General features: G+C 41.2%; 55 protein-coding genes. 28 read left to right on the top strand and 27 right to left on the bottom strand.

Annotation, left to right across the window (positions count from 1 at the left end):
- The first annotated feature begins 139 nt into the window (after positions 1–139).
- From L1D51_RS04120 to L1D51_RS04050, 15 genes are all read left to right on the top strand, one after another.
- Positions 140–418 carry a hypothetical protein gene (locus L1D51_RS04120; protein WP_054562366.1) on the top strand — a complete coding sequence of 93 codons (279 nt, stop codon included), beginning with the start codon at positions 140–142 and terminating at the stop codon, positions 416–418.
- Positions 419–638: 220 nt separating this feature from the next.
- Positions 639–1,217, top strand: a complete 579-nt coding sequence (locus L1D51_RS04115; protein WP_239962781.1) for an LON peptidase substrate-binding domain-containing protein — start codon at positions 639–641, stop codon at positions 1,215–1,217.
- 62 nt (positions 1,218–1,279) lie between these two features.
- The gene (locus L1D51_RS04110; protein ID WP_054562364.1) at positions 1,280–1,903 is read left to right on the top strand and encodes a sigma-70 family RNA polymerase sigma factor; all 624 of its coding nucleotides are present in this window, start codon (positions 1,280–1,282) and stop codon (positions 1,901–1,903) included.
- Positions 1,896–2,546 (top strand): ChrR family anti-sigma-E factor, encoded by a 651-nt coding sequence (locus L1D51_RS04105; RefSeq protein WP_054562363.1) that lies wholly within the window; start codon positions 1,896–1,898, stop codon positions 2,544–2,546. Before L1D51_RS04110 ends, L1D51_RS04105 begins: the two co-directional genes overlap by 8 nt.
- Before the next feature lie 10 nt (positions 2,547–2,556).
- Positions 2,557–3,510, top strand: coding sequence for a YbgA family protein (locus L1D51_RS04100; RefSeq protein WP_239962771.1), 954 nt, complete (start codon positions 2,557–2,559; stop codon positions 3,508–3,510).
- Complete coding sequence (gene phrB, locus L1D51_RS04095; RefSeq protein ID WP_054562361.1) at positions 3,510–4,901, top strand: deoxyribodipyrimidine photo-lyase; 1,392 nt, start codon at positions 3,510–3,512, stop codon at positions 4,899–4,901. The genes L1D51_RS04100 and phrB overlap by 1 nt, the downstream gene beginning before the upstream one ends.
- A 1-nt stretch (position 4,902) precedes the next feature.
- Complete coding sequence (locus L1D51_RS04090) at positions 4,903–5,349, top strand: nuclear transport factor 2 family protein (protein ID WP_054562360.1); 447 nt, start codon at positions 4,903–4,905, stop codon at positions 5,347–5,349.
- Entirely contained in the window at positions 5,349–6,059 is a 711-nt protein-coding gene (locus L1D51_RS04085; protein ID WP_054562359.1) for an SDR family NAD(P)-dependent oxidoreductase, read from the top strand. The genes L1D51_RS04090 and L1D51_RS04085 overlap by 1 nt, the downstream gene beginning before the upstream one ends.
- Positions 6,056–7,312, top strand: a complete 1,257-nt coding sequence (locus L1D51_RS04080) for an NAD(P)/FAD-dependent oxidoreductase (protein ID WP_054562358.1) — start codon at positions 6,056–6,058, stop codon at positions 7,310–7,312. Before L1D51_RS04085 ends, L1D51_RS04080 begins: the two co-directional genes overlap by 4 nt.
- Positions 7,305–8,054, top strand: coding sequence for a DUF1365 domain-containing protein (locus L1D51_RS04075; protein WP_239962769.1), 750 nt, complete (start codon positions 7,305–7,307; stop codon positions 8,052–8,054). Before L1D51_RS04080 ends, L1D51_RS04075 begins: the two co-directional genes overlap by 8 nt.
- A gap of 4 nt (positions 8,055–8,058) precedes the next feature.
- Positions 8,059–9,321: a class I SAM-dependent methyltransferase gene (locus tag L1D51_RS04070; protein WP_239962767.1), complete on the top strand. Its 1,263-nt coding sequence runs from the start codon at positions 8,059–8,061 to the stop codon at positions 9,319–9,321.
- Positions 9,299–9,793 (top strand): DUF2878 family protein, encoded by a 495-nt coding sequence (locus tag L1D51_RS04065; RefSeq protein ID WP_239962765.1) that lies wholly within the window; start codon positions 9,299–9,301, stop codon positions 9,791–9,793. Before L1D51_RS04070 ends, L1D51_RS04065 begins: the two co-directional genes overlap by 23 nt.
- Before the next feature lie 55 nt (positions 9,794–9,848).
- Positions 9,849–10,346 (top strand): chalcone isomerase family protein, encoded by a 498-nt coding sequence (locus L1D51_RS04060; protein ID WP_239962763.1) that lies wholly within the window; start codon positions 9,849–9,851, stop codon positions 10,344–10,346.
- The gene (locus L1D51_RS04055; RefSeq protein ID WP_054562353.1) at positions 10,339–10,872 is read left to right on the top strand and encodes a DUF3833 domain-containing protein; all 534 of its coding nucleotides are present in this window, start codon (positions 10,339–10,341) and stop codon (positions 10,870–10,872) included. The genes L1D51_RS04060 and L1D51_RS04055 overlap by 8 nt, the downstream gene beginning before the upstream one ends.
- Positions 10,873–11,076: 204 nt before the next feature.
- Positions 11,077–11,352 (top strand): HU family DNA-binding protein, encoded by a 276-nt coding sequence (locus tag L1D51_RS04050; protein WP_004586404.1) that lies wholly within the window; start codon positions 11,077–11,079, stop codon positions 11,350–11,352.
- Positions 11,353–11,434: 82 nt separating this feature from the next.
- Here L1D51_RS04050 and ilvN read toward each other — a convergent pair whose 3' ends face one another.
- The 9 genes from ilvN to L1D51_RS04005 all read right to left on the bottom strand — a co-directional run bounded on the left by ilvN (position 11,435) and on the right by L1D51_RS04005 (position 22,836).
- A complete protein-coding gene (gene ilvN / locus L1D51_RS04045; RefSeq protein ID WP_054551998.1) occupies positions 11,435–11,932 on the bottom strand; it encodes an acetolactate synthase small subunit in 498 nt (165 codons plus the stop codon).
- Complete coding sequence (locus L1D51_RS04040) at positions 11,932–13,656, bottom strand: acetolactate synthase 3 large subunit (protein ID WP_062565671.1); 1,725 nt, start codon at positions 13,654–13,656, stop codon at positions 11,932–11,934. Before L1D51_RS04040 ends, ilvN begins: the two co-directional genes overlap by 1 nt.
- Before the next feature lie 785 nt (positions 13,657–14,441).
- On the bottom strand, positions 14,442–15,416 hold the full coding sequence (locus L1D51_RS04035) for a transposase (protein ID WP_239962761.1): 975 nt from the start codon (positions 15,414–15,416) through the stop codon (positions 14,442–14,444).
- A gap of 302 nt (positions 15,417–15,718) precedes the next feature.
- Positions 15,719–16,726, bottom strand: coding sequence for an isocitrate dehydrogenase (locus L1D51_RS04030; protein WP_054563906.1), 1,008 nt, complete (start codon positions 16,724–16,726; stop codon positions 15,719–15,721).
- A 215-nt stretch (positions 16,727–16,941) separates the two neighbouring features.
- Positions 16,942–18,639, bottom strand: a complete 1,698-nt coding sequence (locus L1D51_RS04025; protein WP_239962759.1) for a hypothetical protein — start codon at positions 18,637–18,639, stop codon at positions 16,942–16,944.
- A gap of 6 nt (positions 18,640–18,645) precedes the next feature.
- Positions 18,646–19,029 (bottom strand): DUF3192 domain-containing protein, encoded by a 384-nt coding sequence (locus L1D51_RS04020; protein WP_054563904.1) that lies wholly within the window; start codon positions 19,027–19,029, stop codon positions 18,646–18,648.
- Positions 19,030–19,100: 71 nt separating this feature from the next.
- Complete coding sequence (gene xni / locus L1D51_RS04015; protein ID WP_054563903.1) at positions 19,101–19,874, bottom strand: flap endonuclease Xni; 774 nt, start codon at positions 19,872–19,874, stop codon at positions 19,101–19,103.
- Positions 19,875–19,885: 11 nt separating this feature from the next.
- Positions 19,886–21,229, bottom strand: a complete 1,344-nt coding sequence (ppnN, locus tag L1D51_RS04010; protein ID WP_054563902.1) for a nucleotide 5'-monophosphate nucleosidase PpnN — start codon at positions 21,227–21,229, stop codon at positions 19,886–19,888.
- 71 nt (positions 21,230–21,300) lie between these two features.
- The gene (locus tag L1D51_RS04005; protein ID WP_054563901.1) at positions 21,301–22,836 is read right to left on the bottom strand and encodes a GGDEF domain-containing protein; all 1,536 of its coding nucleotides are present in this window, start codon (positions 22,834–22,836) and stop codon (positions 21,301–21,303) included.
- A 202-nt stretch (positions 22,837–23,038) separates the two neighbouring features.
- Here L1D51_RS04005 and L1D51_RS04000 point away from each other — a divergent pair, with 202 nt between their 5' ends.
- On the top strand, positions 23,039–24,820 hold the full coding sequence (locus tag L1D51_RS04000; protein WP_239962757.1) for a M61 family metallopeptidase: 1,782 nt from the start codon (positions 23,039–23,041) through the stop codon (positions 24,818–24,820).
- Between the two features lie 20 nt (positions 24,821–24,840).
- On the opposite strand, the gene L1D51_RS03995 is transcribed toward L1D51_RS04000, so the two are convergent.
- The 4 genes from L1D51_RS03995 to L1D51_RS03980 form a co-directional block, all read right to left on the bottom strand.
- Positions 24,841–25,635 (bottom strand): glycosyltransferase family 25 protein, encoded by a 795-nt coding sequence (locus L1D51_RS03995; protein WP_239962755.1) that lies wholly within the window; start codon positions 25,633–25,635, stop codon positions 24,841–24,843.
- A 64-nt stretch (positions 25,636–25,699) separates the two neighbouring features.
- Complete coding sequence (locus L1D51_RS03990; protein ID WP_239962753.1) at positions 25,700–25,885, bottom strand: DUF1289 domain-containing protein; 186 nt, start codon at positions 25,883–25,885, stop codon at positions 25,700–25,702.
- A gap of 36 nt (positions 25,886–25,921) precedes the next feature.
- Positions 25,922–26,434 carry a hypothetical protein gene (locus tag L1D51_RS03985; protein WP_055021702.1) on the bottom strand — a complete coding sequence of 171 codons (513 nt, stop codon included), beginning with the start codon at positions 26,432–26,434 and terminating at the stop codon, positions 25,922–25,924.
- Positions 26,435–26,586: 152 nt separating this feature from the next.
- Entirely contained in the window at positions 26,587–27,324 is a 738-nt protein-coding gene (locus L1D51_RS03980; RefSeq protein ID WP_239962751.1) for a DUF4097 family beta strand repeat-containing protein, read from the bottom strand.
- A gap of 188 nt (positions 27,325–27,512) precedes the next feature.
- Between L1D51_RS03980 and L1D51_RS03975 the strand changes: the two genes are divergently transcribed.
- The 3 genes from L1D51_RS03975 to L1D51_RS03965 all read left to right on the top strand — a co-directional run bounded on the left by L1D51_RS03975 (position 27,513) and on the right by L1D51_RS03965 (position 30,673).
- Positions 27,513–27,935: a (R)-mandelonitrile lyase gene (locus tag L1D51_RS03975; protein ID WP_239962749.1), complete on the top strand. Its 423-nt coding sequence runs from the start codon at positions 27,513–27,515 to the stop codon at positions 27,933–27,935.
- A gap of 11 nt (positions 27,936–27,946) precedes the next feature.
- Positions 27,947–29,128 carry an NAD(P)-dependent alcohol dehydrogenase gene (locus L1D51_RS03970; protein ID WP_054563894.1) on the top strand — a complete coding sequence of 394 codons (1,182 nt, stop codon included), beginning with the start codon at positions 27,947–27,949 and terminating at the stop codon, positions 29,126–29,128.
- A 165-nt stretch (positions 29,129–29,293) separates the two neighbouring features.
- A complete protein-coding gene (locus L1D51_RS03965; RefSeq protein WP_239962747.1) occupies positions 29,294–30,673 on the top strand; it encodes a serine hydrolase domain-containing protein in 1,380 nt (459 codons plus the stop codon).
- A 69-nt stretch (positions 30,674–30,742) separates the two neighbouring features.
- Here L1D51_RS03965 and L1D51_RS03960 read toward each other — a convergent pair whose 3' ends face one another.
- Positions 30,743–31,090, bottom strand: a complete 348-nt coding sequence (locus L1D51_RS03960) for a cyclophilin-like fold protein (protein WP_055199032.1) — start codon at positions 31,088–31,090, stop codon at positions 30,743–30,745.
- Between the two features lie 14 nt (positions 31,091–31,104).
- Entirely contained in the window at positions 31,105–31,596 is a 492-nt protein-coding gene (locus L1D51_RS03955) for a (R)-mandelonitrile lyase (protein ID WP_095209775.1), read from the bottom strand.
- Positions 31,597–31,772: 176 nt separating this feature from the next.
- Here L1D51_RS03955 and L1D51_RS03950 point away from each other — a divergent pair, with 176 nt between their 5' ends.
- Entirely contained in the window at positions 31,773–32,687 is a 915-nt protein-coding gene (locus L1D51_RS03950; RefSeq protein WP_055199024.1) for an AraC family transcriptional regulator, read from the top strand.
- A 107-nt stretch (positions 32,688–32,794) separates the two neighbouring features.
- Here the strand turns inward: L1D51_RS03950 and L1D51_RS03945 are convergent, their stop codons facing one another.
- Both L1D51_RS03945 and L1D51_RS03940 read right to left on the bottom strand, forming a co-directional pair.
- A complete protein-coding gene (locus L1D51_RS03945; protein ID WP_239962746.1) occupies positions 32,795–33,757 on the bottom strand; it encodes an alpha/beta hydrolase in 963 nt (320 codons plus the stop codon).
- Positions 33,758–33,953: 196 nt separating this feature from the next.
- On the bottom strand, positions 33,954–35,141 hold the full coding sequence (locus L1D51_RS03940; RefSeq protein ID WP_054563890.1) for an MFS transporter: 1,188 nt from the start codon (positions 35,139–35,141) through the stop codon (positions 33,954–33,956).
- A 111-nt stretch (positions 35,142–35,252) separates the two neighbouring features.
- Here L1D51_RS03940 and L1D51_RS03935 point away from each other — a divergent pair, with 111 nt between their 5' ends.
- Positions 35,253–36,143 (top strand): LysR family transcriptional regulator, encoded by an 891-nt coding sequence (locus L1D51_RS03935; protein ID WP_054563889.1) that lies wholly within the window; start codon positions 35,253–35,255, stop codon positions 36,141–36,143.
- Positions 36,144–36,176: 33 nt separating this feature from the next.
- Here L1D51_RS03935 and hisIE read toward each other — a convergent pair whose 3' ends face one another.
- From hisIE to hisG, 8 genes are read right to left on the bottom strand one after another with little or no spacing between them, the layout of a single operon-like run.
- Positions 36,177–36,791 carry a bifunctional phosphoribosyl-AMP cyclohydrolase/phosphoribosyl-ATP diphosphatase HisIE gene (hisIE, locus tag L1D51_RS03930; protein WP_054552013.1) on the bottom strand — a complete coding sequence of 205 codons (615 nt, stop codon included), beginning with the start codon at positions 36,789–36,791 and terminating at the stop codon, positions 36,177–36,179.
- Complete coding sequence (gene hisF / locus L1D51_RS03925) at positions 36,782–37,561, bottom strand: imidazole glycerol phosphate synthase subunit HisF (protein WP_054563887.1); 780 nt, start codon at positions 37,559–37,561, stop codon at positions 36,782–36,784. The genes hisIE and hisF overlap by 10 nt, the downstream gene beginning before the upstream one ends.
- Entirely contained in the window at positions 37,543–38,277 is a 735-nt protein-coding gene (locus L1D51_RS03920) for a 1-(5-phosphoribosyl)-5-[(5-phosphoribosylamino)methylideneamino] imidazole-4-carboxamide isomerase (protein WP_239962744.1), read from the bottom strand. Before L1D51_RS03920 ends, hisF begins: the two co-directional genes overlap by 19 nt.
- A gap of 28 nt (positions 38,278–38,305) precedes the next feature.
- A complete protein-coding gene (hisH, locus tag L1D51_RS03915; RefSeq protein ID WP_058584165.1) occupies positions 38,306–38,896 on the bottom strand; it encodes an imidazole glycerol phosphate synthase subunit HisH in 591 nt (196 codons plus the stop codon).
- Entirely contained in the window at positions 38,893–39,954 is a 1,062-nt protein-coding gene (gene hisB / locus L1D51_RS03910; protein WP_054563884.1) for a bifunctional histidinol-phosphatase/imidazoleglycerol-phosphate dehydratase HisB, read from the bottom strand. The genes hisH and hisB overlap by 4 nt, the downstream gene beginning before the upstream one ends.
- Positions 39,951–41,048 (bottom strand): histidinol-phosphate transaminase, encoded by a 1,098-nt coding sequence (gene hisC / locus L1D51_RS03905; protein WP_055021691.1) that lies wholly within the window; start codon positions 41,046–41,048, stop codon positions 39,951–39,953. Before hisC ends, hisB begins: the two co-directional genes overlap by 4 nt.
- Positions 41,038–42,339: a histidinol dehydrogenase gene (hisD, locus tag L1D51_RS03900; RefSeq protein ID WP_239962742.1), complete on the bottom strand. Its 1,302-nt coding sequence runs from the start codon at positions 42,337–42,339 to the stop codon at positions 41,038–41,040. Before hisD ends, hisC begins: the two co-directional genes overlap by 11 nt.
- A 6-nt stretch (positions 42,340–42,345) precedes the next feature.
- Complete coding sequence (gene hisG, locus L1D51_RS03895; RefSeq protein WP_239962740.1) at positions 42,346–43,245, bottom strand: ATP phosphoribosyltransferase; 900 nt, start codon at positions 43,243–43,245, stop codon at positions 42,346–42,348.
- 356 nt (positions 43,246–43,601) lie between these two features.
- Here hisG and L1D51_RS03890 point away from each other — a divergent pair, with 356 nt between their 5' ends.
- Together L1D51_RS03890 and L1D51_RS03885 are read left to right on the top strand one after the other, a co-directional pair.
- Complete coding sequence (locus tag L1D51_RS03890; RefSeq protein ID WP_055021689.1) at positions 43,602–43,835, top strand: hypothetical protein; 234 nt, start codon at positions 43,602–43,604, stop codon at positions 43,833–43,835.
- 90 nt (positions 43,836–43,925) lie between these two features.
- Complete coding sequence (locus tag L1D51_RS03885; RefSeq protein WP_239962730.1) at positions 43,926–44,891, top strand: sensor domain-containing diguanylate cyclase; 966 nt, start codon at positions 43,926–43,928, stop codon at positions 44,889–44,891.
- 27 nt (positions 44,892–44,918) lie between these two features.
- On the opposite strand, the gene L1D51_RS03880 is transcribed toward L1D51_RS03885, so the two are convergent.
- The gene (locus L1D51_RS03880; protein ID WP_054563878.1) at positions 44,919–46,202 is read right to left on the bottom strand and encodes a cation:proton antiporter; all 1,284 of its coding nucleotides are present in this window, start codon (positions 46,200–46,202) and stop codon (positions 44,919–44,921) included.
- 225 nt (positions 46,203–46,427) lie between these two features.
- Positions 46,428–47,507 (bottom strand): mechanosensitive ion channel family protein, encoded by a 1,080-nt coding sequence (locus tag L1D51_RS03875; protein ID WP_239962728.1) that lies wholly within the window; start codon positions 47,505–47,507, stop codon positions 46,428–46,430.
- 388 nt (positions 47,508–47,895) lie between these two features.
- On the opposite strand from L1D51_RS03875, the gene L1D51_RS03870 reads away from it, so the two are divergent.
- From L1D51_RS03870 to L1D51_RS03850, 5 genes are all read left to right on the top strand, one after another.
- Positions 47,896–50,091, top strand: coding sequence for a M4 family metallopeptidase (locus tag L1D51_RS03870; RefSeq protein ID WP_054563877.1), 2,196 nt, complete (start codon positions 47,896–47,898; stop codon positions 50,089–50,091).
- A 70-nt stretch (positions 50,092–50,161) separates the two neighbouring features.
- A complete protein-coding gene (locus L1D51_RS03865; RefSeq protein WP_425605531.1) occupies positions 50,162–52,024 on the top strand; it encodes a M28 family metallopeptidase in 1,863 nt (620 codons plus the stop codon).
- Between the two features lie 104 nt (positions 52,025–52,128).
- Positions 52,129–54,045 (top strand): DNA repair helicase YoaA, encoded by a 1,917-nt coding sequence (gene yoaA / locus L1D51_RS03860; RefSeq protein WP_054563876.1) that lies wholly within the window; start codon positions 52,129–52,131, stop codon positions 54,043–54,045.
- A 10-nt stretch (positions 54,046–54,055) separates the two neighbouring features.
- Positions 54,056–54,748, top strand: coding sequence for a tRNA (adenosine(37)-N6)-threonylcarbamoyltransferase complex dimerization subunit type 1 TsaB (gene tsaB, locus L1D51_RS03855; protein WP_239962726.1), 693 nt, complete (start codon positions 54,056–54,058; stop codon positions 54,746–54,748).
- 76 nt (positions 54,749–54,824) lie between these two features.
- Entirely contained in the window at positions 54,825–55,148 is a 324-nt protein-coding gene (locus tag L1D51_RS03850) for a hypothetical protein (RefSeq protein WP_239962724.1), read from the top strand.
- The last annotated feature ends 100 nt before the right edge of the window (positions 55,149–55,248 follow it).

Below are 55,248 nucleotides of genomic sequence, written 5' to 3'. Positions count from 1 at the left end.
AACCAATACTGAATGAGCTTAAAAAATAAATTAATTTTTAATCTATTAAAAATCAATGGTTTAAAATTTATTTTCAGGGTGGCACAACCTTTGATTAAGTAATTACGACTAATTACTTAAAGAGACAAGGAATACCACTATGAATAACTCACTTAAATTAACTACTGCTGCGTTACTTGTATTAGGGTCAACTCAAGCAAGTGCTACTGACTTTGAATTAGATATCAGCAACACAATTACACAATCTGTTAAAAGCTATGTTCAACAAGCGAGTAACGAGCTGAAGGAAAGCGTAATGAACAGCATTGAGTTTGATGCTCAAAAGTTACTAGATACTTACATGAGTGAAGATGCAATTGCTTCGAAAGAAGAAGAGTTAAAAGTTGCTCAAGCTCCTAAAGCAACAAACAAGCAGTAAGGAAACAAGACAATGAGTAGTGAAATCAGCTTATTTTTACTTATGGTTGCACCGGTTTTGAGTTTACTCAGTGCATATGCATCTATCGAATTATTTCGTAACGTTGCACAATGGTTCAACTTCTAAGGTACAAAGTAGATATTAAGATTTCATGAAATATTGATCGGCGGATTAAAAGCGCACGTAATTAAAGGCATGTGGTTTTAGAATAGTAGACTTTATGAAGCGTGCGATTTTTCCTTTACCGGTTTTTATTTTACCTGAAGGGTTCACCAAGCTAAGAATTTTTGAGCAGCGTTACTTAACGATGGTCAAAGAAGCTGTACAAGATAACACTGGTTTTGTGCTGTGCACTTACCAACACGATACAGATCTTAACTTGCCCGAAATTGGTTGTTTAGTGCAAATAACCGACTTCAATCAAGATGATAATGGTCAATTATTAATTGATGTTTATGCTGAGCATGCAGTGTCTATGCATAACGCTTTTCAGGATAAGCAGCAACTTCGACATGCTGACATCGAAATAATTACGTCACCTTCATGGTACGTAAGCACGCCAATTAATGACGAAAACACTTTATTGAGTGACACACTTCGTGCTGTATTTGCAAATCAGCCGGATTTAGCAGGCCTATATAAAGTCCCACAATTCGATAACCTTGCTTGGGTTGTTGCCCGTTGGCTTGAAATTTTGCCAATATCGTTAGTTAAAAAACAACAACTTGCTTATAAATCTAACTTTGAAAACTTGCTAAGTTTCCTCCATACTCTAATCAACAACGAATTTACTGATTAATGTGATCTAACATCAACTATTTGCCGTATTACTTTAAACGACAATAATTGGATGACATAAAGATGGTAAGTCAACAACTTCAAACAGGTTGTAAACCTAACACAGGTCAATACTCTGCCATGCCAGATACTCCAAGCAAAGAGCTTGCTGATGCTTTATTTGCTGTTGCTGAGCACCGTGATAAACGTGCGTTTGCAATACTTTTCCAATATTTCTCACCAAAAATTAAACGTTTTGGAATAAAGCAGTTCGGTTCTGAAGCACAAGCGATGGAATTAGTTCAAGAAACACTAACCTCAGTTTGGCGTAAAGCACACCTTTACCACAAAGAAAAAGGTGCAGCGACAACTTGGGTATACACAGTAATGCGTAATGCCTCTTTCGATATGCTAAGAAAAATGAAGAGCAGCAAAGAAGAGTGCATTAGTGAAGATATCTGGCCATTGATAGATGAAGCCGAGCCGGGCCAGCACGAATTCAGTGACCACTTAGAAGATAAACAGATCAAACAGTACCTTGATAAACTACCGCTTGCGCAACGTGAAGTTGTGCGCGGGGTGTACTTTCAAGATATGTCGCAAGAGCAGCTTGCTGAACATTTAAATATTCCCGTAGGCACAGTGAAATCTCGTCTTCGCTTAGCCTTGCAGAAGTTACGCAATGAAATGGGAGATCACCATGATTAAGCACCATCCTAGCAACGAATTGCTTGCCAAGTTCAGTGAAGGTAATCTACCTGCCACTTTGAGTGTTGCAGTCGCTATTCATGTTGAAATGTGCCCTGTGTGTCAAAACGAACTCGCTGCGCTTGAAGCGAAAAATGCTGATAATGTTTTTACTGAATCAGCTACCGACTTGGATGATATGTTCGATAAAACACTTTTTGATGCCATCACCGCTGATGAATCAATTGATGAAGTGTACGAGCAAGAACAGGTGTCAGTTGATGTTAAAGATAAAACCTACACTTTACCTAGAGCACTTACACGCATTGGCCACAGCAATTTTATGCAAATAGGCAAACTTGCCCGCTCTCGTATTGATTTAGAAGATGGCCCATTACGAGCAAGCCTGCTTCATATTGATGCGGGTGGTGAAATACCTGAGCACACTCATACTGGATTTGAGCTCACTTTATTATTAGATGGGGAGTTTAGTGATGAAGACGGACACTATGTACCGGGTGACTTTATGATGTTAGATGGTCGTCACAATCACACACCAAAAACGATTGAAGGGTGCTTGTGCTTTACAGTTGTTAGTAGTGCCCTACACTTCAATAAAGGTATTAGTAAATTACTGAACCCAATTGGTAATCTTATCTATTAGTAGAGTTTATATGCAGCAATCGACAATTAAAATTGGTTTAAGCGCCTGCTTAGCAGGCGACAAAGTTCGCTTTGACAGCGGGCACAAAAAATCTAATTTTTGCATGGATGAGTTGGCTAACCATGTTGAATATAAAAAGTTTTGTCCTGAAGTAGCGGTAGGCCTGCCAATCCCTCGACCAACTATTCGTCAAGTGCGTGTTGGCGATACTATTAAAGTGTGCCGCCCAGATGGCACTGGCGATGTTGGCCCTAAATTAACAGAATACGGTAAACGTGTTGCGACAGAGCAAACTGCAGATTTAAGCGGCTTTGTATTTTGTGCCAAAAGCCCTAGTTGCGGAATGGAACGTATTAAAATCTACAACGAAGCGGGAACGGGCAATACCTCAGAAGGTATCGGCTTTTTTGCAGAGCAAATAATGGCACATAACCCATTGTTACCTTGCGAAGAAAACGGTCGTTTAAATGATATGCACCTTCGCGAAAACTTTGTAATGCGTGTTTATACCTATAAGCACTGGCAAACATTAAGCGAACAACCACTCACAGTACATAGATTGACTCAGTTTCATGCCCAATATAAGTACTTATTGATGGCTCATAACTACGAAGCTTACCGTAGCTTAGGAAATCTGCTTGGTACTTTTGATGGCGAAGATATCCAAACTTTGGCTGATGAATATATTTTGGGGTTAATGACAGCCCTTAAAAAACCAGCTTCACGTAAAAATAACGCTAATACATTAATGCACTTGCAAGGTTATTTTAAAAAATCGCTTTCTAAGATTGAAAAGCAAGAACTACGTGATGCCATCGATGAATATCGCCAAGGGTTAGTGCCACTTTACGTACCTCTTACGTTAATTAAGCATCATTTAAAAGTGCACCCAAACGAGTATCTTGCTCAGCAAGTGTATCTTGACCCCTATCCGAACGAATTAAAACTACGCTACGGAATTTAATGAATACATTATTTTGGTTTAGGCGCGATCTGCGCCTTTTTAATAACGACGCTTTGTATCAGGCAATCGAAAATGGTTGCAGAAATGCGGTATTTTTTATTACTGAAAAGCAATGGCAAAAGCATGATGTGGCTGATATTCAGCTAGATTTATTAAAGCGTAGGCTTAGCTTCTTGGGGAAGCTTTTAGCAAGTAAAGGTATTGAATTACATATTATTGATGCAGCTGATTACGCCGGTTGTGTTGAAAAATTAGCGTCATTTTGCGAGCAACACCAAGTAAAAAATGTATACGCTAACAACGAATATGAGCTTAATGAAGTAAACCGAGATAATGCCTTTTTACAGTACGCTGATAGTAAAGGGATTGCTTTTTGCGCATACGACGGCGATGTAATTGCGCCGCCAGGGAGTATCAAGAATCAAAGCGGCGAAATGTTTAAAGTATTCACGCCATTTAAAAATGCATGGCTAAAAGTTTATCAAGACACCCACTTTTATTTTGCTGAGCCGCCAGAGATGTTCGAGCCCATTGAGTGGCAGCCAAGTGAGTTATTAGCCTCAGACGGCAACTCAGAAAAGTGGCCTGTCGATGATGAAACGCTCAGCCACGTTTGCGCGCGCTTTATTGAAGAGAAGCTAGCAACATATCAAGACCAGCGTGATATCCCAAGCATTAAAGGCACTTCAGGTTTAAGCCCTTACTTAGCACTTGGCATTATTAGCGTTCATCAACTATTGGCACTGATCCAGCAGCGCCACCCGGATGTACTACGAAGTAGTAAAAGTAACTTGTTTTGTTGGGTTAACGAACTGATTTGGCGTGAGTTTTACCGTCATCTTATCGCTATCTATCCAAATCTAAATAAATACGATAACTTTAATGAGAAATACAACGCCGTGAAGTGGCGTGATGATGAAAGCGACTTTAAAGCATGGTGCGAAGGTAAAACAGGCTACCCGTTAGTCGATGCTGCAATGAGGCAGCTACTGCAAACTGGCTGGATGCATAACCGTTTACGCATGGTGGTCGCGAGCTTTTTAACTAAGCACTTATTAATTGATTGGCGTAAAGGCGAACGCTTTTTTATGCAGCATCTCATAGACGGCGACCTTGCATCTAACAACGGTGGCTGGCAATGGGCTGCAAGTACGGGGTGTGATGCTCAGCCGTATTTTCGAATTTTTAATCCTATCACCCAAAGTGAGCGATTTGATCCAGATGGTGAATTTATCCGTAAATATTTACCAGAGCTGGAAAAAATACCTGCTAAACAAATCCATTTTCCGCATGATTATTTAGCGAAACAGGGTAAGTCGAGCAGTTATTGGCCAGCAATTGTTGATCATAAAGCCGCGCGAGAGCGAGCGCTAAACGCATTTAAGGTGTGACATGGACAAGGCGATCCTTGATAGGTTTATTGATGTTTATCAATCACTCAATAAAGACAATTTACAGTTACTGGATGAAATTTATCACCCAGATATCCAGTTTGCAGATCCTTTGCATGCAGTAAATGGTCTTGGGGAGCTGCGTGACTATTTCAAAAACCTCTACGCCAATGTGCTTTCTTGTGAATTCGCTATCGAAGACAGCTATGTTACTGAAAATATTCAGAGCAAAGACGACACCGCTTTTATCTATTGGACCATGTATTATCGCCATCCAAAGCTAAACAAAGGCAAAGCAATCTCGGTTGCGGGTCATAGCCGTTTAAAATTTGCTAGCAATAAAATAATTAATCACCGCGATTATTTTGATGTAGGCGCTATGCTTTATAGGCATATTCCAGTGCTTGGCTCGGCTGTGAAATACATCGATAAAAGAGCGAGTGCATAATGACGACATTAATTACAGGTGCTACCTCAGGTATTGGCGAGTCATTAGCAAAGCTTTATGCAGACAATAATGAACAGGTCATTGCATGCGGTAGAAATACAGAAAAGCTTGCTAAATTGAGCCAGCATCAAAATATAGAGTCTTGCCAGTTTGACGCAACCGACCTTCAAGATATTCGTTCGAGCACAGTGGCTTATACACAATTTGACCGGGTTATTCTCAATGCTGGCAATTGTGAATACATTGATGATGCTCGCAATTTTGACAGCAGTTTGTTTGAGCGGGTGATCACGACCAACTTGCTCAGTATGGGCTATTGCCTGGAGGCGTTATTACCAAAAATAAAGCCCGGTGGTCAGCTTGTAATCGTAAGCTCTAGTGTGACTTATTTACCCTTACCACGCAGCCAAGCATATGGTGCGTCTAAAGCCGGTGTAAGTTATTTAGCCAATAGCTTGGCGGTTGATTTAAAAGATATCGATGTCACTTTAGTTCACCCAGGTTTTGTTAAAACGCCGCTTACAGACAAAAATGACTTTCCAATGCCAATGGCGGTGAGTGCAGAAAAAGCGGCAAATTATATTTATAAAGGGGTCGCGAAAAGGCGCAAAGAAGTGCACTTTCCGCACCGTTTTACCTTCATTTTAAAATTTTTAAGAATGCTTCCTACGCCACTTTGGCTGAAGCTTGCAAAAGGATTATCACGTTGAAAAAAGTGGCTGTTATTGGATCTGGCATAGCGGGTTTAAGCTGTGCGCACCTATTGCATAAGCACTACGATGTAACCGTATTTGAGAAAAACGACTACATAGGTGGCCATACTGCAACCATAGACGTAAAAGTTGATGGCGTTGAGTACGCTGTTGATACAGGCTTTATTGTCTTTAACGACCGAACTTACCCATATTTTGAAAAACTACTTAAGCGCTTGGGTGTTGAGCGTCAGAAAACGCAAATGAGCTTTAGTGTGCATAACGAACAAACCGGCTTTGAATATAACGGCCATACTTTTTGGAGTTTGTTCGCACAAAAGCGCAATATCTTTCGCCCTAAATTCTGGAAACTTTTAAAAGACATTGTGCGCTTTAATGATGTGTGTAAATCATTACATGCTGAAAAAAATTATAAAGAAAATCAAACTCTAGGCGAGTTTTTAGACGAGCATGACTTTAACGAGTTCTTTCGTTTTCATTATATCTTGCCGATGGGCGCTGCTATTTGGTCTACAAGCATTAAAGAAATGGCACAAGTTGGCGTAGAGTTTTTTGTTAAGTTTTTTTATAACCACGGTTTGTTGGATATCACTAATCGCCCGCAGTGGTATGTTATTCCGGGTGGCTCTCGCGAATACATTAAACCTATGATCCAAGGTTTTGCTGATAAAATTCGTTTAAATAGTAATATCAGCTCGGTATCTAGAAAAGATGATAGTGTGCATGTCCATTTCGATGATGGTCATAGTGAAACATTCGACAAAGTTGTGTTTGCTTGTCACTCAGATCAAGCTTTAAAGCTGTTATTAGACCCTAGCGAAGACGAAAAAAGCGTTCTCGCAGCTATACCTTATACGGCTAATTCAGTGGTACTACACACTGATACTACACTGCTACCTAAACGCAAAGCCGCATGGGCGAGCTGGAATTATCTGTTAAATAACAACACAGACAAAGCTGCTGTTGTGACTTATCAGATGAATATTTTGCAAGGCATTAAGAGCGACACGCAATTTTGTGTCACGCTTAACCACCTTGATGGCATCAAAAAAGATAAAATTTTACGCGAGTTTACCTATCATCATCCGGTATTTAATAAACAGTCGATTGCCGCTCAGCAGCAAAAGCCTCTTATAGACGGTAAAAATAATAGCTATTTTTGCGGTGCGTACTGGTACAACGGCTTCCACGAAGACGGTGTAAGAAGTGCTGTAAATGTGGCAAAGCAACTCGGAGTCGAGTTTGAATAGCGCCATATATGTAGGTGATGTTCGCCACAGGCGCTTTGCCGTCAAAGAGCATCACTTTAAGTACCCACTTTATATGATGTGGGTCGATTTAGCTAAGCCTGACGAGCTTAATGGAGTTCATCCTTGGCTTGGCTTAAGTGGCTTTAAGGCACTTAAATTTAATCAGAGCGATTATTTTAATTATCAAACCGATATGCAGTTGCCACTCAAGCAGCGTGCACTTAATAAAATTAAAGAGCTTGGGATTGACGATGAATTTACCCGTGTTTTTATGCTCGGACAGGTGCGCTGTTTGGGAATTTATTTTAGCCCGGTTAATTTTTTCTTTTTTCAAACTGGTCATGGCGATTTCACTCACATGCTTGCTGAAGTGAGCAATACGCCTTGGAATGAGCGTCATTATTATGTCGTACCCCTTGAAAAAAAAGTGAACTTTAAAAAGGTTTTCTCCGTATCACCTTTCATGAACTTAGATATGAACTATCATTGGCATATTAGAATGAATTCTGATAACACCATGATTCATATTGAAAATAAAAAAGACGACACTCTTTTGTTTGATGCAACCCTGCGTTTGCAAAAGCAGCCTCTCACGAAAGAGCAGGTTAGCGCCGTGCTTAAACAGTTTCCGGCTATGACGTTAAGTATTTTTAAAGGTATTTACCTTCATGCTTTGAAGTTGTTTTGCAAACGTGTGCCATTTATTGGCCACTCGGGCAAACAAGAGAATTCAACTAGGTGATGTGATGGAAAAAGTATCAAATTTAACACAAGCCCAAACGACCGGCTGGATGACAAAGCTTTATAAAAAACTGGTAATAGGTGCATTCAACAGTATCAATGTAGGTTGCATTACCCTAAAAGAGGGTAACCAAAAAGAGCAATTCGGTGACATTACAAGTGATTTACATGCAACGGTCACGGTAAATGATGCTGCTATGTATAAGTCATTTGCGTTATCTGGCAGTGTGGGGGCCGGAGAGGCTTATATTCTTGGCTATTGGGATTGTGACAACCTCACTAAACTTATTGAAATATTTGCTCTTAATCAAGATCAGCTAGATGCATTCGAGAAAAAATTCGCCTTTTTGAGTGGCATTGTGCACCGAGTTAATCACATTAAAAATAAAAACTCAGCAAGCGGTTCAAAAAAGAACATTGCGGCGCACTATGATTTAGGCAACGACTTATATAGTGCATTTCTAAGTGACGAAATGTTGTATTCATGTGCTGTTTACCCTTCAAAACAAGCTAGCCTTGAACAGGCCCAAGAGCACAAACTAGCATTGATTTGTGAGCAGGTTGATTTACAACCAGGTGATTCGGTGATTGAGATTGGCACAGGGTGGGGCGCCTTTGCGATTTATGCAGCAACGCATTTTGATTGCCATGTAACGACGACCACAATTTCTGATGAGCAACATGCCTATGTTGAACAAAAGGTTAGAGAGCTTAACCTTGAGCATAAAATTACTTTATTAAAGCAGGATTACCGCCTCTTAGAGGGCAAGTACGATAAGCTTGTATCAATCGAAATGATTGAAGCTGTCGGTCATGAGTATTTGCCTGGCTTTTTTGCAAAATGTCAGTCTTTACTAAAAGACAGTGGTGCCATGCTTATTCAAGCAATCACCATAGCTGATCAGCGTTACAGCCACTACCTTAAAAATTCCGATTTCATTCAGCAGTACATCTTCCCGGGTGGTTGTTTGCCTTGCTTAGACGAAATGAATAAGCAAATAAAGCAGCAAACAGACATGGTTGTGCATAGTGTAAAAGATATTGGTGTTCACTATGCAAGAACACTGGCTGATTGGCGCGAGCGCTTTGTCGCTAGCTGGCCTGAAATAGATAAAGTCAAATTTGACCAGCGATTCTATCGTTTATGGTTATTTTATTTAACTTACTGTGAAGGTGCGTTTAGAACCCGTGCTATCAGTACAGTTCATCTAGTTGCCCGTAAACCTCGTTTTGGCCATTCTGGCGATGATATCGCGCTCGATTATTAATTTTGCTTTGTTTCAAGGGGTATGGTTTATGGCCTTACTCCTTGAGCATAATTCTCTGATACCCGCTTTAGCTGTTATCGCTTTGATGATTTACCTATCAAAGCAACGCCAGCAAGATAGTTGGCTACTTTTATGTGGCTTGCCTCTCGCTCTGGGCTATGAATGGCTCGCCAGCAGCTTTAATTTACTTGCCTTTAAAGTAAGTCCTTTTCCTTTATGGCTTGTTGTACTTTGGGCTGCACTGCTTTTAACCATTAATACTTCGATGCAGTTTTTACAAAAGCTGCCTTGGTATATTGCATGGGGTGTTTGCGCGTTATTCGCTCCTGCTAGTTACTACGCTGGAATGCGCTTTGAAGTGCTTAATACTGAGCTCGTTCTTTGGCAGTTTTGGCTTGTTTATGGCTTAGGTTGGGCAAGTATGTTTATGGCTATTATCGCTATTAATAAGCGATTTTTAGCGGCTAAATGATCAGTTTTAGGTGGTTTTTCGTAGTGTTTGATAACACAACTTTAAGGATTATTTGATGAAACAGTCACTTAATTTAAGTTTATTTGCTGCGTTATTGTTCTCTGCGGGAGTGTATGCAAATGGCTTTAAAACGGTGGGCCAAGCGAAAATGGAGTATCTGTTTTGGGATGTTTATAACGCTAAATTAGAGACTCCATCGGGCTCGTATCAGTTTGGCCAACACCCAAGCAAACTTACACTTACTTATTTGCGGGATTTCGATGCGAAAGACATCGTCAAAGCAACCAACGAGCAATGGCAACATTTAAAGCTCAATGACATGGTAGGTACTTACGATAACCAATTATTAGCCCTTTGGCCTGATATCAAAAAAAACGATTCGTTGTCTTTTCAAACAAACGAACAAGGAATTGGTACTTTTTACTTTAATGACAAAGAGCTAGGGCAAATCGATGATAAAAGATTCGCTGACAACTTCTTAGCAATTTGGTTAAGCGCCGACACGTCTGAACCATCACTTCGTAAACAGCTTATTGGAGGGAAACATGATTAAGCTCAAAGCACTCTTTATTTTCGCTATGGTACTGTTAATTACCAGCTGCTCTGCGCCAGATGTTGATTATTATCAAGGTACAGAGCCTAAGTTTGACTTTAAGCAGTTTTTTAGTGGTGAGCTCAAAGCCTACGGCGTTGTGCAAGACCACAAGGGCGAGTTAACACGTAAGCTGGTTGTAGACATGCAAGCATCTTGGAATGGCAATCAGGGAGTGATTGACGAGCAATTTGTTTATGATGATGGCGAAACGCAAACCCGTGTTTGGTACATCACCATTAATGATGATGGCAGTATCACAGGGACAGCATCAGATGTGATTGGCGAAGCAAAGGGTGAGAGCAATGGAAGCGTGTTCCATTGGACATATTCTGTCGAGCTTCCATATGATGGTAGTACTTTAGTGGTAAATTTCGATGATTGGATGTACTTGGTAACACAATCACGCTTGATAAACCGTACCGCTATTGATAAGTTTGGCTTTGAGGTCGGGGAAGTTACCTTGGTTATCGAGAAAATTGAATGATGGTTTAGCTATCATAAAATTTTGTGATGGAAGTTAAATTAAGTCTTTATTAATACTGATGTCACTAACCTTGTGATTGATAGTTAAATAGTAGTCATTTTTGAATAAATTACGTAAAAATAGCAATTTGCTGTTGCTAACTTCTCAAAAATGCATAAAGATAGGTTTTGCGAAGGCAAAATAATAACGAATAGGAATCTAACAATGAATAAAGCTCAATTAGTTGAAAAAATTGCTACTGATGCAGAAATCTCAAAAGCGGCAGCAACTCGTGCACTAGATGCATTCACTGGCGCAGTTACTAGCTCTCTTAAAGAAGGTAACTCAGTAGCATTAGTTGGTTTCGGTACTTTCTCAGTAAAAGAGCGCGCAGCGCGTACTGGCCGTAACCCACAAACTGGTGCAGAAATCCAAATCGCAGCAGCAACTATCCCAAGCTTTAAAGCGGGTAAAGGTCTTAAAGACCAAGTTAATCCTTAATAGGGTAACTTACTAATTATTGAAAAAAGGGCTTATAGCCCTTTTTTTGTAACTGGCGTTTTGTTGCGATAGCGAAAAAGGCTTATGCCTTTAACGCTTTATCACCACGACCAATACCAACAGCACCTGAACGTACAACTTCAATAATGTCTGATTCATGACGCAGGGTATCAAGGAAAGATTCAATCTTTTCTGTGCTCGCTACAAGTTGTAGTGTGTAGCTGTGGCGCCCCATATCTAAAATAGCACCTTGGAACACATCAGCAACACGCGTTACTGCTGCTCGAGTGGTTTCATCTTGGGCAAAAACTTTCACCAATAATAGCTCACGCTCGATATGTGCCATTTCGGTTAAGTCAATAATCTTTAGAACATCTACAAGCTTGTTCACTTGTTTAGTGATTTGCTCAACGATGCGATCATCACCCATGGTTGTAATGGTAATACGCGAAAGAGAATGATCGTCAGTTGTGCCAACAGTCAGACTATCGATGTTGTAAGCACGCTGTGAAAATAAGCCTACAATGCGCGATAACGAGCCAGGTTCGTTTTCTAATAAGATTGATAAAATACGGCGCATTATGCTTTTACTCCTTTACGTAACCACATATCATCGACTGCCCCTAGCTTGATTTGCATAGGGTAAACATGTTCTTTTTCATCTACACAGATATCTAAAAATACCAGTCTGTCGTTAATAGACATTGCTTTTTCAATAGCAGGTTGAAGCTCATCAATATGATCAACGCGAATACCTACGTGGCCATAGCTCTCTACTAATTTTACGAAATCAGGAAGTGATTCCATGTAAGAAGATGAATGACGACCAGAATACATCATATCTTGCCATTGACGTACCATGCCCAGTGAGCGGTTATTCAATGACACTACTTTTACAGCTAAATTGTATTGTAAACATGTTGATAGCTCTTGAATGTTCATTTGGATTGAACCATCACCCGTTACACAGATAGATTCTTTTTCAGGGAAGGCAAGCTTAACGCCCATTGCCGCAGGTAAACCAAAGCCCATGGTGCCTAAGCCACCAGAATTAATCCATTGGCGAGGGTGTTTAAACGGATAATACTGAGCTGCAAACATTTGATGCTGACCCACATCAGAGCTAATGTAAGCATCTCCATTGGTTGCTTTGTAAATTGCCTCGATAACGGCTTGTGGTTTGATTTTATCGCCATCAGTGCTGTAGCTTAGGCATTTTTGTTCACGCCAGCTAATAATTTGACGCCACCAGTCTTCTTGTGCCGAACGATCAATTGAAATAGGGCTCTTATCAATCGCCGTTTGTAACTGCTCAAGCACTGTTTTCAAGCAGCCAACAACCGGGATGTGCGCTTTAATTGTTTTAGAAATAGAAGTTGGGTCAACATCAACATGAACAATCGTGGCATTAGGGCAGAACTTTTTAACGTTATTTGTTACCCGATCATCGAATCGAGCGCCTAAAGCTAGAATAACATCAGCATTTGCCATGGCTTTATTTGCCTCAAGGCTGCCATGCATACCTAACATACCAATAAAGTTAGGGTGAGTACCGCTGATACCACCTAGGCCCATTAAGGTGTTAGTGATTGGCGCATTTAATGATTCAACCAAGTGAGTTAGTTGCTCAGAGGTATTTGATAGAATAATGCCGCCACCTGAGTAAATAACCAGTTTTTTAGCTTCTAAAATTGCGCTAACTGCTTTTCGAATTTGTTTTGAGTGGCCTTTAGTGTTCGGGTTATAAGTTCGAAGCTCAGTTGTTTTTGGAAATTCGAATGGAAACTTTAGCTCAGGGTTAAGCATATCTTTAGGTAATTCAACCACAACCGGGCCAGGGCGGCCTGTGCTGGCTAAGTAGAATGCTTTAGCTAAGATTGTTGGAATATCTTTTGCGCTACGACAGTTATAGCTGTGTTTTACGATAGGGCGAGAACAACCAACAATATCAGTTTCTTGGAATGCATCATCACCAATTAAACCAGTAGGAACTTGGCCAGATAACACCACCATTGGGATAGAATCCATGTATGCTGTTGCGATACCTGTTACACAGTTTGTAGCGCCAGGGCCAGAAGTTGCTAGCACCACACCGACTTCCCCGGTAGCACGGGCATAACCATCAGCCATATGAGTAGCGGCTTGTTCGTGACGTACTAAGATATGTTCAATATCTTCTTGTTGAAATAACGCGTCATATAAATCAAGAACAGACCCGCCAGGGTAGCCAAAAATATACTTAACATTCAATTCTTTAAGTGCCCGAACAACTAGTTCGGATCCATTATATTCAGTTGTACTCATCCTCATTCCTCTGTGTGTGCAAGCATAAATGCATAAAAAAACCCCCGCATATGGCGGGGGTTTTTTAAAAAGCGTGCTTTCACCTTTTAATAGCCTCCCGCTGGGCTTGTAACTAAGACCAGTACGAGAACGTTGACGACTAAAAGGTGACGGCGAATATTCATTATTTTTTAATTTTCTTCTAAAAAATGCACAGCCGACTAGATGGCTGCTGTTTAAAAAATGTTAGGAGTATTTTTAAGCATTTTGGAAACTGATGTCAACCGCAAATGTGGCTTTTTGCATTAATTTTTCTGTATTTAAGTTTTTTGATATTTTTGTTGCACCCACATGCTTAATTGTTATTGTTTTTTGGTGGAACTATGCATTGAATTGTTCGTGTGGCAAATTGCTAACTATACCAATAGATAATGCATTTACGTTACTGCCTTGCATAACTTAGCTACTATCAGAATAGGTTTCTTTTTATAATTAGACACCCATCTTAACACCTCGCTACAATAAGGTTTGGTTAATTTTTAAAAAGACAGCCAACTTAAATATTTAACCAGACACCCAACTTATTTTTAATAAGAATCAGCTAAAGATAGATGTGAATTATTCAGAACAAGTTGAATTGCTATAAAAATAGTGATTTTTCATTGTCATTAATTAAATTTCAGTCTTATGTGCTGAGTTATTTTTTTAGTTTTACACACTGGTCAGTGCTAGTTGCAATAGTTGTTATGCTTCTAGAATTAAAAGGATTGGATTTGTAAAATTGATTTCTAGTGTCGAATGTGTAACTAAGTAAATAAGGCTAAGCTATTAGCTATAGAGCTTCTTCGTTTTCGCTTCATGTGATTTGTATAAGCTGTGATTGCTTGTTCTTTACCTGCAGTATTTTTAAATGAGCGAGTAAAGGAAGTAGTAAGTGTGAGCCAGTTTTCTGCACAAATGTTTAATCTTTCAAGTATTGGTAACGTATTATCTGGGATTTTCCCAGGCTTATTTTCTCGTATTGAGCGGCCTGTCCAATCAACAAGTTGCAGGTATGTTTTGAGCTCAAATGGTAGTCCCTTAGGCATATGTTTACGAGGTCTACCTGCAAAACGCATAAGCGATTTTGGTTGCTTATTATTTTGAGCTGCATTAATTCTAGATTTAATACTGGTGTAGTCAGATTGCTCAGGTAAATCAGCCGCTTTTGCTCTAACAGGATTTAAATCTACATAAGCAAGGCATGCAGCAAGTGCAGCTTCATCAAGTAAAGCTTGTGATTTAAAGCGACCTTCCCAAAACCGTCCTTTGCACTCATCTTCTTGATTCGCTTTTCGTGCAATACCCTCGTTAAGGACTCGCATAAACCAACTAATACTGCTGAGCCTCTCACGATATAAATTTACCCTGGTATTAACCGCAGAAAGCTCTGCTTGTGTTAGTAATTCGCCATTTAAGAACCGTTGGCAAAGGAATGTACTTTTGAATAATTTGTGCCACCTAATTAGAATCGCTTTATTATTTAGACGCTTAGCTTTTGCTATATCAATGTGAAGAACCAGATGAGTGTGATTACTCATTACAGCATAGGCGCAAATATCAATACAAAATATCCTGCCAAGTTGAAGTAGTTTCTTTTCAACCCAACCCCGCCTATGTTCATATGAACGACCCGTAAGTGGGTCTTGTCCACACAAATAAGCGCGACGAACGCAGCGTGAAATGCAGTGATAGTAAGGTGTGTTTGAAACGCTAATTAAGTTTCTACGCGGGGTTGCCATGCTCTTCTCCTCCTTGAGTTGAACAATACAAGTTTAGCCATAATTTTGAGAAGTGAGAAATTTTAAGTTGGATGTCTAGTTAGTCTTGTGGAAGTGTAGTGGTTAAAGTGGGTGTCTAGTTTTATGTTGAGGTTTTACTAAAAAGATAAAAGTGGATGTCCAAATAAGCTAAAAAATAAAAGTGGATGTCCATTTAAGTATTCAATTAAGTAGAGAGAATAAAAAAGCCAGTCGTAGACTGGCTTTTGGTAAGGAGGTGTTTAAGGGTTATTAGCTTGTCATAAGCCTTAAACAAATGTTTTTTATAGACGCTCAATTACAGCTTGAGTGAAGTCTGTAGTACCGTGGCTGCCGCCTAGGTCGCGAGTTGTACGGTCGCCTGATTTGATAACATCAGCAACTGCGCTGCGGATGCGCTCTGCAGTGTCGCCCATACCTAGGTGCTCTAGCATTTGGATAGATGCTAAGATCACTGAAGTTGGGTTTGCAAGGTTTTTACCAGCGATATCTGGTGCGCTACCGTGTACAGCTTCGAAGATTGCTGCATCTTCACTGATGTTTGCGCCAGGAGCCATACCTAAACCACCAACAAGACCAGCACATAGGTCAGATAGGATGTCACCGAATAAGTTTGTAGTAACGATTACATCAAACTCATCAGGAGTCATAACTAGTTTCATACAAGTTGCATCAACAATCATTTCTGTTGATTCGATTTGTGGGTAACGCTCAGCTACTTCACGTGCAACTTTTAAGAATAAACCAGATGTTGATTTAAGGATGTTAGCTTTGTGTACAGCCGTCACTTTTTTACGGCCTTCACGTACCGCTAGTTCGTATGCAAAAGTAACGATTTTTTCTGCACCTTCACGGGTGATTTTTGACATTGCTTCTGCTTCGTTACCATCTTCAGAAACCACTTGGCCAAGACCTGAGTACATGCCTTGTGTATTTTCACGAATAGTGATGATATCGATGTCGTCGTAACGAGCTTGTGTACCTGCGAATGATTTTACAGGACGAACGTTAGCGTAAAGGCCAAACTTTTTACGTAAAGTTACGTTGATTGAAGTGAAACCTTCACCAACCGGAGTCGTTAATGGACCTTTTAAAGTGATCTTGTTACGCGCGATTGTGTCGATTGTTTCTTGCGGAAGTAACTCACCAGTTTTTTCTAGGGCAGCAAGGCCAGCATCAACGAATTCATAATCAAAATCGCAACCTGCAGCTTTAAGGATCTCAAGTGCTGAATCAATAATGCTAGGACCAATGCCGTCGCCTTTGATCACTGTGATGGTTTGTTTAGCCATTTACTTTTCCTATTTATGAGTAGATAAACACGTAAACTTATCGCGAAATAGCATGCGATTTACTTGTTAGAGGGTTTACGTGGATGTGTTTGAAAATTTAAGCGGCTTTTATAGCAATTTATTCAGCTTTTTGCCAGTTTATCCTGTGAATACTGACTATAAACAGACTAAAGTTCATATTTATTTAACGTTTTCGCACTTTTTAACAACACAATCTAAAAATTGTCTGCAAATTCACAGTTTTTCAGATATGCATAAAAATCTGCTTTTGATTGCCAACCAGCAGCCGATAAGCTGTCGAAAATAACCTGTTCTTGCCAACTACTAAATAACGCTTTGGGTTGAAAAACATAATAAGTAAATAGCTTAATCGCGACCCAATGTTTTTCATTGATATCGAGAGTTTGTTTTTTATGTTGCTCACTACCAAGTAAATGCTGTGTCCAACTGTTATCGCCAATCAGTTGATTTAAATACGCCGTTAGTGGCTCTTGGTTTAAGTGACTAACGCCAAACAAACAGGCAAGTGGTGGGCTTATTACCTGTTCTTCGGCCTGGTCAAATACAGTTTTACGAGAAATACTGGTTGCTTGATGTTCGCAAAGGTATAAAACATAGGCATATAAGGGCAAAGTAACTTGCTCAAATTGAATAGAATCGGTGTGCTTAAATAGCGCCTGAATAATGCGTACCATATTCTCAAGGCGCTTAGAGATATGCTGAAAAAGCGGGTGAGAGGTGGTTGCAACCAAGCGTTGAAATAATACTTTTTGGATAATCGCAGGGGCGTTATCGTATCCGACCATAGATAAACAATGGCGCAAGTCTTTAGCTCTTTGCTGCTCTTTATTATAGGGTTTAGAGGCAACAGTAAGCTGGGTTATCAATTCAGGGTAGGGACTTAAAAGTTTATTTAAGCCACGGTAGCTATATTCTTGCGATACTTTTAAAGAACTAATTAGCTCTAAATAGTGCTGCCTTCGCTGCTGATTTATTGGCTGTGACTCAGCAAAGTTAATGTTTTCACTAAACCAAACTGTGTACAGCAAACGAGTGTCTTTACAATGTCTTTGTTTGTCAAAAATAGTTAAGCTCGCTTTAAAGCGATGCCAGCGAATTTTTTCAGGGCGGCTGGCATCAACCAAAATATGGCGGCCGTGTTCATCTGTGGCTAAATAAATAAGTATTTGTTCGGCATACTTTACTTCACTGGCCGGAATGTAAGGGCCAATATGCGCAATCAGTGCTTTTATAGCATTTTGGGCAAATTCATTAGGGGTGCGTAAATAAATATCAGCTAAGGCTTTGTGCACACTAATGTGACCACCCGACTCCCGGTAAGTCGTATTCATGGCAATAATATTAGCCAAAGCAACTAAGGTTGTTGCGCCATCGTAAATCATAATTTTCGGCGCGCTTAAGAGTGCTTGCTTATATTTATTTAAACGCGCTAATAAATGCTGAATAGAAAGCGTATGTGGGCCTGAGTCCTTTAGTAATTTTGCTGCTAATTGATGGCGACACTGCCAAAGCTTTTTATCTTGAGCCGTCAGGGTCTGTCCTGCCGCTAACTTATTACTTTGTGATTGCACGCAGAGGTAATTGGCTAAACAGCAGCTAATTATTTGTTCGCTAATGGCTTGGTTGTAGTTAAGGCTCCGGCACAAAATGCAGGCTACAACACATTGGTTTACAACTAAGTTTGTGGTGTAACCATGGTTCGGTACATACAAGCTTAGTTGTGCTTGCATACCTTTTGGGCAGGCTTGATACAGCAGGTAATAACGCTCAGCTAGGTTACTTAATAAAGGGAAAATTTGTGACCATTTTTGCTTTTGATGATAAAGCTTAAGTAGCTGGTGTGTACTATCAAATAAGCGTGCCAATTCCCGTGGCGTCACGTTTTCCATCATAAGCGGTTAGGTTTCTTGTTGATAGCTTTCATAGGCACTTGGCCCCCATAATACCAGCTGACCATTTTTAAATAGTAGGCCTGTGCATTCATCGATGGTGGTTATGCCATCAGATTTAACATGCTGAGTGCGGTAAAAAATAATCTGCCAAACATTGTCTTCGACTCGTTTTGCATAGGTTAGATCGGGGCTACCTAAATAATCAAGCACCGCATTCAGGTTTTCAGGCTTATCAATCGATAGTTTTGCGATATAGCGTTTATTAAAAGCTTCACGGTCTTGCCAGATCATGGCTTGCGGATCATCTTTATAAAAAGTGATCACTAGGGTTGCTATCAGTGCATAAACACCTAACCCAAGTACCAGATATTGGAAAACCTTTTTAAACATGTGTAACTCTATAAAACTAACGCGAATTTTCAGTATACGCTCAGTTGGCAAACTGTGCTACGAGATTGCGACTAATTGAGCCTTAACTGCTTTAAACTAAAGCCTAAGTTAATATCGGTACGCAGCATAACAAGGTTTTTTGAAATTACGAACATGTCCATTTCTGAACTCAGCTTACGTTTAAGAGTCGGGTTTAGCTCATCATCGTTCATGGCCGCTTCTATCGACTCATAATCGTTTATTAATTGCTGCGCCGACTTATTACCTATCCCTTTAACGCCCGGAATATCATTAGTTTTATCACCTGCTAATGCCCAAAAATCAGCAAGTCGATGCTTTGGTACATCAAAGCGCTGCTTGATATCTTCAAGCTCAATATACTGTTTTTTAAAGTAATCAAAAATTGCAATTTGCTCAGATAAAAACGGCAAAAACCCTTTATCAGTAGAAACGATGGTAGAAGGCACATTATTAGTTGCGGCCTTGTAAGCAAGGGTGGCAATGATATCGTCGGCTTCATCATTATCAGGTGAAAACACCACAATGCCAGTGTCTTCAATTGCTTGTTTAAAGCGTGATAAGTTTTGCTTGAGGGTGTCAGGCATTGGTGAACGAGTGCTTTTGTAGGCCTCAAAGTAGTGATAACGCCAACTTCTTTCACCATCAAACACGGCAATCGCGTGAGTTGCATTCGTTTGCTGGCGTAACTTTTTGCAAGCATGTGCCACTCGGGCACAGCTTGCTTTTATCATATGCTCTTCACTGTGATGACTCTGATTACTATCAACAGCATAGATGCGCCTAATAAGATTTAGCGCATCTATTAAAAGTAATTGGGTTGTCACATAGGCTCCTGTTAGGCTTTGATCTCATAGCAAGGAATATACTTACTGCCAGGCAACTTCATTCGGCCTTGCTCAACAAATGCTGCCAGTAGTTTGTCCATATCAGCCATAAGCGCAGGTTCACCACTTAGCACAAAGCGGCCATGTTGTTTGATGGCTTGTAAGCCTTCGTCTTTAACATTACCAGCTACAATGCCTGAAAACGCACGGCGTAAATTAGCTGCGAGTTGCTGAGTTGGTTGATCTAAATGTAAATCTAAGCTCGACATATTAGCATGAGTTGGTGCAAACGGCTGTTGGAAATCATTATCGATTTTTAATGTCCAGTTAAAGTAGTAAGCATCGCCTTGGCTTTTACGGTATTCGCGTACTTCAGCCATCTTTGCTTTAAGCGTTTTACCAACTCGCTCTGGATCATCGATGATCACTTCAAACTTATCTAGCGCCGCTTTACCGAGAGTTTTCTCAACGAATTTACACAGCTCAATAAAGTAGTTTTCACTTTCTTTAGGGCCAGTAAGGATCACTGGTAAACATTGTTTTTCGTTATCTGGGTGTAGCAAAATACCTAAAAGGTATAACAGCTCTTCTGCGGTACCCGCCCCACCTGGGAAGATAATAATGCCATGAGCTGTACGAATGAATGCTTCTAAACGCTTTTCGATATCAGGCAAAATCACCAGCTCATTTACAATCGGGTTAGGTGGCTCAGCGGCAATAATACTTGGCTCGGTTAAACCTAAGTAACGATTATTCGTAATACGTTGCTTGGCATGGCCAATGGTTGCGCCTTTCATCGGACCTTTCATTGCACCAGGGCCACAGCCGGTACAAATGTTTAAGCCACGAAGGCCAAGCTCATAGCCAACTTGTTTGGTGTATTTGTATTCCACTTCGTTAATAGAGTGGCCGCCCCAACAAACTATCATGCTTGGATCACTATTTACTCTCAGTGCGCCTGCGTTTCGCAGCATATCGAATACCATATGAGTAATGGCTTTTTGCTCTGTTAAATCTTTTTCGTATTTTTGACAAATAAACAGAATATCGCGAATAACCGAAAAGATATGTTCATGAATACCGGTAATAATTTCGCCATCAACAAAGGCAGATTCTGGTGGATTTTCAAGTTCGATCTTAATCCCGCGTTCGCGGCTTAATAAGCGAATATCAAAGTCTTCGTATTTATTATAAATTTCTAAGCTTGAATCGGTGTGGCTGCCCACATTGAGAACCGCGAGCACACAGTTCCTAAATAATTTATAGCGCTCGCTGGTGGATGATTGTTCGAGTAGATCAACTTCTAGTTGCGATAGTAAATCCAGTACACCTGTAGGATTCAGTTGTTTTAACATAAGCACTCTCCCGGCTCGTCTATGAGCCTTTATCATTGTGTGTCAAAGACCTCACATACTAGATGAGGCCTTTATTTGCTAATGCAAACTCTATTTCGTCCCTCGTTCTTGGCTTTGTATAGTGCTTCATCTGCACGGTCAAAGGCAATCAGCGGGGTATCACCTTTTTTCAACTGGGTTGCACCAAGAGAAATGGTGATTTCTACTTGCTTATTTTTAAATTTAAACGGAATGCCTTGAATTGTTTTGCGCAATTTTTCAAGTGGCACAGCGGCATTTTCAATCGACATTCCACTCATTAGTAACACAAACTCTTCGCCGCCGTAACGGGCAATAAAGTCTGATTTACGAATTGATTTTTGTAATGCTTTAGCAATTACTTGCAGTGTTTTATCACCGGCACTGTGGCCATATTGGTCATTGATTGATTTAAAGTGGTCTACATCAATCACTACAAAGGTAATGTCTGATTCTTGGACATTAAATAAGTTAAATTCATGATTAAAGCGTTCATCAAACGCTGCACGGTTTGGCAACTTAGTTAGGCCATCGAGTAAGCTTTTAAAGCGCTGCTCATTTAGGCGCTGCTTATAGGTCGAAAGCTTGGTTTCTAAATGACTAATGCGGCTATTAATATCGTTAAAGCTAGCGAGTAAGTTTTCGCGTTCTGTTTGTTCTAGCTTTTCTTTTGCGATTAAATCATCACTTAATGATTTTAATTCTTCTTCTACAAGCTCTTTAAGCGAAGAAATAGACGTCGCTTGCTGTGTTTGCGTATGCAGGTTTTTAATTTTGCTTTCGATTTGCTTGTTAAGCGTGTCGTATTCAGCGCTCAGAGATTCTGAATGCTTACTAGTAGAAACAATTGAATGATGTAAATCTTCGATTGTTTGATTTAATGAGATCAAAAAGCTTTGCGCTGATTGGCGCTCTTTGCTCATATTGCGCGTAACGATGCTGATAATATTCAGTGCAGAATCAAGCAGATCGTCAACACTATCATTTTGGGTTATTTTACTTTTGATAGTTTTAATTTGCTCGGCACTTTCATCTTCGAGGACTAAGTCATTGGCAAGAGAGAGCAGCTGTGTGGCAAGCTCTGGTCTTATTTGCGCCTCAGCTGTATTTGTTGTTGCAAGCTTGGCTTGTAAGGCTTGATGATAAATTAAAATCAGCTTTGAAAGTAGTGGCACAAAGTCATGATTAGACTGAATATTATTTAATTCGTGGTCAAGTAAGTAACGTAGCGAACGACGTGCATCTTCAGGCAAGCCTCGTACTTTTTGCAGCTGCTTGCCTGCGTCAGTGACGCTTTCATTTAGCTCACGTTGCAGTGCCATTTGCTTAGTTTCTTGTTGTTTTAACAGGCCAAGCACATCATCGATAAAGGGGGTGAGTAATTCGAATTTAACCCCTTTTTTAAGGGCATTTCTAAATTTCGCTAAACGATTGTCTAGTTCAATGTCTAGTCCTTTACAGCTTAGCGATAATTTCGCTGCAAACTGAGAAAGAACTTCAACTTGATGTTTGCGCGCATCTTCGACCACAGTTCGAGCGTCGATCGCTTGCTTTAACTTTTTATTAAGAACATCATGCTGTTGCTGCACCTAGTAATACCGCCATCAAAAATTCAAATTTCTATTAGCTAAGTTTACAACAAATTAATACGAAATGTAGGTTCCAAGTCAAAAACTTAGCTATTTTGTCTATCAAACTTGTTGCAATGGCTGTTTATCGGTTTTTAATTCACATTTTTTCTCGCAATTGTTAGGCTATTTCGCAATTTTGATAGTAATAAAAAGAGTTGTTATGAAAAAGTTTTTGGCAATGTCTATTTTGGCGGCCTGTTCTAGCAGTGTGTTTGCAGATGTGAACTACTCACTGTCTATCACTCAGCCTGAGCACCATTTAGGTAATGTTAGTGTTGAGTTTCCGCAAACTGCACAAGCACATTTAGATATTAAACTTCCAGCTTGGCGTACTGGCCGTTACGAAATTTTAAATCTTGCCAATGGCGTGCGCTTTTTCGAAGCAAAAGATGATGATGGTAAGGCATTAAAGTGGGAAAAAATTGACCACAGCACTTGGCGTGTTCACCTAAACGAACCTACTCAAGTCAATGTAGATTACCAAGTTTACGCTAACGAGCTAGGTAAACGTGCTCGTCATATTGATGATAGCCATGCCTTCATTGATGCTTCTGGCTTTTTCATGTTCAGCGAATCATTCCGCCAAGACCCAGTTAAAGTTGAGCTAAATGTACCAAAAGAATGGCGCTCAGTATCGGGTATGGAAAATGCGGGTTCTAAACACAGCTTTAAGGCCGCTGATTACGATATTTTAGTTGATTCACCAATCGAAACGGGTATCAATGAGCTACACAAGTTCACTGTTGATGGCCGTGAATATGAGCTCGTTATTTGGGGTGAAGGCAACTACGATGTAGATCAAATGCTAACTGACCTTAAAAAGCTAGTGACAACGGGCAACGTAATTTGGGATAACTACCCGTATGAGCGTTATGTGTTTATGGTACATGCTACGTCAGGTGCAGGCGGTGCAACAGAGCATTTAAACTCAACAATTATCCAGCGCCCACGTGACCGTTTTGGTTCTCGTAAAGATTACCTTGCGTTTATCAGCACCGCAGCTCACGAATTTATTCATACTTGGAACGTAAAAGCATACCGCCCTAAAGGTATTGCGCCGTATGACTACACCAATATTAACTACGCGAAAACATTATGGATTGCAGAGGGCTCAACCAGCTACTTTGAAGATCACTTAATGGTGCGCGCTGGCATTGAAACAACCGATGAGTTTTTCGGTACGTTAACGAAAACCGTTAATCGTCACTTACAAACACCGGGTCGCGAAGTACAAAGCGCAACTGAAACAAGCTTTGATAAGTGGATCAACCAAGGCGGCGATCATGCTCGTAACTACAGCACCAATATCTATTTAGAAGGTGCATTGATTTCAATGGCGCTTGATATTGATTTGCTAGAAAAAAGCGATGGCAAAATCAGTTACCGCGACGTTCACCGCGCGCTTTATAACAAGCATCGTTTACCTGATGGTTTTACGCCAGATGATGTTAAAGCAATTTTAAAAGAGCTTACAGGTCGTGATTATAGCGCTTGGTGGCAAGCGAATGTGGATGAGCCAGCTGCTATCGACTTTGATGAGCTACTTGCAAAAGTAGGCTTAGGTTTAATTCGCCCTGAAGGCGCAAAATCAGTACCTAGTATTGATTCGTTTGCAAAAAACAGCGGTGAGTTATTAACCCTAACTCATGTTCGCCGTGGTGGCGCTGCATGGCAAGCGGGCTTAACGACTGATGACAAAATCGTGGCGTTTAACAAAAAGCATGTCGGTAAAGACCTAACAGCCAGCCTCGAAACGTTTAAAGCAGGCGACACAGTGACTGTTGATTTCATTCGACGCGATGCATTACAAAGCACAACGCTAACACTTAGCGAAGACTTTGATAAAGAGAAAAAGGTCAAAGCATTAAAAGATGCAACCCCAGCTCAAATGGCATTGTTTAAAGCGTGGATGGGGGTTGACCACCCAAACCAGGCAAAATAATAGGCAAGCTAAATAAATCGTTAATGATTTTTTATTGGTAAGAGAGGAGCTGCGGCTCCTTTCTTTTTGTTTGGTACTAGCTGCGCTTTTACAAACTGCTTTGTGTACTTTGTGTTTAGTAATGCACTATGAAGTTGCTGTTTTTTACGTCGCCAAAACGACTTTTTAACTTTGGTTGATCTATCCCGAATATCGCTTTGTGAATTATCGGGTTGTGACACTGGGTAGGGCAGCAAAGAGTATCCATAAACACCGGTTTCCCACACATGTTGTAAATCGCAGTCAACGGGGCGGCCAAATGTGGCTGTGGCTTTTAACAGCGCTTTTGCACCTTCAAAACTAACAGCAGTTGCACAGCAGCCAGACATAAGCTTTTTATGAATGACTAAGTGTTGCTCATCAGCAAGGTGTTTTGTAAAGGCAATTTCCCGACTTCGGTCTTTATAAGCGGCCAATTTTATTAGCTGCCAAGGCTGTTTTAATGTACTAATGTTTTCAATTGCACTGTGAATAGAGCGGTCGAGAACAAAGTCATCTTCTAAAATAATGGCGTAATCTAATTGCCTATCGACAATGGTTTGCCATGCTTTTTTGTGACTCAGGTAACAGCCAATTTCACCTTTACTCAAGGGCTTATGGTATTTTTTTAGGTTTAAATCAGCACTATAGTGCTTAGTTACCTCTGTATCAGACAGCTCTCTACCATCAATTGCATCAAGGCGTTCAAATGCCAAATTTTGTGCATTTAGCTCATGGCTAACACGGTTTAATCGTTCAGTAGAGCTTGCTAAGTTAATTACAAAAATAGCGGTCATTATCGTTACCTGATGGTCAGTTTGAATCAGGCTAACAAGCTTTAATGACGCTTGGGTGTCAGAACTATTTCGCTTTTATGTCAGGGCGAGGAGTATTTAAAATCGCTTGCTTTTCTTGTTCGGATAAAATGATCCAATCAAAAATTTCATCATTACTGCGACCACAGCTAGTGCAATAGCCTTTTAGGCGATGACATTGACCGATGCAATCTGTTTTAAATTGGCTGGTTGGTTTTTTTGATTTTGTCATAGTGATGTGAAGGCTAATGTAGCCTTCATGAGTGTATTACTTACCTTCAATTGGCTTACCAATTTCAAGAGTGGTAGACCAAGGCTGTTTGCGTGATAGGGTTTTACCCGAATGAATTGAGATAACAGGGTTGTTTTCGTCAAGCACAAACGTGGTGCGTAACGATTCAGCTGACTCTTTTTGTGTTTGATGCCAATTATTACCCGCTAAACAAGCTTGGGTAAAATTAACCGCACGGGTGTGATCAGCGACAGCTTGTTGCTGTTGCTCGTAGTTGCCTACACAGCGGTAGGTTACATTGTCTTTATCAAGCGCCGTGATTTGACAGTTATCGGCAATAAGGTTGTATTTCGCTGTCCATGTTTCCATGTATTTAGTATTTACACGGCTACGTTTTAAGCCTTCAAAGCGGTTGTCGTAAGCACCTAATAGGGCGTTAATTTTCTCGCAAGGGGTTAAGTTATCAATGGCCGTTTGTTGTTCAGTTGTTAGTCCTGTACAACCTGTTAAAACAAGGCCAGTTAGTAAGGCGGCGAGTGGCTTTTTCATATCAGGCTATCCTTTTAAATAGCAGTTCCTTAAACGTTTCCTAAAGGATACCTAAGCCCTTGTAAAAATGCTAATAAAGATTGGTAATTACAATTTAAAATGCCTTCGCAAAGGAAGGCATTTTAGTTGCTAAAAACTATAAAAGCGTGAGCTTACATCTTGGTTTTGCCTGCAATGTTGGTTACTTTTACTGAGCCAGAGCCATCACTTAGTAACTCAAAGTTTGCTGCAGTATCAACGCGAATGCTGCCTGAGCCATCTGAAACGACAACATCACCCGAAATATCATTTAACTCGATACCACCAGAGCCATCGTGTACTTCAATATTGCCCTGTGCGTTGGCAACATCAATATTACCTGAGCCGTCATGAATTTTAATATCACGGCTGATATTACGTGCATCTATGCTACCCGAACCATCATTGATTTCTAATGTGCCTGTAATGTCATTTGCGGTAATTGAACCTGAACCATCGTTGATCACAGTATTCGCAACTTTGCTAATGATAATTTCACCAGAGCCATCGTGCACATCAACATTAAATGAACGAGGGATAGCAACGGTTAAATCAATGCGAGTTTGCTTATTGGTGTGGTAATCGCACTGGCCTGCACTAAGTGCTGCGTTATTGCCTTTAGCTACAAGGTTTAAGCAGTATTCATCATGAGGCTTTTCTTGATAAATCTCGGCTTTAACGGTTACTTCATCACTGTCACTACCGGTAATGTGTAAAAAACCAGAGCCTACTTCTACTTTTAAAGCGCTTAATGAGGCTGCATCTAGCGTTAAGTTTTTAGTTTCTTGTAGTGGCATATCACCCCAAGCAAATGTTTGTGCTGATAATAAGCCTGCGGCAATAAGTGAGAGTGTTTTTACTGTACTTAACATGGTTCTTCCCTTTCATATATGTGGTGTTATTAGCTTAGTCGCAGGTGCTGATAAAAAAGGTTTAAAGGCTTTAAAAACTTTTTTTACACAAATAGGCAAGAAAGCGCGAGCTTCAGGCATTTATGGTTTTTCGCGATGCTTTAGACTGAAATAGTAGACCAAAACCTAAGCAACCCAAGGAGAAACATATGAGTGATTCAGCGCAAACAAGCGATATGCAAGTAATTAAGTCAGGTTCTCAAGATCCAATCGCAGGGCCAGCAGAATGTTTCACAGGTAAAGTGCAAATCAGTACTTTATTTAATGCACCAGCACCTGCTCGCGTTGGTGTTGCTGTGGTGGAGTTTTCAAAAGGAGCTCGTACAAATTGGCATTCTCATCCACTCGGCCAAGTTTTATTAGTTACAGAAGGTCGAGGTTGGACACAGTGCGAGGGTGGTGAGAAAACAGTCATCAATCCAGGTGATTTAATTTGGTGTAACTGCGGAAAGCGTCACTGGCATGGTGCGACTGCTGATAGTGCAATGAAGCATGTAGCAGTTCAAGAAGCACTCGATGGTAAACCTGTTGACTGGTTCGAAGCTGTGTCAGATGAAGATTATTTAGCATAAGGTACATTGAGATGTGTGACAAACATGAAACGCAAGACTTATCACGTCGTAATTTTATTAAAACGAGTTCAGCTTTGGGTGCAGGCCTGTTATTAGGTGGCTTTGCGGCGCCTTCATTTGCAGCATCATCTGAGCAGCTTGCAAATGGCAATATAAAATCTCGTGGCTATGCGGCTTTTGATAATTCAGGCTTACTAAAACCATGGGAATTCGAAAGACGCCCAGTAGGCGATAACGATATTTTAATCGAAATTAAATTCGCCAGTATTTGCCACTCAGATATTCATCAGATGAAAGGGCATTGGGGCGCACAGCAATACCCTCAAGTACCAGGTCATGAAATTGCAGGTATCGTAACAGCAGTCGGTAAGAATGTGACTAAGTTTAAAGTGGGCGACCGTGCTGGTGTAGGCTGTATGGTTGATAGCTGTCTTGACTGTAATAGCTGTAAAGATCAAGGCGAGCAATATTGCCCAGAAACAAAATTCACTTATGGCTACCCTGATGAGCGCTCACCGACAGGTATCACACAAGGTGGTTACTCGAATAACATTGTTGTTCGCGATCATTTTGCAGTGCATATTCCTGAAAACATTAGTTTAGAGCATGCTGCTCCTTTATTATGTGCCGGCATTACAACGTATTCTCCGTTGCTTAAATTTAACTTGAAAAAAGGCGATAAAGTAGGTGTTGTTGGTATTGGTGGGCTTGGGCACTTAGCTGTTAAATTGGCTGTGTCACAAGGTGCTGATGTCTATGCGTTCACTAGCTCTAAAGATAAAGTAGCCGATATTAAAGCCTTTGGCGCTAAAGTGGTTGTTGTTGACGGTGAAGACGCTTACAACGAGCATAAGTCGCAGCTTGATTATTTAATTAATACCTTGCCAGTGAAATATGATATTGCTAAATATGCTTCATTAGTAAAACCATTCGGCACGTATACCCAAGTGGGTATGCCAGAAGAGTTTTCATTAAACATGAATGCATTAGCATTGGCTGCAAGCCGCGTAAACTTTAATGCTTCGTTAATTGGTGATATGCAAGAAACGCAAGAAGTTGTTGATTACTGCGCTAAGAATAATATTCTGCCAGCAACCCAGTTAATCAAAGCCTCTGAAATCAATAATGCATGGCAAAGTGTGGTGGAGAAAAAAGCGCGCTATCGTTATGTAATTGATGCCTCAACATTTTAAATAATTTTTAGATTGAGTAAGCCAAACGCCATACCCAGTATGGCGTTTTTTGTTGTTCCTTTTTTATTCGGTGATTTATCGCTTAAAGAGCGAATACTGCCGTAAAAACATATCATTATTTTTTTCTTTTGCTAACTTAAACTCTTTGGCCTCCATGGAGTAATAATGAAAAAAATAACCTTCCTAAGTACGTTGTTGTGCTCCAGCTTTTTTGTTTGTAGCGAAGAAACAGATACAACCTTGAACGCTTATGCCGCTGGGTACGTCGCCAATTTTACCTGTAGTGCCACGTTTAACGCTGGCAAAAGCAAAGATCAAATCGATATTGATGAACTTACCGGTATTTATCCTTTAATTGCAGATACTGTAAAAGCACTAAAAGCGAACATTGATACTGAGCATAAACGAGTCATTGTTGATTACGATAAAGATAAGCAACGTATATCGGTTTGGCGGCCTCGTTTAGGCTGTGTTGATTTACCCGTAGGGGCAAGCCTTAAAGCTGCAACACTCGTGCAAGCACCGTTTAAAGAAAACTTAGCCCACCAAAAGGATGATGGTAAGCCTTGGCAAACGCTAAATGGTGTTAATAATGCGACGGGCAATAAGGCGCTTGATGAGGTTATTGCACAGGCTTTTACTCGTCATTATGGTGAAGGCGCACGAACTTCAGCAATTTTAATAGCAAGCCCTGAGGCGATTCTAGCAGAGCAATATAAAGCAGGTTTTACACCTGAAACTGCCCAGCGTACTTGGTCTGTTGCAAAAAGTATTGGCGCGAGCATCATTGGTGTGGCGGTAGCACAAAAACGACTTGATGTTACAAAGCCTGCGGGGCTTGAAAGCTGGTCTCACCCGCTTGACCCTCGTGGCGAAATTACCCTTGAAAACTTGCTTCATATGGCATCGGGCTTAGACAGTAATAAAGCGGGCAATCGTACGGATCGTGTCTATATGGGCGGCGGTTTAGTGTCTGATACTACAACGCATACTGCGTTAGAAGTAAAGCCTGGTAGCCGTTGGAAATACGCCAATAACGACACCATGTTAGCGTTACGTACCTTACGAGAAACGTTTAACGATGAGGCGAGCTACTTGCGTTACCCATATGACAACTTACTCGATAAAATCGGCATGCAGCACACGTTTTTAGAGTCAGATTGGCAAAGTGACTTTATTTTGTCATCGCAAGTGTGGACTACTTCTCGTGATCTTGCTCGCTTAGGGTTATTACACCTGAATAATGGCCGCTGGCAAGGTGAGCAAATATTACCAAAAGACTGGTTAAGTTATATTAGTAAACCTGCCCCTGCTCAACCCCCTGTAACGGCACCAGGATACGGCGCACAGTGGTGGCTTTATAACGAACGTTTTCCTGAGTTACCAAACGATACTATTGCAGCGCGAGGCAACCGTGGTCAATTTTTAGTGATCATTCCAAGCGAGCAGTTAGTGATTGTTAGGCGAGGGTACGACCTTGCAGGGCTTAAAGGCTTTAGTGAGCATGATTTTGCCCGTGATGTTTTAAAAGCACTGGGCAGATAAAGTCAGGCAATAAAAAAGCTGCTTTGTGGCGTACAGAAGCAGCTTTGCTAACTGGAGAGTTAGTATCTACTACAAGGGCTCTATAGTGACATCCGCTTGGCCTAAACTTTTAAAAAACTGACTATCGCCCGTTATTTTGCCAAGTTTTATCAGGCCATTTGCATAACTTTGCTGCTTATAAAAGAGCGCAAGGTTACCCCAAGGTGCGTAATAAGTGATGTCTCCTGCGATAGCATCGGTGCCAGCAGGTAAGCCTTGTAGATTTAATTTCTCAGGTAAAGTGGCTATTTTCTCAGCATTGGCGAAGTCTTCTACTTTTAAAGTCAGTGGTAGAAGTTGATAAAAATGCTTAGCGGCATTATTACTTTCTAGAGTCGCTTGCATAGTTTTGCCGTTACTGGTGAACTTTATTTGCATTTCACTTACCATCTTTACTGCTTTTTTAAATATTGCTTATCTGTTACTGGCTCTAACCAATCAACCACTTTGCCGTTTTTTGATTCTTGAATAGCCAAATGCATCATGGCTGTTTTATCCGTAGCGCCATGCCAATGTTTTACATTTGCAGGAATATGGACAACGTCACCTGGTTTTATAACCTGAGGTTGTCCGTGCCACTGATTAACCCAGCCCATACCTGATGTAACAATTAAGGTTTGGCCGACAGGGTGAGTGTGCCAGTTTGTTCGAGCGCCGGGCTCAAAGGTTACCATGGCTCCAGCGGCTTTCGCTTCGCCATGAGCTTGGAAACTAGGCTCGACGCGTACTTTGCCCGTGAAATACTTGTCGAGCCCAGTCATTGGGTACTGAGTGCCATTTTTTTGCACTGTGATTTGCGGTAATTCTAAACGTTGTGAAGAGGCGTTTTCTGCATGACTAAATGCACTCATCGTTAAGATAAGGGTACCGATAATATACTTCATACTTTTCTCCATGTGTTTGTAACCTGATGAGAAATCATTTTGGCTAAAAATTGTGCCTTTAAAAAGTACAATGCACGCAAGTTATTGCCTATTAGTCCGAGGGTTTAATTTTTTAACTAGCCAACTTTATGAAATCGAGCGTATAGTTAAGTATCTTGAATTTAATTGGGTTGGTTATGCATTCAGATTATGATGCTATTGCTAAAATGAGCGCTGCTTTAGCAGATAAGATTGCGCCGCTTATAGGTCAGCAAGAAACCGCTGATAGCGTGATTGAGGATTTGTTTTTTTATCGACAAACACAGGCCGCCACCTCTTGTTCAATGTGTGTGGTTGAACCAAGTATTGCACTGGTGCTACAAGGGGCAAAAAGCATGACCTTGGGCGAAGATGTGTTCAAGTATGACCCACACAAGTATTTGATTACCTCTATTGATTTGCCTGCAAAAATGCAAGTTCTTGAAGCAAAAGACGACACACCTTATTTAGGCTTAGTTTTAAAGCTTGATTTGGCTATGTTAGGTGAACTGATTTCGCAAATACCGCTCGACAAATTAAACAAGCAATCACTCAATAAGGGAATGACCTTAGGTGAGATGACAGAGCCGCTACTTAACGCTTTTACGCGATTAATTGAGCTGGTTGATGATCCGGAGTCTATGCCAGTGCTTGCGCCATTAATTAAACGCGAAATTTTTTGGCGTGTACTTAACAGTGAGCATGGGGCGGAGCTTCGCCATATAGTATCGACAGGTAGCCAAGGGCTGAGAATTGCACGTAGTGTTAAATGGTTAAAAGAAAACTATGATCAACCCTTGAGTGTAGAGGATTTAGCGGGTCTTGCGAAAATGAGTAAATCGACTTTTCACCATCATTTTAGAGATCTAACTTCAATGAGTCCGTTGCAATATCAAAAGCGTTTAAGGTTAATGGAAGCAAGAAGGTTGATGGTTGGCGAGAGTATGGATGCGTCAGGTGCTGCTTTTAAGGTTGGCTACGAAAGCCCCTCACAATTTTCTCGCGAGTATTCTCGGTTTTTTGGTTTATCACCAAAACGAGATGTTGAGGCGTTTTTAGCAACCGCTAAATAGCCGGCTACTTATAATACCAATCCGCAATAATAATTAATTAAGCGAATTGGTATAAAAAACGAATGGGCATATCCCTATGTCCCATTCGTTACCATGACACGTTTTAGTTAAAGACTTGCTGTGAAAAATTCAGCAATTTTAGTGAATGGAATTAAACCCACATCATCATATAAATCAACATGACCTGCATTTGGTACAACCAATAATTGTTTAGGTTCAGCAGCTAAATCATAGGCTTGTTGGCTAAACTCAAATGAGTGAGCGTGTTCACCAGCAACAAACAGTAATGGACGTGGTGAAATAGTCTCAATATCGTTAAATGGATAAAAGTTCATAAAACGCACATTGCTGCTTAATGTTGGGTGTGTTGTTAAATCTGCTGATGAGCGCTCTGGTGTATATTCGCCACGCTCAGTGCGGTAAAAGTCATAAAACTCTTTTGCAATTGGGTGTGAGCTTTCATCAATGTGATGCGGGCAGCCGCCTGTGTACTGCACTTCGCCACCAAGGTACTCAACATTACGTTGCTCTGCAGCTTCATCAAGCATACCTTTACGCATATCAAGGTCAATAGAGTTGCCTAAACCATTGCGCGTTGCGCCACCCATGTCATACATACTAACTGTTGCCACAGCTTTGATACGTGGGTCAATTTTTGCGGCACTAATGATGAAACCACCACTACCACATACACCTAAACCACCAATGCTTTCTTTGTTGACGTATGAACGGCTAGCAAGGTAATCGACACCGGCACTGAATGACTCTGCGTATAAATCAGGTAGTACAGTATTACGTGGTTCGCCTTCACTTTCGCCCCAGAAGCTAAGATCAACTGCCAAAGTTACAAATCCTAGCTCTGCAAGTTTAGTTGCATATAAAGTAGCACTTTGCTCTTTTACCGCACCCATAGGGTGACCTATTACAAGTGCCGGAAGGTTCGCACCTTTCTCTGCATTTTTAGGTGTAAAAAGATTACCGACTACATTCATTTGTAATTGGTTTTTGAAAATTACTTTTTCAAAGTTAACAGCATCGCTTTGGTAAAAATTATCAGTTGAGGTTGTCATAACACTCTCCTATTTTTTGATTAACAGGGACTGCAATTTGTTTTCACAATGCAGCTTTGATGAGGTTATTGTCGGTTATTTGTGCAGTTTGGCGTTATATTAGAACAGTCGATTTATTGCCTAAAAGTGTCGAATGTATCTTTAGGTGCTTAAAATGAATATTAGGTAGCCCAAGTATGAGCCACCTAATGATTTTTTAGGGTGTTTTTATAGTGAAATAGCTGGCAATGGCTGCAAAAAATAAGATAGCTGCGCTAACAAAGAAGGTAATAGGGTAGTCATAAACATCGAATAATATGCCGCCGAATGTTGAGCCTAGCGCTATCGAAAATTGAATAATTGCTACCATCAATCCTCCTGCAACTTCAGCATCTTTTGGTAAAGCACGAGCTACCCAGCTCCACCAAGCAACAGGCGCTGCAGTTGCAATTAACCCCCATAATCCAAGTAATACGATGTTGATGTTAAAAAGAGATATTTGATTAGCTAAACAAAATGCTATTAAAGCCATAACCGAAGGGGCAGCTATTAATGCAAACGCTAAACTGAGTTTTATGACCTTACTGATCAATAAGGTGCCAATAAAGCCTGCAAAACCAATAACAAATAACACCATAGAGACTTGTTGGCTGGTGGCTTGAAACGCTGACTCTAAAAAGGGCCTTACATAGGTAAATAAAGTAAATTGCCCCATAAATAGCAGCGCGACAGCTAGCATACCAAAACAGACGAGTGGCTTTTTAAATAACTTAAATGCAGAAAAAGGTCCTTTTGATTGCTGTTGAGCTGGCATGCTAGGCAAAGCCTGCCATTGCCAAAATACAGCAATAGCGATAAATGGCACTAAACACATAAACGCGCCTCGCCAGCCAAGAACACTGCCTAAATAACTGCCAAGTGGTGCTGCAATTATCATGGCAAGACCATTGCCACCATTAAATACTGCCAGTGCTTTAGGCACTTTTTCCTCGGGAACTAAGCGCATTGCAGAAGCAGTTGAAAGTGACCAATAGCCACCAATGACTAAGCCGATTAACGCACGACCAAGCATATAAACAGCGTAACTATCAGCTATAGAAATTGTTAAAGTTGACAGTAGCATTATCAAGGTCAGAGCGACTAGTAAGGTCTTTCGATCACTTTTAGCAAATAAAGGACTCATGAATAGACTTGTGATCACCGCAAAAAAGCCCGATATTGCTAACCCCTGACCAACCATGCCTTTACTAATTGATAAATCTTCAGCCATAGGTGTTAATAAGCTTACAGGCATAAACTCGCAGGCTATTAAGGCGAAAATACATAATGTCATCGCAAAAACCCCACTCCAATTAGCTTGCTGCTCGATAGGCTGATCATCTTGATAGGTTGAGTAATTTGTCATGCTAGTCCATACAGTTAAATGTGATGGAGTATTTTTTCAAACATAGGTTGAATAGACTAGCTAATGAATACTAATATGCTTTATTAGTAAAACTTATTAATAGACAGGTGGATGATCAAACAAAACCTCAATGAATTGAACTATTTTGTCATTGTGGCAAGAACTGGCAGTTTTACACGTGCTGCTGCTCAGTTAGGCGTAACTCAGTCTGCCTTGAGTCAGGCTATTCGTTCACTAGAAGCAAACTTAGATATTCGTTTGTTAACCAGAACAACTCGAAGCGTATCGCCGACTCTCGCCGGGGAGCGTTTACTCAATGCAATAGGGCATCGTTTTGATGATATCGAAAATGAGTTAGAAGCGTTAACTGAACTCAGAGACAAACCTGCGGGCACGGTAAAAATTACTTGTGGTGATTTTATAATTCAGAGCACATTACTCCCAAAGCTGGCCAATGTATTAAAGCAATACCCCGATATTAATATTGAGTTCAATGTTAACTATGGCTACACAGACATTGTTGCTCAGCGTATCGACGCTGGCGTTCGTCTTGGCGAAACCATAGATAAAGATATGATAGCTGTGCCTATTGGTAAAGAGCTCAATATGGCAGCCGTTGCAAGCCCTGAGTATTTTGCTAAGCATCAAAAGCCTAACACGCCAAAGGAGCTTACTGCACATAATTGTATCAACATTCGCTTTCCTACCCATGGCGGTTTATATGCGTGGGAGTTTGAAAAAGAGGGTGAAGAACTTAATGTGAATGTACGCGGTCAATTAATCTTTAATACCTCTCATCATATTGTTGAGGCGGCGTTACAGGGGTTAGGTATTGCGTTTCTACCTGAAGAGGAGTTTGGTGAGCATATAAAAAATGGTAATTTAATTAAAGTGTTAGCTGATTGGTGCCCCGCATTTCCCGGTTATTATTTGTATTACCCGAGCCGAAGGCAACCGTCTCCGGCATTTAAAATTGTGTTAGAAGCGTTAAAACAGCAATAGAGTGCGGTATTTAGATACCACACTCTATAATTATTACTTATGGCGGCCTTGTAAACAGCTCACCACATCAGCCAGCGATAAGCCTTGGCGCTGCAATAACACAGTTAAGTGATACAGTAAGTCTGCTGATTCATTGGTTAATTCATCGTTATCATGTTTCATGGCTGCAAGGGCAACTTCAACGCCTTCTTCACCCACTTTTTGGCAACTACGGCTTAAGTCTTTTGCAAACAAAGACGCAGTGTAGCTTTTGCTTGGATCATCGTCTTTACGTGAAACAATCACTTGTTCAAGTTCAGCTAAAAACGACAAGCTAGGTTTAGCATCATCGCCGAAGCAGCTTTGTGTACCAAGGTGGCATGTTGGCCCAAGTGGGTTTGCCAGTACTAATAGTGAGTCGTAATCGCAGTCGGTGTGTACTGAGACTACTTCAAGGTAGTTTTCTGATGTTTCGCCTTTGGTCCATAAACGCTCTTTAGAGCGCGAGTAAAAGGTTACTTTTTGTTTGTCGAAAGTGGCAGCTAATGCATCTTGATTCATAAAGCCTTGCATTAAAATCACCCCAGAGCGTGCGTCTTGCACGATAGCTGGGATCAATTCGCTTTTGGCAAAATCGACTTGAGAAAGAGTGTCTTTGGTTAATTGCATAGTCTTGCCGCTACATTATTATCAGTTAAAAATTGTTTTAGTTCGCCAATATCAATGACGTTCTTGTGAAATACGCTGGCAGCGAGCGCGCCATCAACTTGGCTTTGTTGAAACACATCAACAAAGTCTTGCATCGTACCTGCGCCGCCCGATGCAATTAGTGGAATATCGCACAGTGCACGCATTTTTGATAGCTGAACATTGTCGTAGCCTTTACGCACGCCATCTTGGTTCATGCAATTGAGTACGATTTCACCAGCACCTAGGTCTTGCACGCGTTTAACCCATTCTTCGGTTTTATAGCGAGTACGGCTTGATGCATTAGGATCGCCAGTTAGCTGGTACACTAAATATTCGCCAGTGGTTTCATCATAAAAGCTATCAATACCCACAACCACGCATTGTTTACCAAACTCATCGTGTAATTCTTTGATAAGCTCAGGGCGAGCAATTGCAGGGCTGTTAATACTGATTTTATCTGCGCCACGTTCTAAAACACGTGCTGCATCGGCAACAGATTTAATGCCGCCCGCCACACAAAATGGAATATCAATGTGGCGTGCAATGTTCTCTACCCAATTGACATCAAGTAGGCGTTTTTCGACGCTGGCACTGATTTCATAAAACACCAGTTCATCCGCACCGGCATCGCTGTAAGCTTTGGCAAGCGTTAAAATATCACCAACCACTTCATGGCCTTTAAATTTAACACCTTTAACGACTTGGCCGTCTTTTACATCTAAACAAGGGATTATGCGTTTTGATAACATGCTAACGCCTCCTCAACATTAAAGGCACCATCGAGCAATGATTTACCTAAGATAACACCGCCAACACTCAGCTTTTTCAGCTTTGCAATATCATCCAGTGAGCTTACACCGCCTGATGCTTGAACTTTAATCTCGCTGTTGTGGTTGGTTAAATCTTCATAAAGTGCAAACGAAGGGCCGGTCATGGTGCCGTCTTTACTGATGTCAGTACACAGAAAATCAACCACACCAAGTGCCACGTAAAAATCAACAAGTTCGAACAAGCCAAACTCAGATTCACTTAACCAACCATGTGTTGCTGGTGCCCAGCCGTTGTCAGTTTTATTAACATCTAGTGCGATAACAAAGTGTTCACTGCCAAACTTTTCAATCCAGGCCTGTACTTGCTCACGTTTTTCAACGGCCATTGAGCCAATCACGACTTGGTTAGCTCCGGCTTCAAGCCAGTCAGCAACATCTTGCTCAGAGCGAATACCACCGCCCACTTGATAAGGCACATTTAGCGCTTTGGTTGCAGCTTGAATATGCTGCCACTGTTTTTTATTTGGATCGCGTGCGCCTTCTAAATCAACTAAGTGCAGTTTGCCTGCGCCGCTATTTGCGTACTCTTGTAAGCGTGCGCCAAGTTCGTAAGGGTAAAATTGTGCGGTATCATACTTACCTTGGTATAAGCGCACAATTTGGTTTTGTAATACATCGAGTGCTGGAATAATCACGTTTATTTCTCTTATTTTTTTGCTGCGCTTACAGCTGCCAATCTAAAAAGTTTTGTAAAAGTCGGGTGCCTACTTTGGCGCTTCGCTCTGGGTGGAACTGCATGCCTGCGTAGTTATCTTTGGCAACAATTGCTGAAAAAGCTTGCCCGTATTCACCGCTAACTAGGGTGGCATCGTTCACTGTGTGAGCAAAGCTATGCACAAAGTACACTTGATCTTGCGCTGATAACCCTTTGGTGAGGGCATGCTCTTTTAATACACTTAGGTCGTTCCAGCCCATGTGCGGTGAAGTTAATTCACCTACATCTAAGTGCTTAACAATACCTGGAATTTTGCCAAGGCAATCAACATTGCCTTCTTCAGTGCTGTCGCAAAGTAATTGCATGCCTAAACAAATGCCCATCAACGGACGCTGATATTCATCAATTGCTTGTTGCCAACCACCGTCTTTTAAGCGTTTCATGGCAACAGAGGCATGGCCTACGCCTGGTAAAATAGCACGTTCAAAGCCTTTTAGTTGCTCAGGTGAGGTGATCACCTCAGGATTTTTACCTAAGCGTTCAAAGGCAAAACGAACAGAGTTAATGTTGGCACAACCGGTATTAATTATGGCAATCATAAACACCCCTTAGAGCTTGCTGTTTGTTGTGAAGCATCTTTTGCAATCGCAGCGCGAAGTGCTCTTGCAAACGCTTTAAATAGACCTTCAACTTGGTGATGACAATTACCATCGCTAACCGACAAAATAAGGCTCATGGCGGCATTATCACTTAAGCTTTTAAAGAAGTGCTCAACCATTTGTACGTCTAAGTCGCCGACTTTTTCACGGCTAAAATCAGCATTTAATACAAACGAGGCACGGCCCGATAAGTCAATTTGCGCTTCTGCTTTGCACTCATCCATAGGGAGTGCAAAACCATAGCGACCAATTTGTGTTTTTGTACCTAGCGCTTGTTTAAGGGCAAGGCCAAGTGCAATGCCGATATCTTCAACTAGGTGGTGCTCATCAATGTGTAAGTCGCCAGTGGCTTGAATATTAAGTCCGATATTGGCGTGTGTACGAATTTGGTCAAGCATGTGATCGAAAAAGCCAAGGCCAGTGCTAATTTCGCCATTTTTTGTTTGGTCTAAATTAACTTGCACATCGATTTGTGTTTCTTTGGTGTTGCGAGTGACACGGCCTTCACGGTTTGCGGTTGTCAGCTTAGTGACAATGGCATCCCAGCTGCCGTCATACAAAATGCCTTCACAACATAAGTTATTGGCAAGTCCAATATCAGTTTGGCGGTCACCAATCACAAATGAGCGTGCTAAATCGACTTTACCCGAGCGCATAAGCTCAGTAAGTAAGCCTGTTTTTGGTTTACGGCAGTCACAATTTTGTTCATCAAAGTGAGGGCAGATCAGAACTTCATCAAATTTAATCCCTTGGCTGTTTAAGATATCCATCATCTTGTCTTGAGCAATATCAAAATCGGCCGTCGGGAAGCTATCAGTGCCTAAACCATCTTGATTAGATACCATAACAAGGCGGTAACCTGCCGCTTGAAGTTGTAATAGAGCAGGGATCACATTTGGCAAAAACACTAATTTTTCTAGGCTATCAACCTGTTTGTCGGTGATAGGCTCTTCGATAATCGTGCCATCGCGGTCAATAAATAAATATGGGTTGCTCATGATAATTCCTGTTCTACTGTTTTACTGGTCAGTGATAAGCCATCTAACCAAACTTTTACTTGTTCTAGTTCTTGCTCGTTACCGATAGAAATTCGTAACCAATCATCTTCGCCATATAAGGTGAAGGCACGCATTACGAGTCCTTGCTCAAGTGCGATATTAAATGATTGTTTGTTTTTTAATTTTAAAGTGACAAAGTTACCTTCACCGCTCAGTACTTTGATAACGGCAGGTGATTGCTCGAGCCAGCTTTTTAGTTTGCTTTTTAAGCTATTTAGAATTGTCACCTGACGGCGCATTGAAGCGATGTTGTCACTACTTAATGCGTCTGCTGCAATGCTCGCCACCACCGTTGATACAGGGTATGGCGCAATCACTTTACGAATAGGCGCCAGTAGTTCGCTGTTGGCTAATGTGAAGCCTGTTCTTAAACCCGCAAGTGCAAATGCTTTTGATAAGGTTCTTAGTACCACAAGGTTACTAAACTCGTTGATCAGGCTTGCCGCTGTTTGTTCTGGGCAAAATTCTATATAAGCTTCATCAACCACTACAATCGCTTTACCCGCAAGTTGTTGGGTGATTTTTCTGATTTTGTCTAAGCTTGTCATGCTGCCGGTAGGGTTATTTGGATTACAAATAAACACCAGCTTTGAATCAGCAACTGCAGTGACAATCTCATCAACCGTGCCTTTTAATAACAGCTCTTGAGTTAAACCGTTAATCGCAATGTTGTGGGTATCTGCAGTGACTTTGTACATGCCGTAAGTTGGCAAAAAGAGTGCGATGCTATCTGTAGCTGGGCTACAAAAAGTACGTACTAATAGCTCAATACCTTCGTCAGCGCCGCGAGTCATCAGTACTTGCTCTGGCTCTAAATTAGCATAGCAAGCGTAACGATTGATCACTTGCTGAGGCTGCGGATCTGGGTAGCGATTTAAATCAGCTAAATTGATATTTGGCGTACGTGAATAAGGGCTTTCATTGGCATTTAACCACGTTGTGCCGGTTAGCTTTTCACTTTTAGCCGAACTGTAGGCTGTAAGCGCTGCAATGTTATCTGGCAACAGCGTTGTTATTTTTGAATTATCGCTCATTGTTCATAGCCTCAAGACGAATCGAAACAGCATTGGCGTGAGCATCAAGCCCCTCTGCTGCAGCCAAAGGTAAAATTGCTTTAGATAATTCACGTAAGCCATTTTTACTGATGGTTTGCACTGTGTAAGTTCTAAAGAAGTCCAGTAAGTTTAAGCTCGAATAGGTCGCGCTGTAACCATACGTTGGTAGTACGTGGTTAGTACCCGATGCATAGTCACCGGCTGACTCCGGGGTGTAATCACCTACAAATACTGAACCGGCATTTTTCACTAAGCTTAAATAAGGCTGCGCATCAGCAAGTTGTAAAATAAGGTGCTCAGGACCATATTCAGCAGACACCGAAAAGGCTTGCTCAACCGAGTCCACTAAAATTAAGCTTGAGTTAGCAAGGGCTTGCTCGGCAGTGTCTTTACGACTCAACTTTGCTAGCTGCTCTGTTAAGGCTTGCTGTGTTTTTTCAATGATGCGTTCGCTGTTACATAGTAAAATAACTTGCGAATCAGCGCCGTGCTCTGCTTGCGACAATAAATCTGCCGCAATAAATTCAGGGTTTGCACGCTCATCAGCAATCACTAGCACTTCAGAAGGGCCAGCCGGCATATCAATCGCCATGCCCGGTATAGTTTGCGCAACAAGTTGTTTTGCCATGGTGACAAAGCTATTTCCTGGGCCAAAAATCTTGTTCACTTTAGGCACTGATTCTGTGCCGTATGCCATCGCTGCAATGGCACCTGCGCCGCCACTTTCTACAATGGTTTTAATACCACATAGTTTTGCTGCATATAAAATGGCAGGGTTGATGGTTTCGTCGGCTTTTACAGGTGTAGTTAGCACAACGGTTTGTGCACCACTTAACTGTGCAAGCACCCCTTGCATAATTACTGAAGATGGCAGTGGAGCACTGCCACCTGGCACGTAAATGCCTACCGCTTCAATGGCTTGATATTTAAGTTCACACAATACGCCAGGTTGCGTTGTTAACTTAATGTCTTTTGGTAATTGTGCTTGGTGAAAACGTTTTACATTGGCATAGGCCGTTTCGATGGCGGCTTTTAACTCGTTTGATAATAACTGCTCAGCTTTATTAATTTCTTCAATTGGCACTAATAAGCGAGGTGTTTCGCGCTTATCAAACTCTTTTGCCATTTTTAATAACGCTGCGTCACCCTCAGTTTTAACTGCATTTAAGATGTCGATGCAAATTGCTTCAACCTCTTTACTTGCAGTAACAGCAGGGCGGGTAAGTACCGCCTGCTGTGCTTGTTGATTTTCCTCATTCCAGCGAAACATGGATAATTACTCCATCATTTTTTCAATTGGCATAACAAGAATTGAGTTGGCACCCAGTGCTTTTAACTGTTCCATTGTTTCCCAGAAAAGGGTTTCGCTGCTAACCATGTGTAGTGCAACATAATCGTCGCTACCAGCAAGCGATAGTAAAGTTGGTTGGCCAGTACCCGGTAGTAAGTCGCACACTTCATCAAGCTTTGCTTTTGGTGCGTGTAGCATGATGTATTTACTTTCTTTTGCTTGGCGTACACCACGTAGACGCGGCATTAACGTGTTGATTAAATCAAGTTTGCTTTTATCAGTAAGGTCTTTGTTTTGAATTAAACAGGCATTTGATTCTAAGATGGTGTCGCCTTGCATTAAGCCGTTTGCTTCTAACGTTGCACCAGTAGACACTAGGTCACAAATTGCATCAGCCAAACCAGCACGCGGTGCGACTTCAACAGAGCCCGTTAACATGACTGTGCTTGCGTTAATGCCTTCGCGTTTTAGGTATTGGCTTAAGATTTCTGGGTAAGTAGTGGCAATGCGTTTACCTTCAAACCAGCTTTTATCTTGTGGACCAAGTTCTTGTGGCCATGCAAGTGCAAGGCGGCAGTAACCAAAATCAAGCTTAGAAAGTTTATTTACCTCGAATGCCACGCCTTGGCGTTCGCGTTCGGCTTGAACTTCAACAAGTACGTTTTCACCAACGATACCTAGGTCACACACACCGTCCATTACTAGGCCCGGAATATCGTCATCGCGTACACGAAGTACATCAATTGGCATGTTGGTAGAGTGTGCGATTAAACGTTGTTCACGAAGATTTAATTTAACACCAAGTTGTTTTAGTAACTCTTGGCAGTCTTTTGATAAGCGGCCGCCTTTTTGGATGGCGATTCGTAAACGATTGGTATTGCTCATTATTCATTTTCCTTTAATTCAAAAACTAAAAACCCCGAGGGAACCTCAGGGCGAAAATAAATAATTTGGTTGATTGCTCGCCAGAGGTTCCTTTTAGGAATAACCTCTCAGCGAAAAACCTGACAGGCTATTCCGGTGAATGATGGTGATGATGGATAGTTGTCAGATTGAAGCGCATAATTTTTCCTGTATTTCACTCGTTTGTGTAAACCAGTGCGTATATCTGTTTAAATAAGTTACGTATATAGATAAACATGCTTTGCTAATCTTTGGCAAGCATTTTTTTGCGAAATTAAAGTATATCTTATAACTGCCGATATATAACGGTTAGATAGTAGGTACAGTAGGAGGTGCAAATGGATATCATGATCCCCTTTTTAGGTCGAATTACGCGCTTACAGTTGGAAAGTAAAGGTGCGTTTCATATTGCGGGCGTAAAAGATGCGAACGTGCAGCGAATTGAGCTTGAAAAGCGCCAAAAACGTGAAATAGAACGCCGCAAAAAAGCCGCTAAAAAAGAAGATAAAGGTAACAAAAGTGTCATAGAAGAAGATGAAGAGGGTAATAAACACCTAGATACATGGGCTTAATACTCAATATAAAATTTGTTTTTATGCAACTGTGCGGTTTTTTCTGCTAACGTTAAGAAACACTTGTGTTGTAACTTACAAGGCAATTCAATGGAACGACCCTCAGTGCCATTAAATGAGCAAGCTAGGCTTGAAGAGCTTCGCTCATTAGATCTTTTAGACTCTCAAAGTGAACCCGCCTTTGACCGAATTACTCGCCTTGCCCAGCAATTTTTCTCTGTACCAATTTGTGTTATCAGTTTAATTGACGAGCACAGACAGTGGTTTAAGTCATGTGTAGGGCTAGATGTGACAGAGACCGCAAGAGACGTTTCTTTATGCGCCCATGCAATTTTATACAAAGACCCGCTTGTGGTTGAAAATGCCTTAAATGATAAGCGTTTTGCTGATAACCCACTGGTAATGGGAGATCCGAATATCCGTTTTTATGCGGGCTGCCCAATTACACTTAAATCAGGAAATAGAATTGGCACTTTGTGCCTTATCGATCATCAACCGCGCAGTTTTAACAAACAAGAAATTAAAGCCTTACAAGACTTTGCAGCAATCGTCGAGCGAGAGTTTGCAATCATGCAGTTAGCAACTACCGATGAGCTTACTTTATTGCCTAATCGTCGCGGTTTCATTAGCACCGCAGAGCATTACCTTGATTTATGTATTCGCCAGCATTTAAAAGCAAAATTAGTGTTTATTGATTTAGATAATTTTAAAGCGATTAACGATAAATTTGGTCATGCTGCTGGCGATAGAGTACTGAGAGATTTTGCTGGATTACTAGAGAACTGTTGTCGCAAGGCTGATTTATATGCACGTTTGAGCGGTGATGAGTTTGTGATTTTATTTACAGATTTAAATACCAGCGAATGCGACAACATAATGCAACGCTTGTTGTTGTCATTCAGTGACTTACCTAATAGCTTTAATAACCAAGTTGAGCTTGGCTTTTCTTATGGCATTGCTGATTTTTCTGGTCAGCAACCTTGCTCACTAACTAAATTGCTGTCTGCTGCTGACGCGCGAATGTATGCCGATAAAGCACAAAAAAAGGCCCGATAAACGAGCCTTTAGAGCAAAAAGCTGTGCTTAATTTTTTGCTTCTGCTGATTGAATACTACTTTGGATCAACGGCGAAATTGTTAAACCTTGTACGATAATCGAGAAAATCACTACCACGTAGGTGACAATAACAATTAGGTTATGAAGGTCTGAGCCTGCAATCATTACTTGATCGCGTGGGATGGCAGCTGCCATTGCCAGCGCTAGACCACCCCGTAAGCCACCCCAAGTGAGTATTTTCACCGAGTGCTTATCGTATTGGCGATACTTTTTAAAGAATACAAATGGCGCACCTACACTTATGAATCGCGCTAGCAACACCACGGGTACCATCAGTAAACCTAAGCCAATTTCTTCAAGAGTAATCGGCATAGTGACGATGAGCATACCGATAATCAAAAACAGCAAGGCGTTTAAAAAGCTATCGGTGGCATGCCAAAAGTCTTTCACGTAGCGAGTATCTTCAGGCCCCGTACGCTCTGTTGCTTTTGAACGAGTAATATTGCCAAGTAAAATACCACTGGTGACCATAGCAAGTGCACCTGAGATTTCCCAAATATTCGCTGCTGCAAAGCCGGCTGTTGGAATGGTCAAGGTTAGTAGCAAACGAATGTTAACATCGCGGCTATTAATAATTAAAAAATGCCCGACTAACGCAATCACGAGACCAAACACTATACCGCCAATTGCATCAACTAAGAACAATTCAGCAACGTCAGTAAAGGTGGCTTCGGTGCCATAAAAGGCCACTGAAAATATCGTTGTGAAAATCACCAAACCAATACCATCATTAAACAAAGACTCACCTTCAACTTGCACAGAAATACCTTCTGGGGCTCGCATTTGTTTAATAATGGCTAACACTGCAATCGGGTCGGTTGGGCTGATTAAAGCACCAAACAACAAGCAGTAAATAAACGGTACAGGCCAGCCTACAAAAGCAAACAAATAATAGCTTAAGTAACCAACAATGACCGTTGAGGTTATGGTTGAAAATAACACTAATGCGGTAATTTCCCACCGTTGTTTACGAAGGGCTGCTAAGTTGATTTCCAGCGCACCTGCGAATAGTAAAAACCCGAGCATGCCTTTTAGTAGCAACTGATTAAAGTTGATACTTGAGACAATTTGAGTCATTTCGAGGGCCGTGCTATCACCGAGCATTTTAACGGCAAGTATAAGAAGCAAAGAAATAACAACAGAGCCTGTTGTTATAGCAATCGTGGTTTGCATTTTGAGGATATATTGGTTAGCAAAAGCAATAAAAATAGCTAATGCTGAAAGAAAACAAATGAGGTACCAAGCATTCATTGTTTGACCTTAAATATTTTTATAACAAGACGCAGAAAGCAGTCACTTTCTGGCCGCATATAGTACGCCTCTAATATAGGTATGTCACAGTGTTTATGCGATTTTTATGACATTTTAGAGTAAAAATTCAAGGTGCTGATTGCATATGTATAATCGCTGTTAATAATGTCTCAAAAGAGACAAAATAAACCTGATAAAAGCGCAATAGTGATAACCTCAGTTAGGTCAATCAGCCTGTTTAAACTGGGCTGATTCTTGGCTGGTATTAATAGCTCTGATTGGGTAAGGAATAACAATTCCTTCTTCTGCGTAACGTTGGTGTAATGCTTTAATAAAAGCTGATTTTACCCAAAAGCGGTTAAAGTACTCTTTTGCTCTTAACATCACCGTAAAATTGATGCTTGATTGATCAAATGTATGAAAGACCACAAAGGTTTCGTAATCATCGATGCCCCATTTATGGCTTTTTAATATCTGCCTTGCTACATCCAACGTAACCTGCTCAACTTTTTCAAGGTCGGAGCCATAATGAACACCCACTTCGACGGGGACGCTGAGCTCTTTTTCTGGGTAAAAATAGTTAATGATGCGCGATTTAGACAGCTGACTATTGGGGATGACTATCATGTTATTTGGCAACATTTTTACCCAGGTTGAGCGCCAACCAATTTTCTCAACAAAGCCTTGATCGCCACTTTCAAGCTCTATAAAGTCGCCGACCCGAATAGGTTTATCAATCACCAACTGAACGCCAGAGAAGAAGTTTTCGAGTGTCGGTTGTAAAGCCAAAGCGACGGCAAGAGAGGTAATGCCCAAAGAGGCAATAATCGGAGTGATTGATATACCCAACGTGCCTAATAACACCAATAAGCCAACACACACAATTGCGCAGCGGATCAAGCCTTTAATGATGCTATGACTATTCGAAACCACTACAGAGCGGGCGCTGTAATAATCAACGGTGCCAAATAAGAAATGGTCTAAAAATAACACTAAGGCAAAAATACAAATGGCTTTAGCGGTGGCCGCAATAGGTAAGGGGTGCTCAGCCATAAAGCCGGTGGTGTTTAATAACTGACCAAAAATGATCACAAGCACCATCATTGTGCATAAGGTTAATGGTGTAGACAGTGAGTCAACCAGTAATGAGTCGAAAACAAAGTCGGTTCGTTGGGTCCATTTCTTTAAGCAATAGATGATTACAAACTTTAATAAAAACAAAGCTGTGGCGGCTAATACAGTACCACCAATGACGACCAGCCATGGCTCATTTAGCCATTCGTTTTGTATCAGATCAGTAATCATGCTTAGTCCTTAAATCCTAGATACTTGGCATTGCTGCAAGTTATGTACCCAGACTTTTTTATGGATATCTAATCCTTTTAGCTGTGAATCACAAATAATGAGATGAGCAAAATAAAAACAAATAAAAGGTACAAATGTTTAATAAATGTTATTATTTTGTATCAATAATTTTACACTTTAAATGCATCTATTAACATTTAATAAACCTTTCAATTCCTATCCTGCTGTTATTTATGACTTTTCAATTTAGAGCTAATACTTTATTTGTAAATTTTTTGTTTCATTTTCAATTTCGCTCCATTCAATCTAGGCTGGTCACTAATCGGGAACAGTGCAGTCCGGTTACTAGGAAAATATTAAATACATAACAATCTAACGGAGCGTAAACGTGAATTTATCTAAAATCACATTAGCAACTCTTGCTGCTTTTGCTTTGACTCAAGCAACAAGTGCAGTAGCTGCGAACAAGAAATACCTAAACGAACAAACAGGGATTAACCAAGCTTTGCAAACCAATGCATCATCTGTATTGAGTGCAAATCCAAATCAGTTAGTTGGTTTAGGTGCAGGGAATGATTTAGTTGTATTAAAAGAAATCAAAACCAGTAACGGCAACACCACGCGTCGTTATCAGCAGATGTATCAAGGTCTACCTGTTATCGGCGATACGGTTAGCCTTACATTTGATGGAAATGGCCAATTAAAGCGCGCACATGGTGCAGCGGTGTATGACATTGCCGCCGACATCGACTCAGTGTCTCCGGCACTAAACAAGAAAAAAGCAATGGCAAAAGGCCTTGCTAACTCACCTGCTGCAATTAAATCAGTTGGGTTAAAAAAACATAATGAACAATCACGTTTGGCTATTTGGCTAGATGAGGACAGTGTTGCACACCTAGTGTATGAAGTATCTTATGTGACGTATGGCGACAACCCATCTCGTCCGTATCAAATTATTGATGCTAACAGCGGTGAAGTTTTATTTAGCTTCGATAACTTACAACATGCTAGTGCAACAGGCCCTGGTGGTAACTTAAAAACCGGTAAATACATCTACGGTACTGACTTTGATAGTCTAGATGTTACTCAGTCTGGCAGCACCTGTACGATGAATAACGCAAATGTAAGAACCATTAACTTAAATGGCGGTACAAGTGGTTCAACAGCGTATTCGTTTACATGCCCAGAAAATACCTTTAAAGAAATTAACGGTGCGTACTCGCCTTTAAATGATGCGCATTATTTCGGTAACGTCATTTTTAATATGTATAACGATTGGGTCGGCACTGCGCCATTAACTTTCCAATTGAAAATGCGCGTTCATTACGGCAATAACTATGAAAATGCGTTTTGGGATGGCAGTGCCATGACCTTTGGTGATGGTCAAAATACCTTCTATCCACTGGTAAGTCTTGATGTATCGGCGCATGAAGTAAGCCATGGTTTTACCGAACAAAACTCAGGCCTTGTTTATTCTGGTAAATCAGGTGGTTTGAACGAAGCGTTCTCTGATATGGCAGGTGAAGCGGCTGAGTTTTACATGAAAGGCTCAAACGACTGGTTAGTGGGTCAGGAAATCTTTAAAGGTAACGGTGCACTACGTTACATGAATAACCCAACCCAAGATGGAAGCTCAATTGACCATCAAAACAATTACTACTCTGGTATGGATGTTCACTACAGCTCAGGTGTATTCAACAAGGCATTTTATAACCTTGCAACCACACCAGGTTGGGATACGCAAAAGGCGTTTGTTGTGATGGCACGCGCTAACCAACTTTACTGGACAGCCAGCACAAACTGGGATTTAGCAGGTAACGGCGTGATGGATGCGGCCTGTGATTTAAGCTATGACCCAGCAGATGTTCAAGCTGCACTTGCGGCGGTTGGTGTGACTTCAAGCTTAAGTGCGGGTAGTAGCTGTGGCACAACTGAGCCACCTCCGGGCGGTGATGAAGAGCTAACCAATGGCGTTGCACGCACAGGGATCAGTGGCGCTGCTAAAGATCAAATGTTCTTTACTCTTGAGGTGCCAGCAGACGCAACGAATTTACAATTCAATACAACTGGTGGAAGTGGTGATGCAGATCTTTACGTTATGTATGGCGCAAAACCAACACTGAGCAACTTTGATTGTAAAAGCACTTCATCTACTAGCACAGAAAGCTGCGCTATAAGTAATGTACAAGCGGGTACTTACTACGTAATGGTAGAAGCGTGGAATCAAATTTCAGGTGTATCACTTACAGGTAGCTTTGATTCGGGCAGCGGTGGTGGTGTAACACCGATAAACCGTACTGAGTCTAACTTAAGTGTTGGCACAAATAGCTGGACTCGCTTCACGCAAGACCTAGATGCGGGTTATTCGTCACTTGATGTGACTATTTCTGGTGGCTCTGGTGATGCTGACTTGTATGTGAACTTTGGTTCACAATCGACAACATCTAGTTATGACTGCCGTCCTTATAAAAACGGCAATAGCGAAACCTGTACATTTACAAACCCACAAGCGGGTACTTGGTATATCGACCTTCGCGGCTATCGCGCTGCAAGTGGTGTAACACTCACCATTTCGGCTAACTAGCCACCCTTTTAGGGAGCTTCGGCTCCCTTTTTTTATTTTCATTAAAATGCAAATCATAAAAGGATTGATTATGACAACCCGTCTAACACAGTGCTTAATGGGCTTTGCCACACTGTCACTGAGCCAACTAAGTTATGCAGCGCAAGACGAAACAATTTGGGTCACCATTGATGCCCTTGCTGCAGAGCACTTTCAACAAGATACACTGAGTAAACGTAAACAAAACAGCAATTTTGCGATGCAAAAATCGGCTTTGAATCAAGTTAATTTTATGCGCGTTAACAAGCAGGATATCGCTGGATTAAGTGAGTTTATGCACGATAACTATCATCGCTGCGGTGGTTTTGTAGCCCATGACTCATTAGCAGATGCCGAGCTCTATACTCAGCAATTAAATGCTGTAGCTCAGACAGCTATGAATGCGAGCCTAGTAAACTACAGTATTGATAATGCCACGACAGTTAACGCACTAATATCATCGATTGATAGTAGCGAACTGAGCGATACGGTTAATAGCATGATGAACTTTCATAACCGATATTATTCAGTGCAAAGTGGTGTTGATGCAGCCGATTGGTTAAAGAGCCATTGGCAGCAAATAGCCAGTAGCCGCAGTGATATAAGCGTTGAGTATTTTAACCATAGTTTTTCGCAATCATCAGTTATTGTGACCATTCCTGGTGCAGAAAAAGCAGATGAAATCGTCGTTATTGGTGGTCATTTAGACTCAATCAATCAGTCTAATCCAAGTAATGGTCGTGCTCCTGGTGCAGATGATAATGCCTCTGGTATTGCAGTGCTCACACAAACCCTTAAAGCAATTGTGGAAAATAACTACCAACCTCAGCGAACCATGCAAATTATGGGGTTTGCCGCTGAAGAAGTGGGTCTTAGGGGCTCAAAAGATATTGCTCAGAGTTATAAAACTCAGGGTAAGAATGTTGTAGGTATGGTGCAGTTTGATATGACTGGCAATAACGGCAGCAACACAGATATTGTGATGATGACCGACTACACTAACTCATCGCAAAATCAGTATTTATCGCAGTTGCTCGATGCTTACCAGCCCACAGTGAGCTATGGCTTTGATCAATGTGGTTATGGCTGCTCAGATCATGCCTCTTGGTATCAACAAGGGTTTGCCGCCTCAATGCCATTTGAATCAACAATGAGTGATATTAACCCATTGATCCACACATCAAATGATGCCCAATTTGATGCGGCTCACGCCAGTAAATTTGCAAAATTGGCAGTGAGCTATGTTGCTGAAATGGCAAAGAACGCTGGTGATGTTGTAACTGAGCCGACTAATCAGCTTGAAAATGGCGTAGCTAAAACAGGTTTGTCGGGCGCAGCAAAAGATCAGTTACTCTTTACACTTGATGTACCCGCAATGAGCAGTAACCTTGAGTTTGTAACAGAGGGCGGCTCGGGCGATGCTGATTTATACGTTAAATTTGGCGCTAAGCCGACCTTACAGGACTTTGATTGTAAAAGTACAACCTCTACAAGTAATGAAAGTTGTGTGATGTCGTCAGTTCAAACTGGCAAGTATCATGTCATGGTTGAAGCGTGGAATGAGATTTCGAATGTGTCACTCACGGGAAGTTATAGCACCTCAGGTGGCGGCGAAAACGTTGACCGAACTGAGACAAACGTGAGTGTGGCTACCGGAAGTTGGCAGCGCTTTACTCAACAAATTCCAGCAGGCCTTAGTAATTTAACGGTGACGATTACTGGCGGTAGTGGCGATGCAGATTTGTATGTTAACTATGGCTCAGCGTCAACAAGTTCAAATTATCTATGTCGGCCGTACAAAAATGGTAACGAAGAAAGTTGTCAATTTGATAACCCACAAGCTGGCACTTGGTACATAGATTTACAAGGTTACCGAGCTGCATCGGGCGTTACATTAACGATTCAAGGACAATGATTTAAACCCAATCATACTTTTAACCATGAGGAAGCCTTGCTTCCTCATTTAGTCTTGCCCTTGGCAAGTCAGTTACGTAAAATCTGCCCATCACTTTTAATCTATTGGCGAAGTTTATCAAACAACTTTTCAGTGCCACTGGCCCCCTTGCACTTTCTCTTGATGGATATACTCCTCGGCAGCCACAAATTGACATGGCTGTTGCAGTTGATGATGCCTTAAAAAAACGTCACCAATTAGTGGTTGAGGCGGGCACAGGCACGGGTAAAACCTACGCTTACTTAGCGCCTGCGTTAAAATCAAAAGGCAAAACCATCATCTCAACGGGTTCAAAAGCACTACAAGAGCAGTTGTTTCATCGGGATTTACCCAACTTAGTCAAAGCACTAAGCGCCACTAAAAAAGTTGCCCTTTTAAAAGGCCGTGCGAATTATTTGTGTACCTATCGCTTAAGTCAGCATGTTGCGCATGTACCAACAGATGATCCTGATGTAATGCATCAACTCGCGATGGTGGCAAAGTTTGCAAGTGAAACCCGTTCAGGCGATTTAGCAGATTGTATTGGCATAGAAGAAGACGCCAAAGTACTGCCTTATGTTAGCTCAACCGCAGATAACTGTTTGGGTAAAGAGTGCCCCGATTTTCAAGATTGCTACATTCGTAAAGCCCGCTTAAATGCCATGGAAGCTGACGTGGTGGTGATCAACCATCATTTATTCTTTGCAGATATGGCTGTAAAAGACACAGGTTTTGCTGAATTAATGCCTACGGCAGACGCCTATATTTTTGATGAGGCTCATCAGCTCAGTGAAATTGCCAGTGACTATTTTGGTGAAAGTGTTAGCACCAAAAAGCTGGTGGATTTAATTAATGACTTACGAGCAATTTACCGTGCCGATATCCCTGACATGCTGCAATTAGGCAAAACTCTCAACAAGTTAGAAACTAGCGTGGCAGATTTACGCTTGCAGTTTGGGGTTGATGGTAGCCGTGGTGATTGGCGTGAAAAGCTGGCTGATAAAGATATTTGTGCAGCACTGCACCGGGTCATTAGCGACCTCGACTTTTTATACCAAGTATTAAAGTTATGCTTGGATCGTAGCGAAAAAATAGAGCATCCGTTTGAGCGTACGCTGGCCTTTAAAGGTCAGTTAGAGCGGGTATTTGATACAGCCCAAACGGGCTATAGTTATTGGTACGAAACCACTCGCCGATACCTAACGGTAAACATTACACCACTCAATGTATCGGCTAAATTCGCACAAATGATGAAAGACACAGGAGCAGGCTTTGTGTTTACATCGGCGACTCTATCGGTCGATAACGAATTAGAACACTTTAACGCTAGCCTTGGTTTAAAACCAACGCAAAGCATGATTGTTGAAAGTCCGTTTGATTACCAACAACAAGCGCTACTTTGCTTACCGCGCTACTTACCTGAGTCTCATGCGAATAATATGCCCCATGCAATTATCAAGCTGACCCTTGAGTTGATTAAATCAGCAAAAGGTCGCTGCTTCGTGCTCTTTACTAGCTATCGTATGATGCACTTAGTGGCTGAAGGTTTAACCACACAAATGGATTATCCGGTTTATATGCAAGGACAAATGTCTAAACGCATTATCCTTGAGAAGTTTACCCGTCATGGTAATGCCGTTTTACTCGGCACAGCCTCATTTTGGGAAGGCGTAGATGTTAGAGGCAGCACATTAAGTTGTGTTATCATTGATAAATTGCCGTTTGCCGCACCTGATGACCCATTATTGCAAGCAAAAATGCAAGATTGCCAGCTGCAAGGTAAAGACCCATTTGCCCATATTCAATTACCTCAAGCGGTCATTGCATTAAAGCAAGGGGTAGGGCGACTTATTCGCGATAGTAAAGATAAAGGTGTGTTGGTTATTTGCGATAACCGCCTAGTAACACGCCATTACGGCCAAGTATTTTTAAAAAGTTTGCCACCTATGCGCCGCACGCGCGACTTAGCAATGGCAAACGCGTTTTTAGAACAGATCAATTAGAGTAACTTAGATGATTAAACACAATATTCTTGCCTTAGATGCATCAACAGAAGCTTTATCGCTGGTGCTACATTATCAAGGGCAAACATTTCATCATTTTGAAGAGTGCCCTCAGCAGCACAGCCAAAAGATTTTGCCTTTAATTGATGAGTTACTCGCAAAGGCACAATGTAAACTAGCCGACTTAGATGTGATTGGCTTTGGTCAAGGACCGGGTAGCTTTACTGGCGTGCGTATTAGTGTTGCGATTGCTCAAGGTTTAGCGTATGCCGCACGCTTACCTTTGGTTGGCGTATCAACATTGCAGATGATGGCGCAACAAGCGTTTGAGCAAGACCAAGCTAACGATGTGTTTTCTGCGATTGATGCACGTATGGGTGAGATTTATTACGCTCATTATAAAGCTGATGATAATGGCTTAATGACACTAGTTGATGAAGAGCAAGTCATTAAACCTGAGTTGCTAACGTTACCTGAAACAACAGCGGCAGCGGTGGGTACGGGTTGGCAGACCTATCCTGCACTTGTCACAGATTTGGCAAATGTAAGCTTAAATGAAAACATTTTACTGCCTGATGCGAAGTACATGCTGGCCTCGGTTGCCACTGCATTCGCTAACGGTGAAACGGTGACTGCAGCCAATGCACAGCCTAAATATGTTCGTGATACAGTGACTTGGAAAAAGCTACCAGGCCGAGAGTAACTGAAAGAATAACGGGACTTGCGTGCCCGTCAGTTATGGCACATAATTTAGTCATGTTTGATGTGGAATTACGAGTTTGACTTTACCTATTGGCTCAGGCTTTTATACCGGTGACATTCCCGGTCAATATAGCCGTAAAAATACCGTTACTGATAAGCCCAAAGCGATATCAGACCAAACGGCTGAGCAAAAATCGTCAACAGAGTATGTTAAATCAAGCCCTCAAGCTGTTGCTATTGCTGATGAATTTAAAGCTGAGTCGCTAAACTATCAGCAAACAATTTATGACAAACCAAGCAACCCAAAAACCAGTCGTGCTATTTCAACCTATACGGAATTTGCTAACTTAGAACGCCGAGCCGAAGTGCAAAGCCTTATTGGCGTTGATGTATATGCTTAGCTAACTGGTATAATTGGTGAAACTGAATTCACAAAAAAGCCTAAACAAATTGTTTAGGCTTTTTTTATGATTGGACAGTATTCAATATAAATTACTGTTT

This window comes from Pseudoalteromonas shioyasakiensis, from assembly GCF_022398475.1.
In the GTDB taxonomy this organism is placed as follows: Bacteria; Pseudomonadota; Gammaproteobacteria; order Enterobacterales; family Alteromonadaceae; genus Pseudoalteromonas.
This window is presented reverse-complemented; position numbering and strand designations above follow the sequence as displayed.

Excerpts from the sequence above, each read along its gene's own strand:
- hisD (WP_239962742.1), bottom strand. The coding sequence starts at position 42,339 with ATGTTTCGCTGGAATGAGGAAAATCAACAAGCACAGCAGGCGGTACTT.
- L1D51_RS03970 (WP_054563894.1), top strand. The coding sequence starts at position 27,947 with ATGTGTGACAAACATGAAACGCAAGACTTATCACGTCGTAATTTTATT.
- L1D51_RS04035 (WP_239962761.1), bottom strand. The coding sequence starts at position 15,416 with ATGGCAACCCCGCGTAGAAACTTAATTAGCGTTTCAAACACACCTTAC.
- L1D51_RS04120 (WP_054562366.1), top strand. The coding sequence starts at position 140 with ATGAATAACTCACTTAAATTAACTACTGCTGCGTTACTTGTATTAGGG.
- L1D51_RS03940 (WP_054563890.1), bottom strand. The coding sequence starts at position 35,141 with ATGACAAATTACTCAACCTATCAAGATGATCAGCCTATCGAGCAGCAA.
- L1D51_RS03995 (WP_239962755.1), bottom strand. The coding sequence starts at position 25,635 with ATGACCGCTATTTTTGTAATTAACTTAGCAAGCTCTACTGAACGATTA.
- L1D51_RS03975 (WP_239962749.1), top strand. The coding sequence starts at position 27,513 with ATGAGTGATTCAGCGCAAACAAGCGATATGCAAGTAATTAAGTCAGGT.
- L1D51_RS04105 (WP_054562363.1), top strand. The coding sequence starts at position 1,896 with ATGATTAAGCACCATCCTAGCAACGAATTGCTTGCCAAGTTCAGTGAA.
- L1D51_RS03965 (WP_239962747.1), top strand. The coding sequence starts at position 29,294 with ATGAAAAAAATAACCTTCCTAAGTACGTTGTTGTGCTCCAGCTTTTTT.
- tsaB (WP_239962726.1), top strand. The coding sequence starts at position 54,056 with ATGATTAAACACAATATTCTTGCCTTAGATGCATCAACAGAAGCTTTA.
- L1D51_RS03890 (WP_055021689.1), top strand. The coding sequence starts at position 43,602 with ATGGATATCATGATCCCCTTTTTAGGTCGAATTACGCGCTTACAGTTG.
- L1D51_RS04085 (WP_054562359.1), top strand. The coding sequence starts at position 5,349 with ATGACGACATTAATTACAGGTGCTACCTCAGGTATTGGCGAGTCATTA.
- L1D51_RS04030 (WP_054563906.1), bottom strand. The coding sequence starts at position 16,726 with ATGGCTAAACAAACCATCACAGTGATCAAAGGCGACGGCATTGGTCCT.
- hisG (WP_239962740.1), bottom strand. The coding sequence starts at position 43,245 with ATGAGCAATACCAATCGTTTACGAATCGCCATCCAAAAAGGCGGCCGC.
- L1D51_RS04065 (WP_239962765.1), top strand. The coding sequence starts at position 9,299 with ATGATATCGCGCTCGATTATTAATTTTGCTTTGTTTCAAGGGGTATGG.
- L1D51_RS04100 (WP_239962771.1), top strand. The coding sequence starts at position 2,557 with ATGCAGCAATCGACAATTAAAATTGGTTTAAGCGCCTGCTTAGCAGGC.
- L1D51_RS03875 (WP_239962728.1), bottom strand. The coding sequence starts at position 47,507 with ATGATTACTGATCTGATACAAAACGAATGGCTAAATGAGCCATGGCTG.
- L1D51_RS03960 (WP_055199032.1), bottom strand. The coding sequence starts at position 31,090 with ATGCAAATAAAGTTCACCAGTAACGGCAAAACTATGCAAGCGACTCTA.
- L1D51_RS03865 (WP_425605531.1), top strand. The coding sequence starts at position 50,162 with ATGACAACCCGTCTAACACAGTGCTTAATGGGCTTTGCCACACTGTCA.
- L1D51_RS03885 (WP_239962730.1), top strand. The coding sequence starts at position 43,926 with ATGGAACGACCCTCAGTGCCATTAAATGAGCAAGCTAGGCTTGAAGAG.
- L1D51_RS03945 (WP_239962746.1), bottom strand. The coding sequence starts at position 33,757 with ATGACAACCTCAACTGATAATTTTTACCAAAGCGATGCTGTTAACTTT.
- ilvN (WP_054551998.1), bottom strand. The coding sequence starts at position 11,932 with ATGCGCCGTATTTTATCAATCTTATTAGAAAACGAACCTGGCTCGTTA.
- L1D51_RS03990 (WP_239962753.1), bottom strand. The coding sequence starts at position 25,885 with ATGACAAAATCAAAAAAACCAACCAGCCAATTTAAAACAGATTGCATC.
- hisH (WP_058584165.1), bottom strand. The coding sequence starts at position 38,896 with ATGATTGCCATAATTAATACCGGTTGTGCCAACATTAACTCTGTTCGT.
- L1D51_RS03950 (WP_055199024.1), top strand. The coding sequence starts at position 31,773 with ATGCATTCAGATTATGATGCTATTGCTAAAATGAGCGCTGCTTTAGCA.
- L1D51_RS04115 (WP_239962781.1), top strand. The coding sequence starts at position 639 with ATGAAGCGTGCGATTTTTCCTTTACCGGTTTTTATTTTACCTGAAGGG.
- hisC (WP_055021691.1), bottom strand. The coding sequence starts at position 41,048 with ATGAGCGATAATTCAAAAATAACAACGCTGTTGCCAGATAACATTGCA.
- hisB (WP_054563884.1), bottom strand. The coding sequence starts at position 39,954 with ATGAGCAACCCATATTTATTTATTGACCGCGATGGCACGATTATCGAA.
- L1D51_RS03980 (WP_239962751.1), bottom strand. The coding sequence starts at position 27,324 with ATGTTAAGTACAGTAAAAACACTCTCACTTATTGCCGCAGGCTTATTA.
- L1D51_RS04060 (WP_239962763.1), top strand. The coding sequence starts at position 9,849 with ATGAAACAGTCACTTAATTTAAGTTTATTTGCTGCGTTATTGTTCTCT.
- L1D51_RS03955 (WP_095209775.1), bottom strand. The coding sequence starts at position 31,596 with ATGAAGTATATTATCGGTACCCTTATCTTAACGATGAGTGCATTTAGT.
- L1D51_RS04020 (WP_054563904.1), bottom strand. The coding sequence starts at position 19,029 with ATGTTTAAAAAGGTTTTCCAATATCTGGTACTTGGGTTAGGTGTTTAT.
- L1D51_RS04090 (WP_054562360.1), top strand. The coding sequence starts at position 4,903 with ATGGACAAGGCGATCCTTGATAGGTTTATTGATGTTTATCAATCACTC.
- L1D51_RS04000 (WP_239962757.1), top strand. The coding sequence starts at position 23,039 with ATGAAAAAGTTTTTGGCAATGTCTATTTTGGCGGCCTGTTCTAGCAGT.
- L1D51_RS03985 (WP_055021702.1), bottom strand. The coding sequence starts at position 26,434 with ATGAAAAAGCCACTCGCCGCCTTACTAACTGGCCTTGTTTTAACAGGT.
- hisF (WP_054563887.1), bottom strand. The coding sequence starts at position 37,561 with ATGTTATCAAAACGCATAATCCCTTGTTTAGATGTAAAAGACGGCCAA.
- L1D51_RS04070 (WP_239962767.1), top strand. The coding sequence starts at position 8,059 with ATGGAAAAAGTATCAAATTTAACACAAGCCCAAACGACCGGCTGGATG.
- L1D51_RS04040 (WP_062565671.1), bottom strand. The coding sequence starts at position 13,656 with ATGAGTACAACTGAATATAATGGATCCGAACTAGTTGTTCGGGCACTT.
- ppnN (WP_054563902.1), bottom strand. The coding sequence starts at position 21,229 with ATGTTAAAACAACTGAATCCTACAGGTGTACTGGATTTACTATCGCAA.
- L1D51_RS04055 (WP_054562353.1), top strand. The coding sequence starts at position 10,339 with ATGATTAAGCTCAAAGCACTCTTTATTTTCGCTATGGTACTGTTAATT.
- L1D51_RS04050 (WP_004586404.1), top strand. The coding sequence starts at position 11,077 with ATGAATAAAGCTCAATTAGTTGAAAAAATTGCTACTGATGCAGAAATC.
- L1D51_RS03880 (WP_054563878.1), bottom strand. The coding sequence starts at position 46,202 with ATGAATGCTTGGTACCTCATTTGTTTTCTTTCAGCATTAGCTATTTTT.
- phrB (WP_054562361.1), top strand. The coding sequence starts at position 3,510 with ATGAATACATTATTTTGGTTTAGGCGCGATCTGCGCCTTTTTAATAAC.
- L1D51_RS04025 (WP_239962759.1), bottom strand. The coding sequence starts at position 18,639 with ATGATGGAAAACGTGACGCCACGGGAATTGGCACGCTTATTTGATAGT.
- L1D51_RS04110 (WP_054562364.1), top strand. The coding sequence starts at position 1,280 with ATGGTAAGTCAACAACTTCAAACAGGTTGTAAACCTAACACAGGTCAA.
- L1D51_RS03935 (WP_054563889.1), top strand. The coding sequence starts at position 35,253 with ATGATCAAACAAAACCTCAATGAATTGAACTATTTTGTCATTGTGGCA.
- hisIE (WP_054552013.1), bottom strand. The coding sequence starts at position 36,791 with ATGCAATTAACCAAAGACACTCTTTCTCAAGTCGATTTTGCCAAAAGC.